Source organism: Kitasatospora sp. NPDC056273 (genome assembly GCF_042268845.1).
Lineage (GTDB): Bacteria > Actinomycetota > Actinomycetes > Streptomycetales > Streptomycetaceae > Kitasatospora.
On sequence record NZ_JBHJSJ010000057.1, the window covers coordinates 1 to 56,218 of the forward strand.

The following is a 56,218-nucleotide window of genomic DNA, read 5'->3' on the forward strand; positions in this document are numbered from 1 at the left end:
CGCAGTGGCTCCCTCCTCCGCCTTGCGATGCACGCACCCCAACGCCGCCCCGCCCGCCCTCCGGGCGGACGACGGGAGTTTGAAGACAGGCCCTAGCGCCCGTCCTCGAACTCGGGTCCGCGGGGCCCGTACGGCCGGGCGGAGCAGGGTCCGCGGGCCCGTACGGCCCGGGCCGTCGGCCGCCGCCGCGGGGCCCGGGATGCGGGTTCCGGCCGTCAGGGGTTGAGCGGGCGGCATCGGACAGGCAGGCTGGGGAGGGGCGGGCCCCAACCTCGGCGGTGGGGAGCGCGGGCGGGGGCGGGCGTGGTTGGATGCGGTCGTAGCGTGGAACACCGACCCGGGGCACCGGGCCCGGGCGCCCTCCGAGGCGGTACGGGCACGGTGGCACGGGACTTGAGCGGACGACGACGGCAGGGACGAACGTGAGGATCTTCCACCGGGCACGGCACCGGCCGTCCGCCACCTGGCGGCAGACGACCGACCGGGCCTTCACGCTGATCGGCGACGGCCGCTACGAGGACGCCGGCGCCCTGCTGGTGATGGCCGCCGACCTGGAGCCGTGGCTCTCCGACTCCTGGTTCAACCTCGCCCTGCTGCACAAGTTCCGCCGGGACTGGGAGCAGGCCCGCTCGGCCGGCCTGCGCGCCGTCGCCCTGCTGGACCGCGAGCACGGCGCCCCGGACTGGTGGAACCTCGGCATCACCGCCACCGCCCTCCAGGACTGGCCGCTGGCCCGCCGCGCCTGGCAGGCGTACGGGCTGAAGCTGTCCGGCGGCCCCGGCGCGCAGCCGGACGGCCCGGTCAGCCTGGACCTCGGCACCACCCCGGTGCGGCTGTCCCCGGACGGCGAGTCCGAGGTGGTCTGGGGCCGCCGGCTGGATCCGGCCCGGATCGAGGTGCTGTCCATCCCGCTGCCCTCCTCCGGCCGCCGCTGGGGCGAGGTGGTGCTGCACGACGGCGCCCCGCACGGCGAGCGGGTCACCGACGGCGTCGCCTACCCGGTGTTCGACGAGATCGAGCTGTGGGCGCCCTCCCCGGTGCCGACGTACGTGGTGCTGCTGCAGGCCGCCACCGCCGGGGACCGGGACGCGCTGGAGCGGCTGGTCGCCGACGCCGGCTACGCGGCCGAGGACTGGACCTCCTCGGTGCGGCTGCTGTGCCGCGCCTGCTCGGAGAGCCGGATGGCCTCCGACGACGGGGTCGCCGCCCACCACGACCCGCACGACGACGGTGACGCCGCCCACCCCGGCCACCTCAGCCACCTCAGCCAGGGCGGCGCGGCCGGGATGTCCTGGCTGGTCGAGCGCGAGTGCGGGATCGCCGCCCCGGCCCACCTGGTGCGCACCCTGCTGGACCGCTGGGTCGCGTCCGCCCCGGGAAGCCGGGCGTACCGGGACCTCGAAGAAGTGTGCTGAGTACCCTGGTGAGGTAACGCGTACACCGACGGAAGCGGAAGACATGGCGGAGCAGGCCGAGCAGCACGAGCACGAGCACGACGTGGAGGGGACGGCGGCCGAGGCGCCCGTGAAGGTGATCGGTGAGGAGCCCGACCTCAGCAAGGGCACCGCCCGCCCGATCACCGTCGTCGGCAACCCGGTGCTGCACCGCGAGGTCAAGGACGTCACCGTCTTCGACGGCGAGCTGTCCGCGCTGATCGACGACATGTTCCAGTCGATGTACGCCGCCGAGGGTGTCGGCCTCGCCGCCAACCAGATCGGCGTCGACCTCAAGGTCTTCGTCTACGACTGCCCGGACGACGAGGGCGTGCGCCACATCGGCCACGTGATCAACCCCGTGCTGGAGGAGTACCCGGCCGACCGCCGCCGCGTCCTGGACGACGGCAACGAGGGCTGCCTCTCCGTCCCGACCGCCTACGCCGAGCTGGCCCGCCCGGACTACGCCGCGGTCACCGGCGTCGACAAGGACGGTCAGCCGATCCGCGTCGAGGGCACCGGCTTCTTCTCGCGCTGCCTCCAGCACGAGACCGACCACCTCTACGGCACCCTCTACATCGACAAGCTGTCGAAGCGGGACCGCAAGGACGCCCTGAAGCAGATGGCCGAGGGCACCCCGAAGTACGCGACCGTGGCGAACGGCTGACGGTCCGTCGTACGCGAGGGCCGGGACACCGCTGGTGTCCCGGCCCTCGGCGTTCCGTGGGGCGGTCCGGTACGGGGGAGCGGCTCAGGACTCGCCGTGCTGGCCGCGGGAGAAGATGGTCGGGCTGCCGGGGAGCTCCGGGTTCGCGCCGAGGTGGTCGGCCAGGTCGCGCACCCCTTCGGCGAGCGAGACCGCCGGCCGGTAGCCGAGGCCCTGGAGCTTGGAGATGTCGCCGACCAGCCGGTAGGTGTCGTCCTCGATCTCCGGGATCACGCTGACCTCGGGCGTGACGCCGGTGGCCTCCCCGATCGTGTTGACGAGGTCGCGCATCGACGCCTCGGTACCGGAGCCGATGTTGAACACCTCGCCCAGCTCGGCCCGGTCGGCGATCGTCAGCAGCCCCTGGACCAGGTCGGTGACGTGGACGAAGTCGCGGGTCTTCCGGTCGATGTCGCCCACGATCTGGATGGGCTGGTGGTTGAGGTGCCAGCGCAGGAACCGGCCGACCTCGACCATCGCCTCGTGCGGGTTCTCGCCCGGCCCGTAGACGCAGAACGGGCGGCCGACCACCACCGGCAGACCGCAGGCGCGGTGGAGCGCCAGGCAGGTGATCTCGCCGCTGAGCTTCGACGCGCCGTACGGGACGAAGGGGCGGGTCGGGTGGTCCTCGTCCATGGGGAATTTCCGCGGAGTTCCGTAGACGGACGCGGACGAGACGTAGACGACCCGGCGGACGGACGCCTTGAGGAGGGCCTCGGCGAAGATCAGGGTGCCGAGTGCGTTGATCTCGAAGTCGAGGCGCGGCTGCGTCACCGACAGCGTGCCGTTCGCGTTCGCGGCGACGTGGAAGACCAGGTCGGCGTCGTCCACGGCCTCGGCGACGGCGTCGACCTCGCGGATGTCCAGCAGGTGCAGGGTGGTCCCGGACGGCGCCGAGATGCTCGTCGCGGTCCGGGCGTTGTCGATGATCGCCACCTCTTTCCCGAGAAAGAGAAGGGCGCTGGTCAGGTGCCTTCCGACGAAACCCAATCCGCCCGACACCAATACCTTGTCGTATTCTTCGAGCATATTATCGATATATCAAGCATCGAACATATTCGCGATCCGGGAATTCGGAATCGCGTCCGTCCGGGTGAAAATCAGGCGGACAGGTGTTGCCCCGGTTCGCGCTGTTACGGCGCGTGGCGCTCCGGTTCGTGGCGTTCCGGCTCCGTGTCGAAGGCGCGGAAGAGCGAGAGGTCGGGGGTGCGGCCGCGGATCGCGGTCCAGGCCTCGTCGAAGCCGCGCCGGACCCCGGCCGGCGGCCACGGGGCGGGCCGCAGCTCCGGGGGGAGGAGCGGGTCGAGCTCCAGGGCGTGGGTGAAGGCCTCGGCCAGGCGCAGCGCGGTGGCGACGAGTTCGACGGAGCCGCGGTCGGGGCCGAGGGGTTCCTCGGCCAGCGCCTCGGCGAGGGGCCGGTAGGCCTCGACCGTCCCGGCCGCGGGCCAGAGGTGCTCGGCGGTGGCGGCGGGGCCGGTGAAGCCCCGGCCGGTCAGGCGGGTGGCCTCCGCCGTGACCAGGTAGGCGTCGACGGTCGCCGCCGAGGCCTCGGCGGCGAGTTCGTCGAGCAGGTCGTGCGGGCTGACGTAGGCGCCGGGCGCGAGCGGGGCGGCGCCGAGCCGGGTCAGCGCGGTGCGCAGGGCGTCGCGTTCCGCCCGGTGCCGCTCGGGGACGGAGAAGGTGTAGAGGCGCCAGAGCCCGTCCCAGGGGGCGCGCCCGGCGTCCTGGGCGTAGGCGAGTGCGACGAACCGGACGTCCAGGTCCGAGCGGAGCCGGCCCGCGTCGGTCAGGACGAGCCGGCCCTTGCGGCCCCGCCCCTCCTGCCGCAGGACGCCCGCCGCCTCCAGCCGCCGTACGGCCAGCCGTACCGGCTGGTCGGACAGGCCGGCCGCCGCGGCGACGTCGTAGACGTAGTCGAGCGGGGCGGTGCCCTGCGGGTCGAAGCAGGCCTCGACGACCGTGCGCGGCGCGGGTCGGTACGGCGCGGCGTTGTCTGCGGACACGGGAGACCTCGGTTCTCGATCACGGGGCCCGGGGCTGGGGCCGTCCGGTCAATGTGCCACATCCGGCACGCGGGAGATCAGGCGCCTTCCCAGGGGTAGCCGTGGCGGCGGAAGGCCGAGGCGATGGCCGCCTTCCCGCCCTCGACGTCGTCGTCGAAGAGGACCCGGCCGACCGGCGACTCGATCCGCACCTTGCCGCCGTGGCGGAAGACGCCGCCGACCTGGTCCCGGGTGATCACCCGGCTGTCGTCGCCCTCGACGACGGTGATGCTCTCGTCCGAGATGCGCAGCGTGGCGGCGTGGTAGGTGACGAACATCCCGACCACGAGCCCGACGGCGGCGAGCGCCACCGGTCGGCCGATCACCATGGCCGGGGAGGTGAACGAGCCCAGGAAGCGCACGGTGTCCGCGTAGGGGATCGGGTGCCGGGCGGCGAACTGGAGCAGCCACGGGACGGCGAAGCCGAGGCCGGCGCCGACCGCGCCGCAGAAGGCCCAGATGACCACCTTGGTGTCGAGGGGCATCCGGAGCTCGGTCACGGCGGACTGGGCGCCGGTATATTTCGTCATGCGTACGACCGTAGCAGATTCGATAGATTTGGGGGTGTGGCCGGAGGCGCTCCGGGACGGGGCGGCGGCCCCGGTGTCACGTTTCCGACGGCTCCCCGGTCCATCTGTCGGGCGCGGTGGCCGCAGTCCGCGCCGCCGACCGAGAGAGGGGACATGACCATGGAGACCCTGACCGTCCGACGCGTCATCGCCGCACCGATCGAGGACGTGTTCGACTGGTGCGCCACCACCACCAACTACACCCGCTCCCCGCTCATTCTCCGGGCCCGCCTGGCCCGGCCGGGCGCCGGTGCGCCGTACGGCGTGGGGGCGGTACGGGTGCACACCTGGGCGATCGGCTGGTTCCGCGAGCGGGTCACCGCGTACAACCGGCCGTACGGCTTCGACTACACGGTCGAGCGCAGCCTGCCGCCGTCCCGGCACGAACTCGGCCGGATGACCTTCACCGAGGTCCCCGGCGGGACGGAGGTCGCGTGGACGACCACCTTCCAGGTCCGGCTGCCCTTCGGCGCGGCCCTCACCCGGGCCCTGGCCAAGCCGGTCATCGCCCACACCTTCGGCCGCATCCTCGCCGCCGCCGACGCCGACCTCACCGCCGGCCGCCGGCGGGCCGGGAACGGCGACGCCGGGTGACGGCGGCGGGCAACGACAGAGGTGCCCCGCACGGCCGAGCCGTGCGGGGCACCTCTGGTGTTTCGTGTGCTTCTTAGAAGTCGTCGTCGAAGGCGACGGAGCCCTCGACGGCGACCTGGTACGCCGAGACGCGGCGCTCGAAGAAGTTGGTCAGCTCCTGGACGTTCTGGAGCTCCATGAAGCCGAACGGGTTCGTCGACCCGTAGCGGATCGGCAGGCCCAGGCGGGCCAGGCGCTGGTCCGCCACGGCCTGCAGGTACTCGCGCATCGAGGCGGTGTTCATGCCGGGCAGGCCGTCACCGCACAGGTCCTGGGCGAACTGGAGCTCGGCCTCGACGGCCTCCTCCAGCATCTCCGTGACCTGCTTGGCCATCTCGTCGTCGAAGAGGTCGGGCTCCTCCTCGCGGACGGTGTCGACCACCGACATCGCGAAGTCCATGTGCATGGACTCGTCGCGGAACACCCAGTTGGTGCCCGTGGCCAGGCCGTGCAGCAGGCCGCGCGAACGGAACCAGTACACGTAGGCGAAGGCGCCGTAGAAGAACAGGCCCTCCACACAAGCCGCGAAGCAGATCAGGTTCAGGAGGAACGCGCGGCGGTCCTCCTTGGTCTGCAGCGAGTCGATGTGGTCGACCGCGTTCATGTACTTGAAGCAGAACTGCGCCTTCTGGCGGATGGAGGGGATGTTCTCCACCGCGGCGAAGGCCGCGTTGCGGTCCTCCGGGTCGGGCAGGTAGGTGTCCAGCAGCGTCAGGTAGAACTGGACGTGCACGGCCTCTTCGAACAGCTGCCGCGAGAGGTACAGGCGCGCCTCGGGCGAGTTGATGTGCTTGTAGAGGCTCAGCACCACGTTGTTGGAGACGATCGAGTCGCCCGTCGCGAAGAACGCGACCAGCCGGCCGATGAGGTGGCGCTCGCCCTCGCTGAGCTTCGCCAGGTCGGCGACGTCGGAGTGCAGGTCCACCTCCTCGACGGTCCAGGTGTTCTTGATCGCGTCCCGGTACCGGTCGTAGAACGACGGGTAGCGCATCGGGCGCAGGGTCAGCTCGAAGCCGGGGTCGAGCAGCATCTTGCGGTCTTCGGGGGTGGTCACTGGCAGGCCTCGCAGGACTCGGGGTTCTCCAGGGAGCAGGCGATGGCGGCTTCCTGCTCCGGGGTGAGGGAGGGGGTGTTCACGGGCACCGGTGCCGGCGCGGCGGCACGGGCGGTGCCGGACGCGGCCTGGGCGATGCGGGTGGCCGGGCGCGAACGCAGGTAGTAGGTGGTCTTCAGACCGACCTTCCACGCGTAGGCGTACATCGAGCTGAGCTTGCCGATGGTCGGCGCCGCCATGAACAGGTTCAGGGACTGGCTCTGGTCCAGGTACGGCATGCGGGCCGCGGCCAGGTCGATCAGCGCGCGCTGCGGCAGCTCCCAGGCCGTCCGGTACAGCGAACGGACCCCGGCGGGCAGCCAGTTCAGGTCCTGGACGGAGCCGTTGGCGTCGCGCAGGGCGTCGCGGGTCTGCTGGTCCCAGACGCCGAGCTCCTTGAGCTCGCGCACCAGGTACGGGTTGACCTGGAGGAACTCGCCGGACAGCGTCTCGCGCTTGAACAGGTTGGACACCTGCGGCTCGATGCACTCGTACACGCCGGCGATGGACGCGATGGTCGCGGTCGGCGCGATGGCCAGCAGCAGCGAGTTGCGCAGGCCGGTCTCGGCGATCCGGGCGCGCAGCGCCGTCCAGCGGTCGGCCCACTGCGGGGCGGCCGTCGGGAAGTGGTCGATGTGCAGCTCGCCGCGGGCGGCGCGGGTCTCGCCGTACGCCTCGTGGCGGCCGAGCTGCTCGGCCAGGTCGGCGGAGCGCTCGTACGCGGTGAGCATGATGCGCTCGGCGATCAGCGTGGACAGGCGGGCGGCCTCGGCGGAGTCGAAGTCGATCCGCAGCTTGAAGAAGACGTCCTGGAGGCCCATCACGCCGAGGCCGACCGGCCGCCAGCGGGAGTTGGAGGTGCCGGCCTCGGTGGTCGGGTAGAAGTTGATGTCCACCACGCGGTCGAGGAACGTCACGGCCGTGCGGACGGTGGCGTCGAGGCGCTCCCAGTCCATGGCGCCGAGCAGGTCGTCGACGGTGGCACCGGGGGCCACGTGGGCGCCGAGGTTGACCGAGCCGAGGTTGCAGACGGCGGTCTCGGAGTCGTCCGTGACCTCCAGGATCTCCGTGCACAGGTTGGAGGAGTGCACGGTGCGGCCCGGCAGGGCGGTCTGGTTGGCGGCGCGGTTGGAGGCGTCCTTGAAGGTCATCCAGCCGTTGCCGGTCTGCGCCAGGGTGCGCATCATGCGGGCGTACAGGGTCTGCGCCGGGATGGTGCGGACGGCCTTGCCGGCCAGCTCGGCCTTGCGGTAGGCCTCGTCGAAGTCGGCGCCCCACAGGTCGACCAGCTCCGGCACGTCGGCCGGGGAGAACAGCGACCAGTCCTGGTTGGCGTTGACCCGGCGCATGAACTCGTCCGGGATCCAGTGCGCCAGGTTGAGGTTGTGGGTGCGGCGGGCCTCTTCGCCGGTGTTGTCGCGGAGCTCCAGGAACTCCTCGATGTCGGCGTGCCAGGTCTCCAGGTAGACGCAGGCCGCGCCCTTGCGGCGGCCGCCCTGGTTGACGGCGGCGACCGAGGAGTCGAGGGTGCGCAGGAACGGCACGATGCCGTTGGACTTGCCGTTGGTGCCGCGGATCAGGCTGCCGCGCGAGCGGATGCGCGAGTAGGACAGGCCGATGCCGCCGGCGTGCTTGGACAGGCGGGCGATCTGCGCGTAGCGGTTGTAGATCGAGTCCAGGTTGTCCAGCGGCGAGTCGAGCAGGTAGCAGCTCGACATCTGCGGGTGCCGGGTGCCGGAGTTGAACAGCGTCGGCGAGGAGGTCAGGTACTCCAGGCGGCTCATCAGGCCGTACAGCTCGGCCACCTCGCGCACCGACTGCTCGGAGTCGCCGACCGCCAGGCCGCAGGCGACGCGGAGCAGGAAGTGCTGCGGGGTCTCGATCACCTTGCGGGTGATCGGGTGGCGCAGCAGGTAGCGGGACTGCACGGTGCGCAGGCCGAAGTACTCGAAGCGGTCGTCGCCGGCGGTGTCGATCAGCGCGTCCAGGGCGGCGGCGTGCTTGGCGACGAAGTCCGCGGTGGTGTCGCCGATCAGGCCCTCGGTGTGGCCGACGGCGATCGAGGCGGAGAAGGACACCGAGCCCTGGCTGTTCGCCTCGTCGACGATCTCCAGCGCGAGCAGGCGGGCGGCCAGCTTCGAGTACTGGGGGTCCTCGGCGATCATCGACGCGGCGGCGTCCACGGCCAGCCCGCGCAGCTCGGCGAAGTCCGAGCCGGCGTGGCGGCCGCGCAGCGCGGCGGCGGCGACATGGCCGGGGTCGACCTCGGTGAGGTCGGTGCTGCGGTCGGTGAGCAGCCGCAGCAGCGCGCCCCCGGGGTCGGAGACCGTCGGGTCGGTGAAGGCGGTACCGGAGCCCTGGGCGGGCAGGGTGGCTGAGGCAGCGGTGGTCAAGGCGCTCTCTCCTGGCGGCGATCGGCGGCGGTGCTCGGGGGGCCACCGGGCCGATCTGGGCAGGGGAGCACGGCGCGAACGCAAAAAAGCGTCGCGCGAGGTGACTCCCCGGCCCGCCCGCGAGGCCCGGAGGGGTACTGCTGGTGCCGGCGCGGCCTCTGCGGGAGGGCCGTGGCGCACGCCGTCGGCAGGTACTCGGACTCGCGGGGTGCGGCTGCTGGAGCCGCCCGCTCACCGCTGCGGGGCAGTCCCGGATTCGCACCGGGTTCCCCTGCATCGACAGCAGAAGCGAGCATACATGTTGTGCCGCCGGACTGCGGCGGCACCATATGTTGTGCCTGTCGTGTCGCGGATGTGCGTGGGCCGGGCGGCCGGTCAGTGCTTCAGATAGACCTTGTACGTGCTCGAATCGCCGGTCGGCGAGGTGAATTGGGCGACCAGCCGGTAGTGTCCGGCGGCGCCCAGGGCCTCGCCCAGGGCCCGGTCGGTGGCCCTCGGCGCGGTGCTGTCGAGGACGACCATGGTGAACCAGCCGTCCCGGATCGCGGCGACGCTGCCGTCGTCGCCGTGGTGCTCGACGCCGGCCCCGTCGCGGTAGTCGGTGCCGGCGCGCGCGGAGACCCACTGCTCGGGCTTGGAGACGCCGCCGAGGTAGTACTCGGCGAGTCCGTCGACCTCGGTGAGGTAGCGGCCCTGGGGCTCCGTGTGGACCCGCAGGACGGCCAGCAGGCGGCCGGAGTCGGGCCCGTTCTGGTAGCGCAGCGCGGACTGTTCCAGGCCGAGGGCGAGCAGGGCGACCCAGACCAGGATGCCGAGCTGGGGGTGGCGGAAGTGGGCGCCGACCAGCCGGGTCAGGCCGACCCCGGCGAGCGGGGCGGCCAGCAGCATGCCGTAGCCGAGGTGGCGGAACAGCGCGCCGGAGGTGCCGGTCCACAGGTGGGCGGCGGGGACCAGCAGGGCGGTGGCGGTCAGGACGGCCCCGAGCAGGGCGCGCCGGCCCCGGGTGGTGGGGAGGGGCTCCTTCTCCGGCGCGTCGTGCTCGGGCATCTGTTCGCGGCGCGCGTAGGCGATGGTGCCGGCCACCGCGAGGACGGTGAACAGGCCGGCCCACTGGAGCGTGCCGAGCAGGACCGAGCCGGCCGAGCCGGGGGCGTTGCCGCGCGAGGGCGACCACCCGGCGACCTTGCCGAGGGTGCCGTACGGGAGCAGCAGGACGAGGGTGCCGAGGGCCGTCAGCAGTGAGCGCAGGGCGGCCGGGCCCACCCGGTGGTACGGCCGGGCGCAGGCGAAGGCGAGGGCCACCAGGGCGGGGACGGCGAAGGCCGCGGAGTAGGCCGTGGCGCAGGCCAGCGCCGTGGGCGGGGCGGCGAGCAGGGCCAGGGCCGGATGGCGGCCGGCGGTGAACACCGTGGTCCAGGCCGCGAGGGCGACCAGCAGGACGGCGAGGGACTCGGGCGCGGCGTAGAAGCCGACCACCACGGTGGACTGGAGGACGGCGTACCCGGCGATGGCGCAGATGGCGACCCGCTCGTTGAACAGCCGCCGGGTCAGCGAGTACAGCAGGACCGTGGTGAGCAGCGCGAAGCCGAGGCTGAGCAGCCGGGTGCCCCAGATGCCGTTGGCGTCGGCGGCGGCGCCGGCCAGCGGCGGGTAGAGCCAGGGCGAGCCGTGCACCCGGTCGACCAGGTCGGTGGTGACGGGGTTGCCGTGCAGCAGGTGGGCCAGCTGCTGGCGGCCGGCGACCATGGCGGCGGCCTCGTCGGGGTGCGCGGCGGCCAGCAGGCGCAGCGAGAGGGCGGCCTGGACGGTGAGGACGGCGCCCAGCAGGCCGCGGGCGATCCACCGGCGCCGGGGGCTGGTGCCCGGGTCCCAGCCGATCGCGGGGACCCGCGGGATGGTGTAGGGGGCCAGCTCGACGCCGTCGGGGTTGTCGACCGATACGACAGGGCGGGGCCCGTCGGGGCTGTCCACCGCCACGGCGCCGGGCCCGTCCGGGTCCGGCTCGGCGGCCGGGTCGTGGGCGGAGCGGCCGTGCGGGACGGGGGAGAACTCGGACTCAGTGCTCATCAGGGGTTCCGGATGTCGAAGCCGTAACGGGGGTCGGACACGCGCTGCTTGAACGCGGCGAGGGTGTCCGGCACGGCCTCGACCCGCCAGTCCGCCCGCTTGACGATGTTGAACCAGACGAAGCCGACGATGTCGTCGTGCGCCTCCAGCCCGGAGAACAGCTGGTCGATGTCCGCGTGCTGGCGCTTGCCCTGCTCGGAGGCGGTCTCGCTGATGAAGAAGGGCTTCTGGGAGAAGCCGCGGATCTCGGCCATGGTCGGGCCGTAGAGCGCGTCGAAGGTCTTGGGCCCGGTCTTGGTGAAGTAGCCGGTCATGCCGGCCCAGTCGACGTAGGTGTCGCCGGGGTAGTACGGCTCCAGGCGGGTGTTGGGCGCGGGGTCGGTGATGTTGGGGCTCCAGACCCAGATCACGTTGGTGGCGCCGGCCTGGTCGAAGAGGTCGTGGACGTGGCGCCAGGCGGCCACGAAGTCCTCGGGGGTGGCGGCCTGACGGCCCCACGGGTACCAGTCGCCGTTCATCTCGTGGGCGATGCTGACGGCGATCGGCAGGTTGAACCTGGCCACGGCCTTGGCGACGCCGCGCACGTAGTCGTCGGTGTCGCCGGCCGCGATCGAGGCGAGCGAGCGGTCGTGCGGCTCCCAGGCCATGAAGGGCAGCGCCCCGGCGTCGTGGATCCGGCGGGCGCCCGCGGTGTCGAAGCCGCCCTTCCAGTGGGCGTAGAACTCCAGGACGTTGGGCTGTTTGCCGATCGCGTCGCGGTAGCCGGGCAGCGCGTCCATCGTGGCGGGGACGTCGGGCAGGGCGGCGCCGAGGTACTTGTGGCTCGGCCTGAGCAGCGGCGTGACGTCGTACGGGACGCCGGCCGGCAGGGCCTTGGGCGTGGCGGGCGCGGCCGGTGCGGTGCCCCCCGCGGCGGGGGCCGCGCCCGGAGCGCCGGGAGTCCCGGGGGCGCCGGGGGCCGGGGTGGCGGCCGGGGCGGCCTGGGCGAGGTCCTTCTGCATCGCGAAGCCGGGGTCCTCGGGGCCGCACGCGGTGGTGAGCAGCAGGCCGGCGGCGGCCAGCAGCGGGAGCGCCAGCCGGTGACGGAGCCGGCCGGCCCGTCTCGGGTGGGCGGTCATGGCGATCACACTGCTTCCGTCGGGCGGGGCTGGACGAGGACCCGGCCCACGATGGTGGCGTAGAAGAGGCCGGAGGCGAGGACGAGGGCGAAGTTCAGCGGGCCCATGGTGAGCATCCGCCAGATGCTCAGCAGCACCCAGAGCAGGGCGGTTCCGCCGCCCCAGGCGATGACGCCGATCCAGAACCGCCGGGTCCTGTTCCGCTTGGCGCCGCTGGAGCCGGTCGGCTGCCAGGCCATCCGGTTGCGGCGCACGATGTCCCAGATGGCGAAGACGTGCGCCCAGCCGTACATCATGCGGGCGGCCCAGGCCTCCAGCCGGTAGGGGTTGCGGTGCCAGAGCGGGAAGATGACCGTCGCGTAGAGCAGGCCGGGCAGCACCAGCGCGGTGTTCTCCCAGCGGATCAGGTCGGGGCGGGCGAGCAGCAGGACGATCGGGATGAGCGGTGAGACGACGGTGAACAGCGCCGTGTGGATGTAGTAGAAGAAGCCGGACAGGTAGCAGGCCCGGGTGATCGGCCGCAGCTTGGTCTGCCAGAACTTCTTGCTGCCGAGCAGGCTCATCGAGCCGGTGCACCAGCGGTACTGCTGGTTGAAGAAGCCGCCGACGTTGTCCGGGCAGACGCCGGTGGCCAGCGCGACGGGTATGTACTGGAGGTCCCAGCCGAGGCGGCGCAGGTCGAACCCGGTGTGCACGTCCTCGGAGTGGCCGATCAGCGTGGTGCCGCCGTTCTCCTCCAGCGCCGCGCGCCGGTACACCGCGCAACTGCCCACGCAGATGGCGCCGTCGCTGCGCTGCCGGGAGACCTGGACGGTCCGGTAGAACAGCTCCTGGACGGCGCCGGCGCCGCGCTCGATCCAGTTCTGCGAGTCCAGGATGCGGAAGAACTGCGGGGACTGGACGATGCCGAGGCGGGGGTCGGCCTCCATGTAGGGGAGCATCTCGTTCAGCAGGTCCGGCCGGGGCGCGAAGTCGGCGTCCAGGATGAGGATGTAGTCGCTGTCGGAGTTGCGGAAGCCGAACTGGAGGTTGCCGGCCTTCTTGAACCAGCCGAGCTTGTCGCGGGTGCCGTACACGAACCCGAAGTCGATGGCCATCTGCGCGAGTTGCGGGCTGTTGCTGTCGTCGAGGACGTACGGGGTGACGTCGCCCGGGTACTGGTCGCGGAGCCGGGCGACGTGCGTCCAGGTGTTGTGCAGGACCTCGATCGGCTCGCCGGCGACCGGGAGGAAGATGTCGACGGTCGGATGGTGCTCGGGCTGCCAGGACTTGACCAGGGCCCGGTGGGCGGAGAGGTCGAAGGTCTCGTTGAAGCCGTGCACCCAGCGGGATATCAGGTAGTAGACGATGGTGAAGGCGAGCGGCGGTATGAAGAAGAGGAACCACGGCGTCGCGCTCAGCAGCCCGATCTCGCTGGCCACCATGCAGGCGAAGCTGATGAGGGAGAAGCAGGTCAGCACCCACAGGTTGGTGCGGGCGTAGAGGTACTTCTCGGTGTTGTCCGGGGGTTGGGGGAGCAGCCCCCACCGGTTGCGGGCGGCCGGGCCGCGCCGGCTGCGGCGTCGTGAGACCGGCGGCTGACCGCTTCCCGCGAGTCGCGCGCTCTCGGTGACAGTCACGTGCTCTACTCCCCCGAAGCCGTACTGAGTCTGAACCGTCCCCGGGTGGTGGCCGTTGTCGCTCGGGCACCAGGGGACGCCAGGATCGTACGGGACCGATCGCTCTGCGTCCGCTTCCCCCTGTTCGACCGGCCGCCCGGAACCGATATCGAGCTCCGATCGTGATGTGAACGGGGGTGCGGCCGGAGCGCCTGTGTACGGTTGTCCGTTCGACGGGCGAGGACGGTTCGGGGGAGAGCGATGGGCATCGAGGACGGCGCGGCCGGGCGCGTGGCGCGGGGCCTGCGGGCGGTCGCCGCCTTCGGTGCGGTCGCCGCGCTGCTGGCCGGGTGCAGCGGCGACGTCGGGGCGGTGGAGCCGCCGGCCGTCCCGGCGACGGCGCTGTCCGGGCCGGGCATCTGCTCGACCGCTCAGGAGCCGTTCCCCAAGCTGGCGATGGACGGCGGCGCCAAGATCCTCGAACCGAACCCGTGGAACACCGCGGGCACGGTCTGCGTGGACCCGGTCGGGGACAGCGGGTTCACGGTGTCCCGGATCAACGACTTCGTCCCGAAGAACCCGCTCGCCCCGGGCGCCTACCCCAACGTCTCGACCGCCCCGGGCGCGAGCGGACTGCCGGTGCCGGTCAGCGCGCTCGGCGACGCCACCGCCGACTGGGACGCCAACGGCCGGGTGAGCGGCTCCTTCAACCTCTCCTTCGACCTCTGGTACGGCTCCAGCCCGGACAACTGCCTGCCGGGGGAGAGTGCCGAGGTGATGATCTGGCTGGACGCCACCGACAACGTGCGGCCCGCCGGCGACAAGGTGGCGGACGCCCTGCCGTTCGGGGACGCGAGCTACCACGTCTACCAGGCGCCGATCACCGGCCCGCACAGCGTGATCAGCTACGTCCGCACGGCACCCACCCACACCACCCGCGGCCTCGACCTGCGGCTGTTCACCGCCGACGCGATGGCGCGCGGCTACGTCCCGAAGAGCTCCTACCTCTGCCGGGTGCAGGCGGGGTTCGAGGTCTGGAGCGGCGGGACCGGCCTGCGCAGCAACTCCTTCGCCTTCCACAACCGGGTCGGCCTGCCGGCCGGCGAGGTCCCGGCGGGCGCCCCGGGGATCTGCCTGCGGCACGGCGGCGGCGGGACCGCCGGCAGCCCGGTGACCGTCGGATCCTGCGGCGACCAGGCCGTCTCGACCGGGTGGACGGTGGGCAACGACGGTTCGCTGCGCGGCGGGGCGGCCTGCCTGGCACCGGGCGCCGACCGCTCCTCGGTGACCCTGGCCGAGTGCACCGGCGGCTCGGCCCAGCGCTGGGTCACCGCCCCCGGGCAGCGGCTGAAGCACCCGGACACCGGGCTGTGCCTGGGCACCGCGGGCGGGGCGCTCGCGGACGGCACGGCGGTGCTCCTGCGCCCGTGCGCGGACACCGTCTCGCAGCGCTGGAAGCTGCCCTACAACGGGGTCGCGTGAGCCGGCGTCGCACCCGGGAAACCCCGGCCGCGCTGACGTTTCGTCCGCGCACCCCCCATGGGCGTGTCGGGGTGGATGCCCTAGCATTCGGGCCATGAGCGATCGACCGGTACCGAGTGGCGAGCCGGGCCAGCCCGCCACGCCACCGCAGCAGGCACCGGCCGGGGGGCCCGCTCCGGCCACCGGTGTGCCACCGCAGTTCCCGAGCGGAGCCTTCGGCCCCGCGTCCGGCTACGGGCCGCCGCCCGCACCCGCGCAGCCCCAGCAGATGACGCCGCATCCGGTCGCGCAGCCGGTGCCGCCGGTGCCGCACCAGGGCGGCGGACCCGCCCCGGTGGCGCCGGGGCCGGTGCAGCCCGGTCCGGTGGCGCCGCAGCCCGGCCCGGTGGCACCACAGCCCGTCCAGCCGCAGGCGGTTCAGCCGCAGCCGCAGGCACCGATGCCGCAGCCCGGACCGGCCGTCGGGCAGCCCTTCCCGCCGGGCCCGCAGCCGGGCCAGCCGCAGCCGGGCCAGCCCGTGGCGCACTGGCAGCAGCAGGGCGGCTTCCAGCCGCCCGTCCCCCCGCCCGGCCCGGCGCTCTCCCCGGCCGGCACGCCGAACTGGGAGGCGCTGGCCGAGCAGAACGAGCAGTCCGCCAAGCGCGGCCGCAGGCTCAAGCTGATCGGTGCGGTGACCGCGGTGGTCGTGGTGGCCGCCGCCGGTGGCGGCGGGTACTGGTACTACCAGCACGGCAAGGAGAAGACGCCGACGGCCCATGGCGCCGGCTCGCCGACCCCGACGGTCACCGGCCCGTCGAACACGACGAGCGCGCCGCCGCTCAAGGGCATCGACAGCCCGCCGACCGTCGGCTCGCTGCCCGCCAAGAAGGGCGCGGCCGCGCTCAACCTGGGGGCGGACGCCAAGCAGGGGACGATGGCCGGATTCTCCGGGCAGGTCCTCAAACTGCCCAGTGGCCAGGACTCGTTCGCCTCGACCTCCACGTCGGTCGTCGAGGTCAACAAGAGCTTCACCGTCTCCGCGCGGGTGCTGGTCGACGTGCCCAACGGCAACCGCAGCGCGGTCAGCCAGGGCGACGGCCAGTACTACTCGTTCGCGCTGGGCCGGGCCGGCAACAACGGGCACGACCAGTGGTACTTCAAGGTCCAGGTGCCGGGCGGCGGTTCGGCGATCGCCTGGTCCAAGGGCGACGCGACGGTCAACCAGTGGGTGCTGCTGACCGGCGTGTACGACGACCCGTCGGGCCAGCTCACCCTGTACGTCAACGGCGCTCCGCAGTCCTCGGCCAAGTCGGCCGGGGTGCAGCCGAGCGGCAGCAACTCCCTCCAGGTCGGCCGGCTGAGCTCCAACTCGCAGTGGGCCGACCCCTGGCACGGCGCCGTCGCCGACATCCAGGTGTGGGACCAGGTGCTGCCCGAGGCCGACATCGTCAAGATCGTGGCCGGCCCGAGCTCGCCGCCGTCCATCGCGCCGACCGGCGCCTGGCTCGGCGGCTAGGGCCTGTCTTCGAACTCCCGTCGTCCGCCCGGAGGGCGGGCGGGGCGGCGTTGGGGTGCGTGCATCGCAAGGCGGAGGAGGGAGCCACTGCGGTGGGGGCACCTCCCGGCCGAAGGCTGGGGGCCATTGGCGACCGACGACAACGCGGCGAGGTGCGTGCCCCGGCGTCGCCCCGCAGACGCGAGTTCGAAGACAGGCCCTAGCACCGCCAGGGGCGGGTCCCGCGGGATCCGCCGCGGGGCCGACCGGCCCCCGTGAACGTCCGGCCGCCGCCCCCGGCAGTGTGGGGCGGCGGCCGAAGCGCGCCCCGGGGCGCGCGCTCCACGGCGCGTCCGGATGCGAAGTCCCAGATGAGGAGCAGTACTGATGAGCGCGGACGGCCGCTGGATCCGGCCCGAGTCCACCCGCAAGCCCGTCCTCGGCGGAGCCCGGCCGGGCGGGGTGGCCCTCGGCGAGCGCGGCCGGACGGGCCCCGGGCCGACGCCGGTCTCCCCGGCCGACCGGCGCCGCCGCAGGCCCGGGCCGCCCCGGGTGCCGCACCCGGCCCGGCCGGTGCTGCGGGCGGACTGGCTGCCGCTGCTGGCCGTGCTGCTGGTCCAGGCGGCGCTCTCGTACCACCTGATCCTCAGCAACACCGCCTTCATCGACGAGGGCACCTACATCTACGCGGGCTACCAGGAGATCGCGCACCTGCGGCACGGCACCCCGGTGTCGACGTACGAGACCTTCTTCTCCGGATCCCCGCTGATCTACCCGGTGGTGGTGGCCGTCGCGGACTTCGTCGGCGGGCTGAACGGCGCCCGGCTGCTGAGCCTGGCGTTCATGCTCTCCGCCACCACGGCCGTCCACCTGGCCACCCGTCGGCTGCACGGCTCGCTCGCGGCGTTCTGCGCGGCGGCGGCCTTCGTCGCGCTCGGCCCCACCCAGTTCCTCGGCGGCCTGGCCACCTACGACGCGATGGCGCTGGCGGTCCTCGCCTGGGCCGGGTACTTCGCGGTGCGGCTGACCACGGGCGGCGGGTACCCGAGCCTGGTCGCCTCCGGGCTGCTGCTGGCCCTGGCCGGCGCCACCAAGTACGCCGCGCTGCTGTGGGTGCCGGTGGTGTGCGGCATCGCGGTGCTGGCCGGGCCGCGCGGGTCGCTGCGCAGCTGGGAGGCCTGGCGGCGCGGGCTGCTGGTGCTGCTCACCTTCGTGGTGGCGGTCGGCGCGGCGGCGCTGGCGGCCGGCGAGAAGTACGTCAACGGCTTCAACCACACCACGCTCAAGCGCGCCCCGGGCCACGACTCGTACTCCTACGTGGCCTCGGAGGCCGCCCGCTGGGTGGGTCCGCTGCTGGTGGTCGCGCTGGCCGGGGTGCTGGTGCAGCTGGTGCGGGCGCGGCGGCGCGGCGGCGCGGCCTGGCCCGAGTTCTGGCTGGCGCTGTTGCTGCTGCTGGCCGGGCTGATGGCGCCGGTGAACCAGATCCGCATCCACACCTGGCTGTCGCTGCAGAAGCACGTCGACTTCGGCGCCTGGTTCTCCTGCATCGTGGTGGGCCTGGTGCTGGCCCGTACGGCGCTGTGGCTGAAGGGCCGTCTGCACCTGGTGGCCGGGGTGGCGGCGGCCGCCCTGGTGGTCGGCCCGCTCGCCTGGGTGGGCGCGGCCCAGGGCCGGGAGATGTACGGCGAGTGGTCGAACTCGAAGGAGTTCGTCGCCGCCCTGGAGCCGTACATCGTCAAGGGCGACGACCGGTACCTGGTCGAGAACTACAACGTCCCCGCGTACTACCTGCGCAAGCAGACCACCTGGCAGCAGTGGCACGACCTGGTGGCCGTCTTCCGCCGGGACCCGGCCACCGGCGAGATGCAGAACGGGGTGCCCGCGATCCAGGCCGGCATCCAGGCCCACGAGTGGAAGGTCGTGGTCCTGGACTTCACCCAGACCGGGGCCACCGACAAGGCGATCCAGCCCACCCTGAAGGCCTCCGGGTACCGGGTGGTCACCGTGGTGACGAGCGGGAAGCACGGCCGGTACACCGTCTACGTGGCGCCCGGGTACGACAAGAAGCCGTGACGGGCGCCCGGGCCGGTCGTCAGAAGGCCATGGTGTAGACCATCAGGTCCATCCCCGGGTACGGGGCCCAGTCGCGTTCGGGGGTGCGCCGGAAGCCGATGCGCTCGTAGACGCGGTGGGCGGTGGTCATCTCCGGGCGGGTGGAGAAGGCCATGCCGGCCAGGCCGAGTTCGCGGCTGCGGGTGACGGTGGCGCGGACCAGGGCCTCGCCGACGCCGCGGCCGCGGGAGGCGGCGGCGGTGGCGAGCATCCGTATCTCGCCCTCCCGCGGGGTGGCGATGTCCGCCCACTCGGTGCCGCCGACCGCGTAGGTCACGCAGCCGAGGACCCCGGCTCCGGCCGTGTCGACGGCGACCAGGAGTTCGGCCTCGCGGGCCCGTCGCCCGGCGTCGCGCAGCAGGTCGACGTAGCTGCTCGTGGGGTTGGTGAAGCCGTCGCCGACGAAGGCCTCGACGGTGATCCGGCCGGCGTCGGCGAGGTCCTCCGGGAGGGCCTGGCGGATGAGGAAGTCCATGCGGCCAGTGTGCCGGAGCCCTGGTCGGGACGGTCCTCCGGGGTCGAACGGGTCGAACGGGTCGAAGCGCTCGACGGGGCCGCCTTCGCGGCCGGGTCGGCGGTGCCGTGCAGCCGGTCGGGGCGGGCCGGGTCGGCCGGGTAGCCGCCCGGGCGGTGGTAGTTGTCGCGGCCGGCCGCCGGGCCGTGGGAGGTCTCGCGGCCGATCAGCAGGCCGAGCAGGCCGAAACCGCCGACGGCCGCGGTCATCGCGAGTGAGCCGATGAGGGTGTCGCTGTCCATGGGCACCACTGTGGCCGGGCGGCGCCGCGGCCACGAGTGGCAGGAACGACCGATCACCTCGAAATCCTGCCATCCTCCCGCCGTCCTCATTCCTTCCGCCGGGGCGGGCGCCGGGGGCATCCTGGTGGGCATGCTGAAGAACGTGGTCGCGGTGGTGCTGGAGGAGGTCCACCCCTTCGAACTGGGTGTGGCCTGCGAGGTGTTCGGCCTGGACCGCACCGCCGACGGGCTGCCGGGCTACGACTTCGCGATCGCCGGGGCCCGTCCCGGGCCGCACGCCACCCACTCCGGCTTCGCGGTGGACGTCCCGTACGGTCCCGAGCGCCTCGCCGGTGCGGACCTCGCCGTGGTCACCGCGGCGAGCATCCGCCCCGGCTACCCGGAGCCGCTGCTGGCGGCGCTGCGCGGGGTGGTCGAGGGCGGCGGCCGGGTGCTGTCCATCTGCAGCGGCGCCTTCGTGCTGGGCGCCGCCGGGCTGCTGGACGGCCGTCGTGCCGCCACGCACTGGCGGCACGGCGAGGAGCTGGCCGAGCGCTTCCCGCTGACCACGGTCGAGCCGGACGTGCTGTACGTGGACGACGACCCGGTGATCACCTCGGCCGGGACGGCGGCCGGCATCGACGCCTGTCTGCACCTGGTGCGCAAGGTGCAGGGCGCCGAGGTGGCCCGGGAGATCGCCCGCCGGATGGTGGTGGCACCGCACCGGGAGGGCGGGCAGGCCCAGTTCGTGAACCGGCCGCTGCCGGAGGCCGCCGGCGACTCGCTGGCCCCGCTGCTGGACTGGATGCGCCACCACCTGGCCGAGGAGGCCACCGTCGAGCAGCTGGCCGCCCGGGCGCACATGTCGCCGCGCACCTTCGCCCGCCGCTTCCAGCAGGAGACCGGCACCACCCCGCACCGCTGGCTGGTCGGGCAGCGGGTGCTGCTCGCCCAGCGGCTGCTGGAGTCCACCACCGAGCCGGTGGACGCGATCGCCGCCCGCTGCGGCTTCGGCAACGCGGCCGCGCTGCGGCACCACTTCGGCCGCCGGCTGGGCACCACGCCGCTGGCCTACCGGCGTTGCTTCGCCGACCCGGACCCGGACCCGGACCCGAAGGCGGGCTGAGGGGCCGCAGGCTCGCGCCAGCAGGTTCCGCCGGCCGTCAGTCAGCCCCGGCCGTCAGGTGCCCGACGCCGTTCCAGCCGTCCGGCCGCAGCCGCCCGTCCTGGGCCCGCCAGAGGCTGGTGGAGCAGTTGTGCACCGGCCCGAGCGCGGTGAGCTGGTCCTCGGTGAGCCGGTCCAGCGCGTAGCGGAGCATCAGCACCGTGCAGTCGTGCGCGACCAGCAGGACGGGCCGTCCGGCCTCCTCCTCGCAGAGGTCCCGCAGCAGGCTGCGCACCCGCAGGGCGACGTCGGCCCAGGACTCGCCGCCCGGCGGGCGGTAGTACAGCTCGCCCATCTTGCGCCGCCGGGCCGCCTCCTCCGGGTGCTTGGCCTCGATCGCGGCCTTCGGCAGCATCTCCAGGACGCCGAGCTCGCGGTCGCGCAGCCGCTCGTCGTACCGGACGGCGAGGGTGACCGGGACGGAGCCGAGCCCGGCGGCCTGGGCGAGCGCGATCCGGGCGGTCTCGGCGGTGCGCACGTACGGCGAGCACCAGACGCTGCGCGGGCGGTCGGCGCTGGGCAGGCCGGCCCACCAGTGGCCGAGCGCCTGGGCCTGCTGCCGGCCCTGCAGCGACAGCGGGATGTCGGCGTCGCGGCAGCTGATCGGGACGCTGAGCGCTCCGGCGGCCTCGGCCAGCTGGAACTCGACGTTGGCGGTGGACTCCCCGTGCCGGGTGGCGATCAGCACGGACGGCAGCCGGCCGGCCGCCGACGGGCGGTGGGCGGTGCCGTGCTGGCCCTGGCCGGTGGTGTGCGGCCCGTGGCCGGCGGTGTGCTGACCCTGGGCGGTGCCGTGCTGGCCCTGCGCGGTGACGTGGTGGTGCTGGCCCTGCGTGGACTGGTGCTGGCCGTTGAGGGTGGTGCCGAGTTCTGCCATGGCCGCGAGCTCCCCGTGGTCGATCAGGTCCCGGCCGGATGCCGGTCCGGTCTGGTGGTGCCCGGCGTGCACGCCTGTTCATACATATGATCGCGCCGCCTTCTCCAGTGTTCACGGAGAAGGCGGCGCGATCACAGGGCGCGTACCGCGCGAATCAGTGCGCCGCTACAGGCTCCGGCGCGTTCTTCAGCTCGTCGTCGCCGGCTTCGGCGCTGTAGTCGGACGGCCTGGTCTCGTCCGGGCCGTCCGGCGCCTTGACCGCCCGCAGCACCAGGGTGAGCGCCACCGCGACGACCAGGTTGAGGGCGAAGGCGGTGACACCGATGTAGCCGATCTCGCCGATGCCGGGGATCTCGGCCGCGTTGCCGCCGAAGTGCTTGGTGGCCGGGCTGGCGATCCCGTACGCCTTCCAGGTGCCGTACACCATGCCGGCCGCCCAGCCGGCGAACAGCGCCCAGTGGTGGAACCAGCGGGTGAACAGGCCGCCGACGATCGCCACGAAGGTCTGCAGGATCCACAGGCCGCCCAGCAGCTGGAGGTTGATCGCGGCCTGCTTGTCCATGCCGAGCACGAAGACCAGCGCGCCGACCTTCACCAGCAGCGAGACCAGCTTGGCGATCCGGGTCTCGTCGGCGGGGGTTGCGGCGGGCTTGAGCCACTCCTTGTAGACGTTGCGGGTGAACAGGTTGGCCGCCGCGATGGACATGATGGCGGCCGGCACCAGCGCGCCGATGCCGATCGCGGCGAAGGCCACGCCGGTGAACCAGTCCGGGAACATGTCCGCGAACAGCTGGGGCACCGACAGCTGGGCGTTGTAGCCCTTGACGCCCTTGCCGACGCCCGCCGCGAGCGCCATGAAGCCGAGCAGCGCCAGCAGGCCCAGCATCAGCGAGTAGGCGGGCATGATCGCCATGTTGCGGCGCACGGTCTTGCGGGACTTGGAGGCCAGTACGCCGGTCACCGAGTGGGGGTACATGAACAGCGCCATCGCCGAGCCGAGGGCGAGCGTGGCGTACGTCCACTGCTTGTTCTCGGGGATGGTCAGCGAGCCGCCCTTGACCTCCTTGAAGTGCTGCGCGGCCGAGTCGAAGATGTGCCCGTAGCCGCCGAGCCGGATCGGGATGTAGATCACCGCGACGATGATCACGATGTAGACCAGGGCGTCCTTGACGAAGGCGATCAGCGCCGGGGCCCGCAGGCCGGAGGAGTAGGTGTAGGCGGCCAGCACGCCGAAGGCGATGAACAGCGGCAGGTCCTTGACGAACCAGTTGGCGTTCTCCCCGCCGCCGACCCCCAGCACGTCCAGCACGGCCTGGATGCCGACGAGTTGCAGGGCGATGTACGGCATGGTGGCCAGGATGCCGGTGAGCGCGACCACCAGCGACAGCGGCCGCGAGCCGTACCGGCCGCGCACGAAGTCGGCCGGGGTCACGTAGCCGTGCACCCGGGAGACCGACCAGAGCCGGGGCAGGAAGAGGAAGACCAGCGGGTAGGCGATGATCGTGTACGGCACCGCGAAGAAGCCCGCCGCGCCGGTCGCGTACACCGCGGCCGGGACGGCGACGAAGGTGTACGCGGTGTAGAGGTCGCCGCCGAGCAGGAACCAGGTCACCCAGGTCCCGAAGCTGCGGCCGCCCAGGCCCCACTCGTCCAGGTGCGCGGCGTTGTCCGCGCGGCGCCAGCGCGAGGCGAGGAAGCCCATCACGGTGACGAGGGCGAAGAACAGCACGAAGACCACGAGGGCCGGCACGTTGACGTCCTTCATCGCGCACCGCCCTTCCGGGCCGCCTTGCGGGCCTTCTCGTCCCGGGTGATCAGCAGGTAGGCGGCGACCGTGAACACGGCCGACACCGGCACCCAGAGCAGCTGGTACCAGTAGAAGAACGGCACCCCGGCCACCGCCGGGTCGCTCTTGTCGTACGAGGACACCCAGAGCGTCGCGACGATCGGCACGAGCAGGGCGAGGCCGGCCAGCACCCGCTCGGGCGTCACGGCCGGGACGGGCCTCCCGGCTGGCTCGGGCATGACATCTTCGACGCTGGGGGGATCAGAGGGCATCTTCGGCTCCGCTCCGGAGGGGTTCCCCGTCGGCGCCGCAGCCCCTCGGCGCCGAGCGCCGCACGGGCCCGCCGAGCAGCACCATCGGTGATCGGCAGTCAGGTCAGTACGGCTGCGCAATCTAGAGCATGGGGTGATCCATGTCACCGGGATTGACCGAACTTCCCACCAGCCGGACGCAACCGGCCGGAGTCCGCCGCCGGGGGGCGCAAAAGCCACCACCGCCGGGGGCCGCGGGAGAAGCCGCCGCGGAACGCGAAGGGCACCGGCGCGCGGGTCGCGCGCGCCGGTGCCCGGGATGCGGTGGGGGAGTGCGGCTACTCCGGACGCTTCAGTCGGGTGATGAACTTGTAGCGGTCGCCGCGGTAGATGGAGCGCACCCACTCGACCGGGGCCCCGTCGTTGTCGAAGGAGTGCCGGGAGAGCTGGAGCATCGGCAGGCCGAGGTCGGAGCCGAGCAGGCCGGCCTCGCGCGGGTTGGCCAGGGTGGTCTCGATGGTCTCCTCGGCCTCGGCCACGGTGACCCCGTACACCTCGCGCAGCGCCGCGTAGAGGGAGGTGTGCTTGGCCAGGTTCCGGCGCAGGGCCGGGAAGCGCTTGGCGGAGAGGTGGGCGACCTCGATGGCCATCGGGTCGCCGTTGGCGAGCCGCAGGCGCTCGATCCGCAGCACCCGGCCGCCGGGCTTGATGTCGAGCAGCGGGGCGAGCCGGTCGTCGGCGGTGATGTAGCCGATCTCGATCAGCCGGGAGGCGGGCTCCAGGCCCTGGGCCCGCATGTCCTCGGTGTAGGAGGTCAGCTGGAGGGCCTGGGCGACCTTGGGCTTGGCGACGAAGGTGCCCTTGCCCTGGATGCGCTCCAGCCGGCCCTCGACGACCAGCTCCTGGAGGGCCTGGCGCACGGTGGTGCGGGAGGTGTCGAACTGGGCGGCGAGCGCCCGCTCGGGCGGCACCGGGGTGCCGGCGGGCTGGGTCTCGGTGAGCTGCAGCAGGTGCCGCTTCAGGCCGTAGTACTTGGGGACGCGCGCGGTCGGGTCGGTGCCGGCCTGCGTCGGGAGGCTGTTCACCTCGGGGTCGTTGACCTGGGCGGTGGATCCCCCGTCGCTGCTCATCGGACCTGTTCTCCCGCTTCTCGCGAGGCCTACGGCGACCCCGCCACATCGTTAACGGCTCACATCGTTGCATGTATGGCTACGGAACGAATACCTCATCACGCGATGAACGATGTGCGGTGTCGGCTTGATAACGGGTGGTCGAGATCGGTCGAACAGCCGTTGACAGGCCCATTGGTCTAGGCCAAGCTCCAGGCAGCTGGTCTACACCACTAGGCCGGTAGCTATGAATCCCCCCACCCGTTCGAAGGGGTCCGCGGCACCTTTCCCCCCGCTTTGTGTGGGTCTGCCGCTGCCGCCCGACGGGGGTAACCCAGGCATCCCTCAGGAGGATGGCGTAATGAAGCGTCAGCTCATCGCGGCGGTCGGCGTCGCAGCAATGGTCGTCGGCCTGGCGGCTTGCGGCTCGGACGGCAAGAAGAGCGAGGGCGACTCGGGGTCGTCCTCCGCCTCCGCGGCGGACAAGTACAAGGGCAAGACGCTCAAGGTCTGGACCATGACCGGCTCCGCCCCGAAGGGCTGGACCGACGCGGTCAAGACCGAGTTCGAGACCACCTACCCGGGCTCGAAGGTCGAGTACGCGACCCAGGAGTGGGGCGGCATCGGCGCCAAGATCACCGCCGCGCTGTCGGAGGGCTCGGTCGACGTCCTGGAGGTCGGCAACACCCAGACCGCCGGCTACGCCTCCTCGGGCGGTCTGCTCGACCTCACCAAGGAGAAGGCCGCCCTGGGCGGCGACGCCTGGCCCGCCAACCAGAACGAGTCCGCCGTCCTGGACGGCAAGCAGTACGCCGCCCCGTGGTACGTCACCAACCGCGTGGTCGCCTACAACAAGGACCTGTGGACCAAGGCCGGCCTGACCGACACGCCGAAGACCCTGGAGGAGTTCTACAGCGACCTGGAGAAGCTGAAGACCACCGAGGGCGTCGTCGACCCGATCTACATGCCCGGCCAGGAGTGGTACGTCTACTTCGGTCTGCTCACCAGCGAGGGTGGCAAGATCGCCAAGAAGGACGGCGACAAGTGGGTCGGCGGCCTGGGCTCGCCCGAGAGCCAGAAGGCCTTCGAGACCTACAAGAAGCTCCAGGGCTACTCGGCCACCGGTCCGAAGGACAAGGACGAGGCCACCCCGCAGCAGAAGGACGTCTTCGCCCAGGGCAACGTCGGCGCCATGATCGGCCTCGGCTGGGAGCTGCCGGACGAGAAGGCCATGCCGAAGGACAAGATCGGCTACTTCGCGCTCCCCGGCAAGACCGCCGACAAGCCCACCGGCGTGTTCCTCGGTGGTTCGAACCTCGCGATCGCCTCGCAGAGCAAGAACACCGACATGGCCAAGGACTACCTGAAGATCGCCCTCAACGACAAGAACGAGGGTCTGTTCGCCGCCGCCGGCATCACCACGAACAAGCCCGCGCTGAACGCCAACATCCAGGGCGACTTCGCCAAGGCCGCCCAGCAGGGCGCCACCGTCGGCGCGATCACCCCGAACACCCCGAACTGGTCCAGCGTCGAGGACAACCCGAACCCGGTCAAGGAGTTCCTGACCGCTGTCCTCCAGGGCGGCGACTTCGCCTCCACGGCCAAGAAGTACGACGACGAGATCGCCAAGAAGCTCAACCAGAAGCAGTAAGCACCCGGGACCCGTCCTCGGCCCTCCCGCAGGCGGGAGTCCGGGGGCGGGTCCCAGCAGCGTCGTTCACCGGCCCCCGGCGGGGGGCCGGTGGGCGGCGCCTGTCCGTCGTGGCCAGGTTGTGAGGAAGTGAGAACGATGGCTGTGCATTCGGAGCGGGTGCAGACACAGTCCCCGGACCCAGGGAAGGCCGCTGTGGCCGGTCAAGAGACGAGCGCCTCGGGCGGCGGCTCGAAGGGCACCGCGCCGAAGGGCGCCAGATCCGCGGGCGGCCCCAGCCTGGGCTCACGCCTCGCGCCGTACCTGCTGCTGCTGCCGGCCACCGTGGCGACCCTGGCCCTGCTGGGCTGGCCGCTGCTCAAGACGGTCCTGCTGTCGTTCCAGAACCTCAACAGGCGCCAGCTGGTCCTGCACCTGACCGAGTGGACGGGTTTCGACAACTACAAGGAGCAGCTGACCGACCCGGAGTTCTGGTCGGTCACCGGCCGGACCATCGTCTTCACCCTGGTCAACGTGGTGCTGATCATGGTCGGCGGCACCCTGATCGGCCTGCTGCTGAACCAGCTCGGCAAGAAGATGCGGCTGGTGCTCCAGGTCGCGCTGCTGCTGGCCTGGGCCATGCCGGTGGTCGCCGCGACCACCGTCTACACCTGGCTGTTCGACTCCCAGTGGGGCGTCGTCAACTGGATCCTGGAGCAGCTCGGCTGGCAGTCGATGCACGGCTACAACTGGCTCAGCAACCAGTACTCGACGTTCTTCGTGATCATCCTGCTGATCGTCTGGATGTCGATCCCGTTCGTGGCGTTCAACATGTACGCCGGCCTGACCACCATCCCGAAGGAGCTCTACGAGGCGGCCCGGATGGACGGCGCCGGCGCGCGCAAGATCTTCACCGCGGTGATCTTCCCCAACCTGAAGCCGTTCTTCCTGGCCACGACCTTCCTCGAGGTCATCTGGGTGTTCAAGGCGTTCACCCAGGTCTACGCGGTCAACGCCGGTGGACCGGAGAAGCTGACCCGGACCCTGCCGGTGCACGCCTTCCTGGAGGGCTCGGCCGGCCAGCACTACGGCGTCGGCTCCGCGATCGCGGTGCTCACCATCCTGATGCTGGGCGTGCTGATGGCGTACTACTTCCGCATCATGATCAAGCAGGAGGACGAGCTGTGAGGCGCTCTCTCTTCGGACGTACCTGGCTGAACGTGATCGCGGCCGTCCTCGCCGTCTTCTTCGTGTTCCCCGTCTACTGGATGTTCGCGACCGCGTTCAAGCAGAACAGCGACATCATCAGCCCGACGCCGGTGTTCATCCCGCTCGACGCGACCTTCGAGCACTTCACCACCGCGGTCAACGCGCCGAACTTCTGGACGTACGTCCTCAACAGCGTCGTCGTCACCGTCGGCGCGGTGCTCGGGTCACTGGTGATCGCCACCCTGGCGTCCTTCGCCATCGCCCGGATGAGGTTCCGCGGCCGCAAGGCCTTCGTGCTGGTCATCATGATGGCCCAGATGGCGCCCTGGGAGGTCATGACCATCGCGGTCTACATCATCTCCCGCGACAACGACATGCTGAACAGCCTGGTGCCGCTGACCCTCTTCTACATGATGATGGTCCTGCCCTTCACCATCTGGACGCTGCGCAGCTTCATCGCCGCGGTGCCGAAGGAGCTGGAGGAGTCGGCCATGGTGGACGGCTGCACCCGCTCCCAGGCCTTCGTGAAGGTGATCTTCCCGCTGCTGGCCCCGGGCCTGATGTCGACCTCGCTGTTCGGTTTCATCACGGCGTGGAACGAGTTCCCGCTCGTCCTGATCCTCAACAAGGACCAGGGCAAGACGCTGCCGCTGTGGCTGTCGTCCTTCAAGACCGCCTTCGGCAACGACTGGGGCGCCACCATGGCCGCGTCCACGATGTTCGCCATCCCCGTGCTGATCCTGTTCGTCTTCCTCCAGCGCAAGGCGGTCGGCGGTCTGACCGACGGCGCCGTGAAGGGCTGAGTCCACGTGAGCATCCTCGTTCCCACCGTGCCGGACAGCGACCAGCTGCACCGCGACGCCCTGACCGTCCTCCAGCCCGGCTTCGTCGGCACCGAGCCGCCGGAGTGGCTGCGCCGCCACCTCGCCGCGGGCCTCGGCTCGGTCGCGCTGTTCGACCGCAACGTGGTCGACCTCGACCAGCTGTCCGCGCTCACCCGGGCGCTGCGCGCCGAGAACCCCGACCTCCTGATCGCCATCGACGAGGAGAGCGGCGACGTCACCCGGCTGGAGGCGGGCTCCGGCTCGTCCTGGCCGGGCAACCTCGCGCTCGGCGCGATCGACGACCCGGCGCTGACCCGGGACGTCGCCCGCGAGCTGGGCCGGGCGCTGGCCGCGGCCGGCGTCAACTACAACTGGGCGCCCACCGCGGACGTCAACTCCAACCCGCGCAACCCGGTCATCGGCGTCCGTTCCTTCGGCGCCGACCCCGAGCTGTGCGCCCGGCACACCGCCGCCTGGGTGGAGGGCCTGCAGTCGGCCGGCGTGGCCGCCTGCTCCAAGCACTTCCCCGGCCACGGCGACACCGCGGTGGACTCGCACCACGGCCTGCCGGTCATCGACGTCGACCTGGACGTGCTGCGGGCCCGCGACCTGATCCCGTTCCAGGCGGCGATCGCGGCCGGCACCAAGGCCGTGATGACCGCCCACATCATGATCCCGGCGCTGGACCCGAAGCTGCCGGCCACCCTGAGCCCGACCGTGCTGCGCGACCTGCTGCGCGCGGCCCCGGCCGACGGCGGCCTCGGCTACCAGGGCCTGATCGTCAGCGACGCGATCGAGATGGGTGCCATCGCCGACACCTTCGGGATGGGCGAGGGCACCGTGCTGGCCCTGGCGGCCGGCGCGGACGCGATCTGCGTCGGCGGCGGGCTGGCCGACGAGGAGACCGTGCTGATGCTGCGCGACGCCATCGTGGCGGGCGTGCGCTCCGGCCTGCTCGCCGAGGAGCGGCTGGCGGACGCCGCCGAGCGGGTCCGGGCGCTGGGCAGCTGGGGCCGGATCGCGGCCCAGGGCGAGCGGGTCGAGCCGGACCTGGCGGTCGGCCTGCGGGCCGCGCGCCGGGCGCTCAAGGTGGTCCGGGCGCCGGGCCAGGTGGTGCCGCCGGTGAGCGAGCGCCCGTACGTGGCCTCGTTCTCGGACGAGCCGAACATCGCGGTCGGCGACGTCACCCCGTGGGGCGTGGCCGGCATGCTGGCGGACCGCTTCCCCGGCACCCGCACCCGCGCGGTGTCGGCGGCCGAGGCCGCGCCGGAGCTGCTGGACGCCCTGGTCGGCGAGCTGCTGGCCGGCGCCGAGGGCCGCCGCCTGGTGCTGGTGGTCCGGGACGCGCACCGGCACGCGTGGATGTCCGCCGCGCTGCGCCGCCTGGTGGCGGCCCGGCCGGACGCCGCCGTGGTCGAGATGGGCCTGCCCCAGTCGGAGCCGGTCGGCGCGCTGTACATCGCCACCCACGGCGCCGCCCGGGTCTGCGGACTGGCGGCCGTGGAGGTCCTCACCGGGCAGCCGGGAGCGGTCGGCTGACACGATCGACGCGACGTCACCGGCGCTGTCCGGTGGCGTCGGTGAACGGGCCCGTCATGCGCATGTCGCATGGCGGGCCCGTTCTGTTTCCCCGCCGTCGACCCGGGAGACCACCGAGTGACCGTGTTCCCTCAAGCAGGCCTTAAATCCACCTTAAGACCTACTTAGGGTGACGGAACGACGACTGGCGGCCACGCGGTACAACGGCTCTGCAACGGCCGCCCCGACGAAGGCTTTTGGTCGTTGACACCACCTATGGTCTAGGCCAGAGTCCAGTCATCCGGTTCGAGATTCAACCTCGCCGGATGTGGTATCGGCCCTCCCCCAAGCTCTTCGCCGCCCCCTGTCCGGACTCTCCGCCACGGGCGCCAATCACGCTGCCGGCGGGCACAACGGCTCTACACCCCTCGGAGGATGGCGTGAAGAAGCGTCAGCTCATCTCGACGCTCGGGACCCTGGCACTGGCGGTCGGTCTGACGGCCTGTTCCTCGACGGCGAAGCCCTCGGGCGACGCCGGCGCGGCCGGTTCCGCGGACCCGAAGGCCGCCGGTGGCACCGTCACCGTCTGGCTGATGGACGACGCCCAGAAGAACTGGCCGGACCTGGTCCAGCGGGTCAACGACGAGTTCGCGGCGAAGTACCCGAACGTCACCCTCAAGCTCGCCTACCAGGGTTGGGCCGACAAGCTGGCCAAGCTCGACAAGGCCATCGCCGACGGCAGCGCCCCCGACGTGGTCGAGCTGGGCAACACCGAGACCATGAAGTACGTGCTCTCCGGCTCGCTGGCCCCGGTGGACCGCGGCACCTTCGACAACTCCGACAGCTGGATCAAGGCGCTCGCCAACACCTGTACGTACCAGGACAAGCTCTGGTGCGTGCCCTACTACGCCGGTTCCCGGGTCGCCATCTACAACTCCACCGCCTTCCAGCAGGCCACCGGCAGCGCCGACTTCCCGAAGACCGAGGCGGAGCTGCTGGCCGCGCTGGACAAGGTCGCGGACCGGAACAAGGCCGACAAGACCTTCTCCCCGCTCTACCTGCCCGGCCCGTACTGGTACGCCGCGATGAGCTACGTGGCCGCGTACGGCGGCGGCATCGCCAAGTTCGACGGCTCCGGCAACTGGCACGGCACCCTGCACGACCCCAAGTCCCAGCAGGGCATCAGCCACTTCGTCGACCTGGTGCGCAAGTACAACAAGGGCGACCTGGCGGTGAACGAGCAGAACCAGTTCGAGTCGATGGCCCGCGGGCACGCCGCGTCCTTCTACGGCAACGGCTACGAGGCGGCCAGCGTCACCGCGCCGGTCACCGGCGACCCGAGCCTCAAGGACGCCGTCAAGGTGGCCACCATGCCCGGCCCGGACGGCAAGCCGCTGCCGACCTTCATCGGCGGCTCCGACCTCGCCGTCACCGCCAAGTCCCAGCAGGTGGCGCTGGCCACCGACTGGATCCGGATGTTCACCAGCACCAAGTCCGAGCAGGCGCTGGCCGACAAGGACATCCTGCCGAACAACCTGACCCAGCTGAACCCGCTGAAGAGCAAGCCGAGCACCGCCGCCGCGGCCAACGCCGTCCCGGACGCCTGGTTCACCCCGCTGGCCCCCGGCTGGGGCGCGGTCGAGAAGCAGAAGATCATCCCGGACATGCTGACCTCGATCCTCAAGGGCAAGTCGGTGGACCAGGCCACCAAGGAGGCCGACGCCGCGATCGACCAGCTGATCAACAAGGCGTCCTGACCTCCCGTCGCGCCCGTCTCCGGACGCCCGTCCCGTCGTCGGACGGGCGTCCGGAGGGGTGCGCGGGTGGGCGTGCGCGCGGGGCGCGCGGGTGTGCGGACGGAGGTGCCCGGCGGCGGGCGCGCCCGTAGGATCGTGGGACGAAGGACCGCAGCGAGTGTGCGGACTCGCCGCCTGGAGGTCCCCGCCGGGCAGCCGCCCGAGCGGGGTCGAACCGTCTCACCGGAGGCAGACCCAGATGTCCGACCCGCAGACCGTTCCCGTCCCCGGCCGGATCATGGCGGCGGAGATGGCCGAGCAGCCGGCCGTCCTCCAGCGCATCCTCGACGAGGGTGCCCCGAAGATCCGCGAGGTCGCCGCACAGATCGCCGCCCGCCGCCCGCGCTTCGTCCTGCTCACCGCGCGGGGCACGTCCGACAACGCCGCGCTGTACGCCAAGTACCTGATCGAGATCCTGCTCGGCAAGCCGGCCGGCCTGACCTCGATGTCCACCACCACCGCGTACGGCGCCAAGCCGGACCTCACCGACGTGCTGGTCGTCACCGTCAGCCAGTCCGGCGGCTCGCCCGACCTGGTGGCCTCCACCAAGGCCGCCCGCGAGGCCGGGGCCGTCACGCTCGCGGTGACCAACAACGCCGCCTCGCCGCTCGCCGAGGTCTCCGAGTTCCACATCGACGTGCTGGCCGGCCCGGAGAAGGCGCTGCCGGCCACCAAGACGTACACCGCCGAGCTGCTGGCGCTCTACCTGCTGGTCGAGGGCCTGCGCGGGGGCGACGGAGCGGCCGCCAAGGAGCTGCCGGGCCTGGCCGCCGGGGTGCTGTCCCGCCGGGCCGAGGTGAAGGCGCTGGCGGAGCGCTACCGCTTCGCCCAGCGCCTGGTGATCACCTCGCGCGGCTACGGCTACCCGACCGCCCGCGAGGCGGCGCTCAAGCTGATGGAGACCACCTACATCCCGGCCACCCCGTTCTCCGGCGCCGACCTGCTGCACGGCCCGCTGGCGATGGTGGACAACGTCTCGCCGGTGATCGCGATCGTCCCGGACGGCAAGGGTGGCGAGGCCCTCCAGCCGGTGCTGGACCGGCTGCGCGGGCGCGGCGCGGACCTGGTGGTGGTCGGCCAGCAGGCGCAGGTGGACGCCGCCTCGGCCGGCTTCGCGCTGCCGGCCGGCGTGCCCGAGGAGGTGCAGCCGATCCTGGAGATCCTGCCGCTCCAGCTGCTGGCCTACGAGGTCACCATCGCCCGCGGCCAGGACCCGGACGCCCCGCGCGCCCTGGCCAAGGTCACCGAGACGCGGTAGCCCGTCCCGCGCGCGGCGGCGACCCGTCCCGCACGCGAGCCGGCCCCGGTCCACGGGTTGTGGACCGGGGCCGGCTCGTTGAGCGGCGGAGACATGGTTCCGGGGGTGGAAAACACTACGGGCCACGGCGCCGACACGGGACCCTCAACCCATGCGGCACCGCAGCCCGGAGCTGTCGTCGGGCGCCAGATGGGATCGAGAACTGTGCGGGGTCCTCGATCTGCGGCGTCCGACCGAGGAGGGGCCGCGCGCGGTCAGGGCAGTTGCGCGGGGACCTCTCCTTGGTGCCCTTCCATTGTGGACTAGACCAATCTCGGTTGTCCAGGCCTCCCGGAAAATTGGTCTAAACAACTCAGGGGGTGTCCGGACCCGGCGGGAGGCCTGGCGCGCCCGGCCCGGACCGGCGGCGCTACCCTCGCCATGTGCCCTCGCTGAACGAACTCGTCCGCCGCCACACCACCCTCACCGGGGCCGATGTGGAATGGCTCCACCACCTGGTCTCGGAGTGGCAGCTGCTCTCCGACCTCTCCTTCGCCGACCTGGTGCTGTGGATCCCCACCTGGGACGGCATCCGCTACGTCTCGGTGGCGCAGATGCGGCCCAACACCGGGCCCACCTCCTACCAGGACGACATGGTCGGCCACCTCGTCCCGCGCGGCCGCCGCCCGCTGCTGGACGCCGCCTTCGACGAGGGCCGGATCGTGCGCGAGGGCGACCCGGAGTGGCGCGAGGAGGTCCCGGTCCGGGTCGAGTCGATCCCGGTCCGGCGCGAGGGCAAGGTGCTGGGCGTGATCGCCCGCAACACCAACCTGCTGACCGTCCGCACCCCCAGCCGGCTGGAGCTCACCTACCTCCAGAGCGCCTCCGACCTGGCCCAGATGATCGCGGCCGGCTCCTTCCCCTTCCCCGGCGTCGAGCAGGCCGACATGGACGCGGCCCCCCGGGTCGGCGACGGCCTGATCCGGCTGGACGCGGACGGCGTGGTCACCTACGCCAGCCCCAACGCCCTCTCCGCGTACCACCGCCTCGGCCTCACCACCGACCTGGTCGGCAGCCACCTTGGCCGGGCCACCGCCGACCTCGCCCCGCCGTCCCGCTCGGCCGTCCACGAGGCGCTGGTGAAGCTGGCGAGCGGCTGGGCGCCCCGGCAGACCGAGGTGGAGGCGCAGGGGGGAGTGGTGACCCTGCGGGCGATCCCGCTCAAGCCCAAGGGCACCCTGACCGGTTCGCTGGTGCTCTGCCGGGACGTGACCGAGCTGCGCCGCCGCGACCGCGAGTTGATGACCAAGGACGCCACCATCCGGGAGATCCACCACCGGGTGAAGAACAACCTGCAGACCGTCGCGGCCCTGCTGCGGCTGCAGTCCCGCCGGATGGAGTCGGAGTCCGCCCGGGCCGCGCTGGACGAGGCGGTGCGCCGGGTCGGCTCGATCGCGATCGTGCACGAGACGCTCTCCCAGGCGCTGGACGAGCAGGTGGCCTTCGACGAGATCGCCGACCGGGTGCTGGCGATGGCGATGGAGCTGACCCAGGACGGCCGGGTGGCGACCCGCCGCACCGGCAGCTTCGGGATCCTCTCCGCCGAGGTGGCCACCCCGCTGTCGATGGTGCTGACCGAACTGCTCCAGAACGCCCTGGAGCACGCGTTCGGTCCGACCGCCTCCGGGAACCTTGAGGTCAGCGCGCTGCGCGGGCGGGCCCCGGCGACCGGCAAGGGCTGGTCGGACACCTGGAACGGCGGCGCCCGGCCGGAGGAGTACCTGCTGATCACGGTGCAGGACGACGGCCGGGGCATGCCGGAGGGCTTCGACCCGAAGACGGCGGGCAACCTCGGGCTGCAGATCGTCCGGACGCTGGCCACCGGCGAACTGGGCGGCACCTTCGACATGGTGGCCGGCCCGAACGGCGGTACGAAGGTGATCCTGGAGATCCCCGTCCGCTGAGATCCCCGTCCGCGGGGAAACCGTTGCGCGAGGAAACCGTTGCGCGGGGATGCGCACAGGTGCGTGGAGGGGGCGTGCGTCCGGCGGAAGCGCCGGGTGCGCGCACCCGCACGCCGGGGTGCGGAACGGGGTGCGGAAACAGAAACGAGGCCCTGTCGACCGGGGGGGGTGGGTCGACAGGGCCTCTCAACCCGTTCCGGCCGTCGGGGGGAGTCGGCCGGAGCGGGGGCTCTGGGTGGTGCGACACCTCGCCGGTGCGTTGCACACGGTGAGCGCCACAGCTCCACGATATTGCTCTAAGTGAACAGTATCAAGTGCTTGGGCGGGTCCGGTGTCGCGGGACCTGGCTGGGCGAGGTCCTTGGTGCGGAAGGCTTCACCAGGAGGTGCAGGGAAGCCTTTGATCATGTGTCGATCGGTACTGCGGTCACTGCTGGTACTACGGCGTGTGATCGCCGGGTGATCAGGCGGTGCGGGCGCGGTTGCGGGCTGCACGGCGCTTCATCGCGCGGCGCTCGTCCTCGCTCATGCCGCCCCAGACGCCGGCGTCCTGACCGGTCTCGAGCGCCCACTGGAGGCACTGCTCCATCACCGGACAGCGGCGGCACACGGCCTTGGCTTCCTCGATCTGCAGCAGAGCAGGACCGGTGTTCCCGATCGGGAAGAACAGCTCGGGGTCCTCTTCGCGGCAGACAGCGCGGTGGCGCCAGTCCATGGTCGTCCAACTCCTCCTGCCGCGGGGGGTGGCCCGATCGGCATAATCGAATGGCTTGTGAATGTGAACGCTTTCACGAATCCCGCAACAGCAAAAGAGACCAAAGGCCCGTCGGGCCCGGGTGGTCTGTGCTGGGGGGGATTCGGCGATTCGAGGGACACCCCGCGGTCGGCGCTCCTGTGGTTCCGGAGTTGCCGTCGCTGCGATGTGTCCCGATCGCCATGTAGAGGTTCGCAAACCTCGGGCTCGGATACAACCCCCTTCGGGGAGGAATTTTGGATTCTTCGGTGTCGCCTAGCTCACAGCCAGTACTTCTATGGAGTGAAGGGGGCTTGTGCGTTCGAGAAGAAGGAGGAACCCCCCTTCCAGTCACACAATCACACGCAGTGCCCGCCGTACGCCTGTGAAACTGACGCGACTCCTGTCTCCAAGATGGTCCCCGTCGACCTGGAACGGGGCCGGTTCCTCCGAAACCAAGGTGAAGTGTCTGACGTCGTGATAGGAGACGACGTGCTTCCCGGAGGGGCCGCTGGGAGGGGCGCCGTCACTCGAAGTCGTGTACGACCGCAGGATCTGACGGACCGTTCGAGCGGTGCCGAACGCCGTCATCCGGGTGATGCCGAAGACGTCCAGGTCCGTGTCGAAGGAGGCGAGCGGTGAGGGGTAGACCGGACGGTTGCCGAGGAACGTCCAGGGAGAGGTGTTGCTGACTATCGACAGCACCAGGCCCGGAACCCGCTCGTGGCCCGGCAGCTCCAGGGAGACGGGGCCGGAACGGCGCTGCTCACGCTGGGTGAAGTAGTGCCGCAGGGCCTGGCCGACGTACAGGGCGTGGGTGGACTTGCGCCCGGCCCGGCGCTGCTCCTCGACCCGTCCGACCACCCCGGCGTCGAAGCCGAGGCCGGCGGTGAAGGTGAACCAGCGGTCCGGCAGCCCGTCGGTCATCGCCTTGCCCAGCCCGATCGGCCGCTCCCGGCCGTGCTCCAGCGCGTCCAGCAGGGCGCCGGTGGCCTCCACCGGGTCGTTGGGCAGGCCCAGCGCGCGGGCGAACACATTGGTCGAACCGCCCGGCACCACGGCCAGTCGCGGGACCTTCTCGCCCGGGCCGTGCGCCAGCAGCCCGTTCACCACCTCGTTGACGGTGCCGTCCCCGCCCAGCGCCACCACCAGGTCGACCGTGCCGTCCTCCGCCGCCTCGCGGGCCAGGTCGCGCGCGTGGCCCCGGTAGCGGGTCTCGGCGACCTCCAGCTTGAGATCGCTGCGCAGGGCGTGGATCAGGACGTCCCTGGTCCGGCCACTGGTGGTGGTGGCCTTGTGGTTCACGACCAGGAGAGCGCGCATGGGGAAAGCCTACGGGTCGGTACGGAGCAACCGGCGGCTACCCTGCTGGAGTGACCGCAGAAACCTCCGCACCCGTACCCTCGGCCGGATCCGGCCGCCCGGCCTCCCTGACCCTGGGCGCCGCCATCACGGCCCTGGCGGGTGCCGCGCTGGCCGTCGTCGGCGTCTGGGACATGGTGGCCGCGCTGTCCGGCCAGTCCAAGCAGCTGGCTCTGAACGAGTTCGGCGGAGCGGTCATCGTGCTGCTCGGGGTGCTGCCGGTGCTGGCCGCCCGCGCCCTGCTCAAGGAGCGCCGCTGGGGCCGCAGTCCGGCGGTGCTGACCAACTCGATCTGCCTGCCGGTCGGCTACTACATGGCCGAGAGCGGCGGCGCGATGATCGCGGTCGGCGTGCTGGTCGGGGCGCTCGGCCTGGTGGGCATCGGCTGCCTGCTGAACCCGAAGTCGACGGCGGCCCTGTACGCCCCGTCCGAGGACTAGGGGTACAGGGCCGCCGGGGGCTTGAAGCCGGGAGCCTGAGGCCGGGGGCTTGAAGCCGGGGGGACTGAAGGGGCGTCAGTCCTACTCCTCCACCAGGAGCTTCTCCCGCAGCTGGGCCAACGTCCGGGCGAGCAGCCGGGACACGTGCATCTGGGAGATCCCCACCTCGGCGGCGATCTGCGACTGGGTCATGTTCCGGAAGAACCGCAGCACCAGGATCTTCTGCTCCCGGGGCGGCAGTTGGGCCAGCAGCGGCTTGAGCGACTCGCGGTACTCGACGCCCTCCAGCGCCTCGTCGGTCGCGCCCAGGGTGTCCGCGACGGCCGGCGACTCGTCGTCGCTGTCCGGCACGTCCAGGGACAGCGTGGAGTACGCGTTGGCGGACTCCAGGCCCTCCAGGACGTCCTCCTCGGAGATCCCCAGGTGCTCGGCCAGCTCGTGCACCGTGGGGGAGCGGCCGTGCCGCTGGGAGAGCTCGCTGGTCGCCGTGGTGAGCGACAGCCGCAGCTCCTGGAGGCGGCGCGGGACGCGCACCGCCCAGCCCTTGTCGCGGAAGTGCCGCTTGATCTCGCCGACGATGGTCGGCGTCGCGTAGGTGGAGAACTCGACCCCGCGCTCGTGGTCGAAGCGGTCCACCGACTTGATCAGGCCGATGGTGGCGACCTGGGTCAGGTCGTCCAGCGGCTCGCCCCGGTTGCGGAAGCGCCGGGCCAGGTGCTCGACCAGCGGGATGTGCATCCGCACCAGCTGGTTGCGCAGCTCGACCCGCTCCGGGGAGCCCTCGGGCAGTGCGGACAGCCGGACGAACAGCGCGCGGGCGGCCTCCCGGTCCGGGGCGCCGGTGCGGTGCGAGCCCTGGGCGGGCAGGGCGACGTGCGGCTCGACCTCGGCCGGCGACTCGGCCTCGACCGCGGGGTCGGCCTCGACCGCCGGTTCCGTCCCGACGGCCGGGGCCGTCTCGTCCACCGGGTCCGGCGGGGGCGCGGAGGCAGGCGTCGGCTCGGACGTCGGCTCGGTGGGGTGGCTCATCCGCTGGGCGTCCTTCGGGTGCGCTTCGTCGTTGGCGGCGAGGCCGGGAACGCTCGCCTGGGTCGGTACGGCAGGTCCCGCCGTCGCGAGGCCGGTACGGTCCAGATCACTCACGGCCATTCCCCCGTTCCGTTCCGGGAGCACCGGGGCCGGTGGCCCCGGAATCGTCTCGTTGGTCGTACCGCGTGGGTGGCGGTACCGGGAGCCGTCCGTCGGTCCCCTGAGCGGGGGAGCGGCGGACGGCCCTTGCGCGGGTGCTGCTCGGTGCTGCTCGGTCGTGCGGTGCGGTCCGGCGCCCGACTAGTGGGAGGGGGACCCGCCGCGCTTCTTGTGCAGGCTGATCGTCACGGTCCTGTCCTCGGCGACCGAGGAGTCGACCTCGCCGGCCAGGGCGGAGAGCACCGTCCAGGCGAAGGTGTCCCGTTCGGGAGCCTTGCCGTCGGTGGTCGGGGCGGAGACGGTGACCTTCAACGAGTCGCCGACCAGCCGGAACTCGCAGGACAGTACGGAGCCGGGCACCGCCTGCTGGAGCAGGATGGCGCAGGCCTCGTCGACCGCGATCCGCAGGTCCTCGATCTCGTCGAGCGTGAAGTCCAACCGGGCCGCCAACCCGGCCGTCGCTGTTCGCAGGACGGAGAGGTAGGCCCCGGCTGCGGGCAGCCGGACCTCCACGAAGTCCTGAACGCCGAGATCGCCGTCGATCTGGGACACCCTTGCCTCCTGGGTGGCGCGCTGTGCTTTCTTGGTACCCCGCTTGTTACCGCTTGCTACCCCCGAAGGGGGCCCGGCGCCGCGGATCCGCCATCGCTCTGCCTTCCGCACCCCGGTTCGGGAGTTACTCATGGTAAGGCATTGCGACGCAGGGTGGCAGACCCTTTCCCCGGACTCCCGGGAGCCGTTCAGCGCTGCCCGGCGGCGGCCAGCGCCCCGTCGGAGAGCCGGTACACCGTCCACTCGTCCATCGGCACCGCGCCGATCGACTTGTAGAAGTCGATCGAGGGCTGGTTCCAGTCCAGGACCGACCACTCGACCCGGGAGTAGCCGCGCTCGACGGCGATCCGGGCGAGTTCCAGCAGCAGCGCCTTGCCGTGGCCGCCGCCGCGCGCCTCCGGGCGGACGTACAGGTCCTCCAGGTAGATCCCGTGGGTGCCGCGCCAGGTCGAGAAGTTGCGGAACCAGACCGCGAAGCCGACCGGTTCACCGGTGGCGTCGTCCTCGGCGATCAGCCCGAACAGGGCCGGGTTCTCGCCGAACAGGGCCTCGTGCAGCTGCTCCTCGGTGGCCTTCGCCTCGTGCAGGGCCTTCTCGTACTCCGCGAGTTCGCGGATCATGGCGTGGACGACGGGGACGTCGGTGGCGACGGCGGTGCGGATCATGTCCGTGAGCCTACTGCTCGGGACCGGTCTCGTCCCAGGCCTGGAGGGAGGTCTGGTCGATGATCCGGCCGTCCCGCAGACCGGCCATCGAGGACATCAGCACCCGGACGCCGTCCGGGTACCGGCAGGACTCCAGGAAGGCGACGTGGTCGCCCTGGACGACCACCTGTTCCAGTGTGTGGGTCATCTCGCGGCCGTAGACGTCGTCCAGCATGGCGCCGATCTCCTCCCGCCCGTGCATCACCAGGGGGTGGCTGGGCTGGGTCTTGCGGTCGACCATGCGCAGTTCGGCGTCCTCCGCGTAGAGCGCCAGGAGGGCCTCGGCGTCGCGGCGTTCGATGCCCTCGCGCAGTGCGCGGGTGTCGAAGGCGGCGGGGGCCGTCGTGGTGGTCATGATCTCGCTCCTCCGGTCGGGTTCCGTCGGCTCGTACCTTGAGCGTACGCCCGCGGCCGCCCGGACCCGGAGGAGCGGGATCCGGGCCGGTCAGGGGGCCGGCACGGTGCGCAGGTAGGCGGCCAGCGCGCTGATCGCGGCCGGGTTGCGCGGGCTCTCCACCAGGTCGACGTAGTCCATGACGAAGATCCGGCCGTTCCTGACCGCGGCGACGTTGGCCAGCGGCGGGAAGGACATCAGGAACTTCCGCTTCTCCTCGGCCTTCGGCGTCGCGTAGTCGTTGATCACGATCACCTCGGGGTCGCGCTGCACCACGCTCTCCCAGCCGGCCGTGACCCAGCTGTCGGCGAGGTCGCCCATGATGTTGGTCCCGCCCGCCTTGGCGATGATCTCGTTGGCGGCGGCGAACTTCCCGGCGGTGTACGGCTTGTCCTGCCCGCTGTCGTACAGGAAGACGGAGGGGCGGCGCTCGGCCGGCGGGACGGCGGCGATCCGCGCCTTGAAGTCCGCGATCAGCTTGTCGGAGCGGTCCTTGACCTCGAAGATCTCGCCGAGGTTGGCCAGGTCGGTGTAGAGCGCCTCCAGCGGGTCCATCACGCCGCGCTCGGTGCCCTTGCCGCTGCGGCAGGACTCGCTGAGCACGTACGAGTCGACGCCGAGCGCCTTGAAGGCCTGCGGGGTGACGCCGCTGCCCTCGTCGAAGCCGTAGTGCCAGCCGGCGAAGACCAGGTCGGCCTTGGCGTCCAGCGCGATCTCCTTGGTGAGGATCTTCTTGGAGAGCCAGGTGGTCTGCTGGTAGCCGTCCTTCCAGGCGACCTGGTCGATCTTCCCCTTGTCGTCGGGCATCACGTAGCCGGCCATCCGGTCGGCGAGGCCGAGCGAGAGCATCAGTTCGGTGATGTTGACGTCGTTGGTCACCACCCGGGCGGGCTTCTGCGCGAAGGTGAGCTTCTCCCCGCAGTTGTCCACCGTCACGGGGTAGTGGGCGGAGGCGGTGGCGGCCTCCTTCGGGGCGATCTCGGCGCCGCAGCCGACGAGTCCGAGGGCGAGCAGGGCGGTGGCGGCAACGGCCTTGGTGCGCACGGGAGTTCCTTGGGGGGTCAGGGGAGGCGGTCGAAGAGCAGCTGGAGGGCGCCGGTCTCCGGGTGGCGCACCGGGGTGCCCCGGACGCCGAACACCTCGGCCAGTAGGGCGGGTCGGAGCACCTCGTCGGGCGGCCCGGAGGCGACGATCCGGCCGTCCCGCAGGACGTACAGCAGGTCGCAGTGGCCCGCCGCCAGGTTGAGGTCGTGCAGCGCGGTGAGCACCGTCGGACCGGCCTCGCGGGCGAGCGCCAGCACCTCCAACTGGTGCGCGATGTCGAGGTGGTTGGTGGGTTCGTCGAGCACCAGCAGGCGCGGCTCCTGGACCAGCGCGCGGGCGAACAGCACCCGCTGCTTCTCGCCCCCGGACAGGCTCAGGAAGCCCCGCTCGGCGAGGTGCCCGGCCCGGACCTTGCGCAGCGCCTCGGCGCAGCGCCGCTCGTCCCCGTCGACTTGGGCGCCGAAGCCGCGGCGGTGCGGCAGCCGGCCCATGGCGACCACCTCGGCGACGGTGAAGTCGAACTCGGCGGAGTGCTCCTGGGTCAGCGCGGCCACCCGGCGGGCGCTCTCGCGGGCGGTGAGGGCGTGCAGGTCGTCGCCGGCCAGCCGGACCACGCCGCCGGCCGGCTTCAGCACCCGGTAGACGCAGCGCAGCAGGGTCGACTTGCCGCTGCCGTTGGGGCCGATCAGCCCGACCACCTGCCCGGCGGCGGCCGCCAGGCTCACCTCGTGGACCAGCCGGGTGCCGGCCAGCTCCACCGAGACGCCGTCGACGGCGAGGTCCTGGGCGTGCACCGGGGTCGGGTCGGTCGTCGCGGTCACCGGGCACCTCCGAAGGCCTGGCCGCGGCGGCGCATCATCACCAGGAAGGCGGGCACGCCGAGCACCGCGGTGAACACCCCGACGGGCAGTTCGGCGGGCGCCAGCAGGGTGCGCGAGGCGATGTCCACCCAGACCAGCAGCAGCGCCCCGGCGAGCGGCGCGACCACCAGCACCCGGCGGTGCCCTGCGCCGACCAGCATCCGCGCCAGGTGCGGCATCAGCAGCCCGACGAAGCCGATCGCCCCGCTGACCGCGACCACGGTGCCGGTGACGGCGGCGGTCACCACGAACAGCTCGCGGCGCAGCCGGTCCGGGTCCACGCCGAGCGAGGCGGAGGTCTCGTCGCCCATCGCGAGCGCGTCCAGCCGCCCGGCGGTGCAGGCCAGGTAGGCGAGCCCGGCCAGCACGGTGACGGCGGCGATCGGCACCTTGCCCCAGGTGGCGCCGCCGAGGCTGCCGAGCAGCCACATCATGACGTCCCGGGCGGCCTCGCCGCGGTCGGCGGCGAAGACCATCAGGGTGGTGGCGGCGGAGAAGCCGTAGGACAGCGCGGTGCCGGTGAGCACCAGCCGCAGCGGGGTGAGCCCGTACGCGGTGCGGGCCGCGACGTAGACCAGGGTCATGGCGGCCAGCGCGGAGCCGAAGGCGGAGGCGGAGATCGCCCACACCCCGAGCGAGGCGAAGGCGCCGAACAGCATCACGGCATTGGCGCCGACGGCCGCGCCGGAGGAGATGCCGAGCACGAAGGGGTCCGCCAGCGCGTTGCGCACCAGGGCCTGGACGGCGACCCCGCAGGCGGCCAGCCCGGCGCCGACCACGGCGGCCAGCACGGTGCGCGGCAGCCGGATCTCCCAGACGATCGCGTACGCGGCCGCCTCGTCCGCGTCCAGCCGGCCGCCCGTCAGCCCGGCGCCCAGGAGCCGCAGCACCCGGGGCAGGCCGAGCCCGGAGGAGCCGAGGGCGACCCCGCAGACCAGGGAGAGCAGCAGGGCGGCGGCGAGTCCGGCGGCGAGCGGGACGACGGGTATTCGGCGAGCGGGCGGGCCGACTGCACGGTTGACGGGTGCGCGGTTCACGGGTGCGCCTTGCCTCGGGCCGGGAGCGCGCCGGGGCGGGCGCGGGCCGGGGGCGTGCCGGGGCGCCGTTCCCCTCGCAGTCCGCGGCGAGTTGTCGGGAGGTCGGCGGCCGAGGGCGATCGGGCTGGCGCGGCCGTACGGGCGGGTACGGGCCGTGCTCACCGTTGCGGGTCAGCGCCGGATTCGCACCGGACTTCCCCCTCGGACGCCCTGGCAGCATAACAGCCACTCAGGGCAGGCAACCCTTACCTAGCCGGGTCGGACGTGAACGCACGACCGCCCCCGTTCGGCGGTGCGGACGGGGGCGGTCGGGTGGCGACGCGTCAGGCTCAGGCCTGCTTGGTCTCCCAGAAGATCTTGTCGACCTGGGCGATCAGGTCGAGCAGGGCCTGGCCGGTGGCCGGGTCCGTGGACGCCTTGGCGGCCGAGGCGGCCTTCAGGGTGTCGTTGATCAGCTGGTGCAGCTGCGGGTACTTCTCGAAGTGCGGGGCCTTGAAGTAGTCGCTCCACAGCACCGAGATGTGGTGCTTGACGGCCTCGGCGCGCTGCTCCTTGATGATGACGGCGCGGGCGCGGAAGTGCGGGTCCTCGTTGGCCTGGTACTTCTCCTGGGTGGCCTTGACCGACTCGGCCTCCAGCTTGGCCTGCGCGGGGTCGTAGACGCCGCAGGGCAGGTCGCAGTGGGCGTGGACGGTGGCGCGCGGTGCAAACAGACGAGAGAACATGGGAGTCCTTCCTTAGATCGTCTTCCCGCGCCCGAGATTACCCTTCCGCCCTCCCGGTTTCGCGATCGGGCGGTGGGCCTAGGGCGAAAGACGGACCGGGAACCGGCGCAATCCGGACATCGGACGGACGGCGGTCCGTACGGCAGACTGGGGGCGCGAGCGGGGGCGGGAGGAGGAGTCGTGGCGCGGAGCACGCGAGCGGAGGGCGCCGGGGCGGGGGAGCGCGGCCCGGGCGGCGCGCTGCCGTTCGGTCTGGTCGACGTGGCGGGGCCGTCGATGGTCCCGACCCTGCGCGAGGGCGACCGGCTGCTGGTCCGCTACGGCGCGCCGATCCGGCCCGGCGCGGTGGTGGTCTTCCGGCACCCCTTCCAGCAGGACCTGCTGGTGGTGAAGCGGGCCGCCGAGCGCCGGGCCACGGGCTGGTGGCTGCTCTCCGACAACCGCCCGGTGGACAGCGACAGCCGCAGCTACGGCGCCGTCCCGGACGAGCTGGTGCTCGGCCGGGTGCTGCTGCGGCTGCGCCCGAGCCCGGTCTGGCTGGCGCCGGGGCGCCGGCTGGAGCGGCTGCTGCTCACCCCGCGGCTGGCCCGGGTGCCGGGCCTGGCCCGCCGGCTCGGCGCCTGGGTCGAGGAGGTCTAGCGGGCCGCTACGCCCGGGCCGCCGCCTCCGCCTCCAGGCGCTTGCGGGCCCGGTAGGCGGCCACGTTGGCGCGGGTCGCGCAGCGGTCCGAGCAGTAGCGGCGGGAGCGGTTGGTCGAGGTGTCCAGGTAGGCGTTGCGGCAGGGCGCGGCCTGGCAGATGCCGAGCCGGTCGGCGCCCAGCTCGGTGAGGTGGACGGCCAGGCCCATGCAGGCGACCGCGCTGAAGTGGGCGGTGGCGGTGGGGGAGTTGTCGGCCAGGTGCAGGTGCCAGCGCGGCCGCCCGGCGTCGTCCAGGTAGTCGTGCCCGGAGATCAGCGGGCTGACCGGGTACTCCATCAGCAGGCTGTTCAGCAGGTCGACGCCGCGGATCTCGTCCCCGCCGGCGGCGGCCTCGAAGACCCCGCGCAGCCGGGTCCGCACCGCCCGCAGCCGGGGCACGTCGGACTCGTCGGCGAGCGAGCGGGCCCGCGAGGAGTCGGAGAAGAGACCGCGCACCGCCTCCACGGAGGTCAGCGAGTCGGTGCCGCGCTCGGGCTCCTCGGTGTTCACCAGCCGGACGGCGAGATCGGCGTAGGCGGCGAGCTCCACAGGGGTCCTTCCAGGGGGGTCGGTAACGGGCTGACTGCCTCCAGCCTATTACCTGGGCGGGCAAAACGACGGCGCCCGGCAGGAGTGACCTGCCGGGCGCCGGGCGTACGGGCTCAGAGCACCTTGGAGAGGAAGGCCCTGGTGCGCTCGTGCTGCGGGTCGGTGAGCACCTCGCGGGGGTTGCCGGACTCGACCACCACCCCGCCGTCCATGAACACCAGCGCGTCGCCGACCTCGCGGGCGAAGCCCATCTCGTGGGTGACGACCACCATGGTCATGCCCTCCTCGGCGAGGCCGCGCATGACGTCGAGGACGTCGCCGACCAGCTCCGGGTCGAGCGCGGAGGTCGGCTCGTCGAAGAGCATCAGCTTGGGCTTCATGGCCAGCGCGCGGGCGATCGCCACGCGCTGCTGCTGGCCGCCGGAGAGCTGCGAGGGGTAGTTCTTCGCCTTGTCGGCGAGGCCGACCCGCTCCAGCAGGGCCATCCCGCGCTCGCGGGCGTCGGCCCGGCTCTCGCCCTTGACCTGGACCGGCGCCTCCATGACGTTCTCGACGGCGGTCATGTGCGGGAACAGGTTGAAGCGCTGGAAGACCATGCCGATGTCGCGCCGCTTGAGGGCGACCTCGCGGTCCCTGAGCTCGTGCAGCCGGTCGCCCTTCTGCCGGTAGCCGACCAGCTCGCCGTCCACCCAGAGGCGGCCGCCGTTGATCTTCTCCAGGTGGTTGATGCACCGCAGGAAGGTCGACTTGCCGGAGCCGGACGGGCCGATGAGGCAGAACACCTCGCCCTGCCTGACCTCCAGGTCGATGCCCTTGAGCACCTCGACCGGGCCGTACGACTTGTGCACGTTCTCGGCGCGGACCATCGGCTCGCCGGACGCGGCGCCGTCGGCGGGGGACTTGGTCGGATCGGTCATACGTGACCACCTCCCTCGAGCCCCGGGACGACGTCGGCGGTCGTCCTGGGGGCGGGCTTCCCGGCGAACAGCCTCCGCAGCCGCTGCAGCGGGGTGGGCGGGAGGGTGCGGTTGGAACCTCGGGCGTAGTGGCGCTCGATGTAGTACTGGCCGATGGTCAGCACCGAGGTGAAGAACAGGTACCAGAGGCTGACCACGATCAGCAGCGGGATGTTCTGGTAGTTCCGGGAGTAGATGACCTGGCCGGCCCGGAAGATCTCCTCCAGGGAGATCACGGAGACCAGCGAGGTGGTCTTGAGCATCGAGATGGTCTCGTTGCCGGTCGGCGGGATGATCACCCGCATGGCCTGCGGCAGGACGATCCGGCGCATGGTCTGGAACCGGCTCATGCCGAGCGCGTGCGCGGCCTCGGTCTGGCCCTCGTCCACCGACTGGATGCCGCCGCGGACGATCTCCGCCATGTAGGCGGCCTCGTTGAGGCCGAGGCCCAGCAGCGCGGCGACGAAGGTCGGGATCAGCACGTTGGTCTGCTCGGACCAGAACTCCGGCCCCCACGGGACGCCGATCGACAGCTTGGCCCAGATCAGGCCGAGGAAGTTCCAGAACACCAGCTGCACCAGCACCGGGGTGCCGCGGAAGATCCAGATGTAGACCCACGCGACGCCGGCCAGCAGCGGGTTCGGGGACAGGCGCATCACCGCGAGGACGATGCCGCCGACCACACCCATGAGCATGGCGAGCACGGTCAGTTCCAGCGTCACCAGCAGGCCGTGCATGATGCTGTCGTGGAACAGGTACTGACCGACGATGTCCCACTTGAAAGCGGGGTTGGTGAAGAGGGCGCTCACCAGCATCGCCGCGAGTACGGCGATGACGACGGCGCCGGCCCAGCGTCCGGGGTGGCGGACGGGGACGGCCTTGATGGTCTCGGGCCGGCCCTGCTCCGCCGTCCCCTTGTCCAAAGAGTTCACGGTGTGGCCTCGGGGGAGAAGATGGAGCGGACGAGGGTCAGCTGACGGCGCCGTTGACGGTCGAGGTGGTGATGGCGCCGGACTCGACCCCCCACTTGGCGAGGATCTGCTTGTAGGTGCCGTCGTCGATCAGCGACTGGACGGCCCCCTGGACGGCCGGGGTGAGCTTGGAGCCCTTGGCCAGCGCGACGCCGTAGGGGGCCACGCCGTAGGTCTCGCCGACCTTCTCCAGCTGGCCGCCGGACTGCTTGATCGCGTAGTCGACGACCTGGGAGTCGGCCATCATCGCCTGGTCGCGCCCGGAGACCACGGCGTTGGTGACGTCCGTCTGGAGGTCGAACTTGTCGCCGCCGTTCTGGACGCCCGGCTTGCCGGCCTTGGCGCAGTCCGGGTCGCGGGTGTCCTTGATCTCGTCGGCCTGGGTGGTGCCGGTCTGGACGGCGACCTTCTTGCCGCAGAGGTCCTTCGGGTCGATCTTCTCCGGGTTGCCCTTCTTCACCGCGACGGCGCTGCCGGAGTTGAAGTAGGTGACCATGTCGACGATCTGCTCGCGCTCCTTGTTGTCCGTGAAGGACGACATGCCGAGCTGGAACTTGTTCGACTGGATGCCGGGGATGATCGCGGTGAAGCCGGAGTCCTGGACCTCGGCCTTCAGCCCGAGCTTGGCGGCGATGGCGTTGGCCAGGTCGACGTCCATGCCGATGACCTTGCCGCTGTCGTCCTTGAACTCGTCCGGCGCGTACGAGGCGTCGGCGCCGACCAGGAGCTTGCCGGCGGCCTTGACGTCGTCCGGGACGAGCCCGGCCAGCTTGGGGTCGGCCTTGACCTCGTTGACGGTCGCGGAGGCGTTGGGGGCGCCGCTGCTCTCGCTCTTGCTGCTGCTGCAACCGGTCAGCACCAGGGAGACCGAGGCGGCGACCACACCGGCTGCGAAGAGCCGGCTGCGCTGGGTACGGGTGGTCATGAGGGGGATCTCCATCCTGGGGGAGAGAGGTCGGGCGGAGCGCGCCGCGGGAGCGGCGCACCGGAACGGCGAGCCGCGCGGCTCGGTACGGGTGCGTGTCGCCGTACGTCGTCGTACGTGCAGGCCGGGTCGTGCAGTTGCCCGGGCGCGGGGGAGCCGTCCGGGGTTGTACGAGGTACTGCTTCCGCCACCCTCCGCCGAGGTGGACGTTGACCGGACGGCCTCGACCAGTGGCCGGCTCGATCCGAGATGGGGGGAATCCTGCCATCTGATGACAGTCAGGTGGCCCTCATCCAGATCAAAATCGGATAACGAGGGGTCGCGCTGTCCGCTATTCGGACTTATTCCGCGCCCCTGTCACTCTGCGCATAAGTATGCAGATCGGTCCGTGCCGTCCCCGGAGGCCCGCCGCCCCCGCCTCAGATGCCCCCGTTGACCACCGCGTTCTGCGCCGCGCCGGCGCCGACGTTCCACTTGGCCAGGATCTTGTCGTACTCGCCGCTGCGGATCAGCTGGTCGATCGCCCCGGCCAGCACGTCCCGCAGCGGCCCGTCGTCCTTGCGCACCGCGATCCCGTACGGGTTGGAGGTGGACTGCCCGCCGGTCACCTCGAAGCGGGCGCCGCCGTCGGTGGTCTTCGCCGCGTAGGCGGCCACCGGGTAGTCGTTCAGGCCGGCCGCGGCGGCGCCGGAGGCGACCTCGGCCAGCGCCTTGGTGTCGGTGTCCAGCTTGTGCGGGGTCAGCGGGCGGCCGGCCCGGGTGCAGACGCCGACCTGGCGGGTGACGATCTCGTCCTGGGTGGTGCCCTGCTGGAACGCGACGGTCTTGCCGCACAGGTCGTCCAGGCCCCTGATCCCCTTGGGGTTGCCCTTCGGGACGACGATCGAGGTGCCCGCGATGAAGTAGTCCACGAAGTCCACGCCCGGGCCGGTCGGCTTGCCGGTCTCGTCCACCGCGTCCCGGCGCCGGCGGGTGTCGCTGAGCGCGGACATCGCCACGTCGTACTGCTTGGCCTGGAGGTTCGGCACCAGCTTGTCGAAGGGGGTGTCGACGAACTCGACCCGCACGTCGAGGATCCGGCCCAGGGCGGCGGCGAGGTCCGGGTCGAGGCCGGTCGGCTTGCCGTCCGGGCCGCGGAACTCCACCGGGGCGTAGTTGACGTCCATGCCGACCCGCAGCGCGCCGGCCGACCGCTGGGCCTTCGGCAGCTTGCCGCGGAGGTCCTTGACCGGGTCGCCCGGGGCGGCCTGCCCGCCGCCGCAGCCGGTCAGCAGGAGGGCTCCGGCGGCGGCCAGGGCGGCGCCGGCCGGGACCGGACGGAGGGCGTGGCGGACGTGCGGCATGAGGGCGGCTCCTGAGGGAGGGAGGTGGGGCCGCCACGGTGTCGCACGGGTGTACGCGAAATGGCGGACAAGCGATCCTGCCATCCCGCCCTGCCGGGCCCGGCGGCGGGTGTGTCAGAATTCGGTACCGGGTGACCCCCGAACGCTCGAACCAGGCCGACGAGCCCCGACAGGCTCGGGGTGCCCGGGAACGGAAGTCCTCACGCGGCTCCGTATCCGGGGCACCGAATCCCCTTCGGCCTGTGTTCACTCCTGCGGGTGCGCGTGCGCTCATGCCGTTGCCGCCGCCGGAGCCCGGCGCTTCCGACGCCGGGCCCCTGTGACGCGACAGCGCGGCGATGAACCGTACGTGACGAGGACGAAAAGGCATAGGTGCGATGCCTTCCTCCGACCTACGCTCGGCCCGGAAGCACAACGCGGACAACACAGACCCCATACAACCCTCATCCGAGGGCGCCGCCCGACGGCAGCGCCCCGACCCCGACCCCGGGTCCGCTTCGGCGTACCCGGTTTCCGGTTTCCGGACGGGTCGCCCTGCCCGTCGGCCGCGCGTCCTCGCCAGATCAATGACGAAGAGGTCATCGTGGCAGCGGAGATCATTCACAGCAGCACCCAGGACACCGAGGATCCGGTCGACGCGGTCTTCGCGCTCCACCGCGGCGGGAAGATGGAGATCCGGGCGACCGTCCCGGTGCGCGACGCGGACGACCTGTCCCTCGCCTACACCCCCGGTGTCGCCCGGGTCTGCACGGCCATCGCCGAGCAGCCGGAGCTGGTCAACGACTACACCTGGAAGTCCAACACCGTCGCGGTGGTCACCGACGGCACCGCGGTGCTGGGCCTCGGCGACATCGGCCCGCAGGCCTCGCTGCCCGTGATGGAGGGCAAGGCCATCCTGTTCAAGCAGTTCGGCGGCGTGGACGCGGTGCCGATCGCGCTCGACTGCACCGGGGTCGACGAGATCGTCGAGACCGTGGTCCGGCTGGCCCCCTCCTTCGGCGGCGTCAACCTGGAGGACATCTCCGCGCCCCGCTGCTTCGAGATCGAGCGCCGGCTCCAGGAGGCCCTGGACATCCCGGTCTTCCACGACGACCAGCACGGCACCGCGATCGTCACCACCGCGGCCCTGTGGAACGCCGCCAAGGTGACGGGCCGTGAGATCGGCTCGCTGCGGGCCGTCATCTCCGGCGCCGGCGCGGCCGGCATCGCCATCGCCAAGATGCTGGTCGCGGCCGGCATCGGCGACGTGGCCGTCTGCGACCGCAAGGGCGTGGTGTACGAGGGCCGCGGCGACCTCACCGACGTCAAGGCCGAGATCGCCGGGCGGACCAACCGCACCGGTCTCAAGGGCTCGCTGGCCGACGCGATGGCCGGCGCCGACGTGTTCATCGGCGTCTCCGGCGGCACCGTGCCGGAGGAGGTCGTGGCGACCATGGCCGAGGGCGCGTTCGTCTTCGCGATGGCCAACCCCAACCCGGAGATCCACCCCGAGGTCGCCCACAAGTACGCGGCCGTGGTGGCCACCGGCCGCAGCGACTTCCCGAACCAGATCAACAACGTGCTGGCCTTCCCGGGCATCTTCGCGGGCGCCCTCCAGGTCCGCGCCTCCCGGATCACCGAGGGCATGAAGCTGGCCGCCGCCAAGGCGCTGGCCGGCGTCGTGGCCGACGAGCTGACGCCGCAGAAGGTCATCCCCTCGCCGTTCGACGAGCGGGTCGCGCCGGCGGTCACCAAGGCCGTCGCCGAGGCCGCCCGGGCGGAGGGCGTCGCCCGGATCTGACGAGGTGATCGGGGGAGCGCGCCCGCCACGGCGGCCGCTCCCCCGCGTCCCCCCCCGAGCGCCCGGAGGCGAGCGGGGGAGCCGCAGCCGGGACACGCGTCACACCTCCGCGTGGTTCCCGGCCCCGGCCGTCGCGGCTATCGTCCGGGGCATGTTCGCTGCCTACGCCGCACGTACCGACGCCGCCGACCCGCTGAGCGGGCTGGAGCTGGGCGACCTCCCCGAGCCGCAGGCCCGCCCCGGGTGGAGCGTGGTCACCGTCCGGGCCGCCAGCCTCAACCACCACGACCTGTGGTCGCTGCGCGGGGTCGGCCTGCCCGCCGAGCGGCTGCCGATGATCCTCGGCTGCGACGCCGCCGGCGTCGACGAGCACGGCAACGAGGTGGTCCTGCACTCGGTGATCGGCCAGAGCGGCCACGGGGTCGGCCCGGACGAGCCGCGGTCCATCCTGACCGAGCGCTACCAGGGCACCTTCGCCCAGCGGGTCGCGGTGCCCACCTGGAACCTGCTGCCCAAGCCCGCCGGGCTGAGCTTCGAGCAGGCCGCCTGCCTGCCCACCGCCTGGCTGACGGCCTACCGGATGCTGTTCACCAACGCCGGGGTCAAGCCCGGGGACACCGTCCTGGTGCAGGGGGCGGGCGGCGGCGTGGCGACCGCGCTGATCGTCCTCGGCAAGGCGGCCGGCCTGCGGGTCTGGGTCACCGGTCGGGACGAGGCCAAGCGCGCCCGGGCGGTGGAGCTCGGCGCCGACGCGGCCTTCGAGAGCGGCGCCCGGCTGCCCGAGCGGGTGGACGCGGTGCTGGAGACGGTCGGCGCCGCGACCTGGTCGCACTCGGTGAAGTCGCTGCGCCCGGGCGGCACCATCGTCATCTCGGGGGCCACCTCCGGCACCAACCCGAGCTCCGTCGAGCTGAACCGGATCTTCTTCCTGGAGCTCAGGGTGGTCGGCTCGACCATGGGCACCAAGGAGGAGCTGGCCGGGCTGCTCGCGTTCTGCGCCAACACCGGCGTCCGGCCGGTGATCGACTCGGTGCTGCCGCTGGCCGAGGCCCGGGACGGCTTCGCCCGGCTCGCCGAGGGCGACGTCTTCGGGAAGATCGTCCTCACTCCCTGACGGCACCCCGCTCCTGACGGAGCCCCACCCCCTGGCGCCTGCCCGCGGGCGTGCGGCGGCCCGGTGCCTCCCGTGACGGGGGCACCGGGCCGCAGGGGCCGTTCCGGGCTCAGCCGAGCAGCCGCTTCAGCCGCTCGCCCGCGGCGCCCAGCACCGTACGGGCCTCGGCCAGCGTGTCCGCGTTCACCCCGCCGTCCCGGGCCGCGTCGCGGACCTGGTCGCGGAAGCGGTCGAGCAGCCGCTCCAGCTCGCGGGCCGGGTCCCCGGCCGGGTCGGTGGCGGCCCACGGCGGCAGGTCGGCCGGGGTGTCGGACCCGTCCTTGTCCAGGTCGATCCTGGTCACGGTGACCCGCTCGGCGGGCCCGGCCGGAGGCTCCTCCGCGCCGTGGCCCCAGCGGGCCGCGTCGGCCAGGCCGGCCAGGCCCTTGGTCAGCTCGGACAGGCCCTCGGCCAGCCCGGTCGGCCAGTCGCCCTTCGCGGCGTGCTCGCGCACCTGCTGCTCGACCCGGCGCTTGATCCGCAGCGCCTCCTGCTGGGCCGCGGTGCGCGAGGCCTTGGCCTGCTCGCGCAGCCGTCGGGCCTCCGCCTCGGCGGCCTTCGCCTTGGCCTTGGCGGCCTTCTCCTGCTCCCGGGCGCGCTTGGCCTGCTCCTTGGCCTGCTGCTTGAACTGGGCGAACTCCTCCTTGGCGCGCTGCCAGGACTCGTTGTCGCCCCAGGGCCCGGCCCACGGGTCGCCGGGCTCGGTGCGCTCCGGCCCGGGCGCCTGCCGGGCGGCGTTCCACAGCTCCTCGCGCAGGTCCTTGGCGCTGTCCCGGACGTCCTCGCGGATCGCCCCGGCGAGCTGCGCCACGGAGTCCCGGATCTCCACCTCCAGCTCGTCCAACTCGACCTGCCGGGCTTCGAGTTCGGCGCGCCCGGCGTCGGTCAGCCGGTACACCTTGCGGCCGCCCTCGGTGCTGTGGGCGACCAGGCCCTCCTGCTCCAGCTTGGCCAGCCGCGGGTAGACCGTCCCGGCCGAGGGGGCGTACAGGCCCTGGAACCGCTCCTCCAGGAGCCGGATCACCTCGTAGCCGTGGCGCGGGGCCTCGTCCAGCAGCTTCAGCAGGTAGAGGCGGAGCCGGCCGTGGCCGAACACAGGGGTCATCTCAGGCCTCCTTGGTGAGGTTCGGGGTGCCCGGGCCGGCCGGGAGCTCCTTGACCACGACCGGGCCGTCCTCCTCCGCCTCGGGGCGGCGCAGCACGGTGACCGCGCCGGAGACGGTGGTGACGTGGAGGCTGCCGCGGCCCTCGCCGAGGCGGCCGGAGATCTTCTTGGCGCCCCAGGTGCTGCTCATCTGGAGCTCCTCGAAGGTGCTGGAGACGTCGCCGCTGGTGGAGCCGGCCTCGACGGTGGCGTCGGCCAGCGAGGGGATCCGGATCACGACGGCGCCGCTGACGGTGTTGACCTTGACGTCGGTCTCGCCGGCCACGTCGAGGTCCAGGGTGACGGCGCCGGTGACGGTGTTGGCCTGGACCCGGTCGGCGGTGCCGGCGATCACGGTGAGCTGCCCGGAGACGGTGTTGACCTTGAGCCGGCCGCCGACCGCGTGGGCGTCCACGTCGCCGGTGACGGTGCCGGCCTCGATCTGGCCGGTGACCCCGGCGAGGGTGGTGTCGCCGTTGGCGCTCTGCACCGAGACGTGCCCGCTGACGCCGCTGACGGTGGTGTCGGCCGACACGGTGCCGACCTTGACCTCGACCTCGGTCGGGACGGTCACCGTCACGGCGGCGATCCGCTTGCGCTTGAAGGAGCCGAAGAGGTCCTTCACCGAGCCGACCGACTTGAGCCGGTCGCCGAACTCGCCCCAGCTGTGGATGTCCTTGTAGGTGACCGTCAGGACGCCGTCCACCAGGGTCACGTGCAGGGGCTCGCCGGCCAGCTCGGTGACCTCCAGGCGGGTCGGGCCCTCGGCCGCCACCACGTTCACCGTGCCCTCGATGGTCCGCACGTGCAGCGCGCGCACCGGCTCGTCGAAGGTGATCCTCTCGGTGCCCTCGACCGTCCACTGGCTCATGTCCGTCGCCTCCCGTTGTCGATCGCGATGTATCGCGTTCTCTTCTAAAGACGATATATCGCGTGCTGGCAGAGTCAAGCGCCCCGACCCCCGAACCCGACCCCGATCCGACCCCGATCCGTCCCCGACCCGTCCCCGAGTCCTCCCCTACGAGGCCCCCGGGGTTCCGCATCCCTCCGGACCCTCCGCACCCTTCAGCACCCTTCCGCACCCGGACACGCGCGAGGCCCGGGAGGCGGTTGCCTCCCGGGCCTCACGACGGCCGTCACCGGGTCACTCGTCGTCCTCGTCGTCGAGCCGCGCCAGCCAGGTGGCCAGCCGCTCGACCGGGACCTCGAAGTCCGGGTTGAGGTCGACGAAGGTGCGCAGCTGCTCGGCCAGCCACCCCAGGGTGACCTCCTCCTCGCCGCGCCGGTTCTCCAGCTCCTCGATGCCTCGGTCGGTGAAGTACACGGTTCGCTCCGGTCCGGTGGGGATTGACCTGGTCAGGATAGTCCGGGCCGGTCGGCCGTCGTACCGGCGGTGGCCCGGCGAACGCCCGCGGCCCCGCCCTCCCGGTGGGGAGGACGGGGCCGCGGGTGTGGAGAGCGTCGGGCTTCGGCGCGTCAGAGCGCGAAGACCTCCTCGACCAGCGCCTGCTGCTCGGCGGCGTGCCGCTTGGCCGAGCCGACCGCCGGGGACGAGGCGGCGGTACGGGCGACGCGGCGCAGACGGGCGTCGCCGCCGGTGCGGCCGATGACGACCTGGAGGTGGTCGACCAGGTTCATCGCGATGAACGGCCAGGCACCCTGGTTGGCCGGCTCCTCCTGCGCCCAGACGAACTGGACGTTGTCGCCGTAGCGGGCCAGCTCCTCCTGGAGCTCGGCCACCGGCAGCGGGTAGAGCCGCTCGACCCGGACGATCGCGGTGTCGGTGACGCCGCGCTCGGCGCGGGCCGCCGCCAGGTCGTAGTAGAACTTGCCGGCGGTGATGACCACCTTGCGGACCTGCGCCGGGTCGACGGTGGAGTCGCCGATGACCGGGCGGAACGAGCCGGACAGGAACTCCTCCGCCGCACTCGCCGCGGCCTTCAGACGCAGCATCGACTTCGGGGTGAAGACGACCAGCGGCTTGTGGTGCGGGTTGTGCGCCTGCCAGCGCAGCAGGTGGAAGTAGTTCGACGGCAGGGTCGGCATCGCGACCGTCATGTTGTCCTGCGCGCACATCTGCAGGAAACGCTCCGGACGGGCGGACGAGTGGTCCGGTCCCTGGCCCTCGTAGCCGTGCGGCAGCAGCAGGGTGACGCCGGAGTGCTGGCCCCACTTCTGCTCGGCGGAGGCGATGTACTCGTCCACCATGGTCTGCGCGCCGTTGACGAAGTCGCCGAACTGCGCCTCCCACATGACCAGCGCGTTCGGGCGGGTCAGCGAGTAGCCGTACTCGAAGCCCATGGCCGCGTACTCCGACAGCAGGCTGTCGTAGACGGTGTAGCGGGCCTGGTCCTCGGTGAGGTACTGCAGCGGGGTGTAGTCCTCGCCGGTCTTGCGGTCGATCAGGACGGCGTGCCGCTGGCCGAAGGTGCCGCGGCGGCTGTCCTGGCCGGCCAGGCGGACCGGGTGGCCCTCCATCAGCAGCGAGCCGATGGCGAGGGTCTCGCCCATCGCCCAGTCGATGGTGTTGTCCTCGACCGAGGCGGCGCGGCGCTGCAGCTGCGGCAGCAGGCGCGGGTGGACGGTCAGCCAGTCCGGGTGGTTGACCTGCGAGGCGGCGATCCGCTTGACCATCTCCTGGGAGATGCCGGTCTGGATGCTGACCGGGAAGTCGGCCTGCGGCTTGCCGGCGGTGGCGTCGGCCGGTGCCTGGGCCGCGTCGCGGACCTCGGCGAAGACCTTCTCCAGCTGGCCCTGGAAGTCCTGGAGCGCCTGCTCCGCCTCTTCCATGGTGATGTCGCCGCGACCGATCAGGCCCTCGGTGTACAGCTTGCGCACCGAGCGCTTCTTGTCGATCAG

50 protein-coding genes and 2 riboswitches (1 of these 52 cut by a window edge) are annotated in these 56,218 nt (G+C 72.1%); of the genes, 18 read left to right on the forward strand and 32 right to left on the reverse strand.

Translation table 11 applies throughout. The features are described 5' to 3' along the window. Nucleotides 1-422: 422 nt before the first annotated feature. Both ACFCY1_RS34085 and def read left to right on the forward strand, forming a co-directional pair. Nucleotides 423-1,415 carry a tetratricopeptide repeat domain-containing protein gene (locus ACFCY1_RS34085; RefSeq protein WP_049652370.1) on the forward strand — a complete coding sequence of 331 codons (993 nt, stop codon included), beginning with the start codon at nucleotides 423-425 and terminating at the stop codon, nucleotides 1,413-1,415. Between the two features lie 109 nt (nucleotides 1,416-1,524). Next, nucleotides 1,525-2,100, forward strand: a complete 576-nt coding sequence (gene def, locus ACFCY1_RS34090) for a peptide deformylase (RefSeq protein WP_375877112.1) — start codon at nucleotides 1,525-1,527, stop codon at nucleotides 2,098-2,100. An 84-nt stretch (nucleotides 2,101-2,184) separates the two neighbouring features. Here def and ACFCY1_RS34095 read toward each other — a convergent pair whose 3' ends face one another. From ACFCY1_RS34095 to ACFCY1_RS34105, 3 genes are all read right to left on the reverse strand, one after another. Beyond that, nucleotides 2,185-3,168 carry an NAD-dependent epimerase/dehydratase family protein gene (locus ACFCY1_RS34095; protein ID WP_375877096.1) on the reverse strand — a complete coding sequence of 328 codons (984 nt, stop codon included), beginning with the start codon at nucleotides 3,166-3,168 and terminating at the stop codon, nucleotides 2,185-2,187. A gap of 104 nt (nucleotides 3,169-3,272) precedes the next feature. Next, the gene (locus ACFCY1_RS34100; protein WP_375877097.1) at nucleotides 3,273-4,142 is read right to left on the reverse strand and encodes a transcriptional regulator; all 870 of its coding nucleotides are present in this window, start codon (nucleotides 4,140-4,142) and stop codon (nucleotides 3,273-3,275) included. Between the two features lie 77 nt (nucleotides 4,143-4,219). Beyond that, entirely contained in the window at nucleotides 4,220-4,711 is a 492-nt protein-coding gene (locus ACFCY1_RS34105) for a hypothetical protein (protein WP_375877098.1), read from the reverse strand. Nucleotides 4,712-4,870: 159 nt separating this feature from the next. Here ACFCY1_RS34105 and ACFCY1_RS34110 point away from each other — a divergent pair, with 159 nt between their 5' ends. Further along, nucleotides 4,871-5,344 carry an SRPBCC family protein gene (locus ACFCY1_RS34110; protein WP_375877113.1) on the forward strand — a complete coding sequence of 158 codons (474 nt, stop codon included), beginning with the start codon at nucleotides 4,871-4,873 and terminating at the stop codon, nucleotides 5,342-5,344. Between the two features lie 73 nt (nucleotides 5,345-5,417). On the opposite strand, the gene ACFCY1_RS34115 is transcribed toward ACFCY1_RS34110, so the two are convergent. From ACFCY1_RS34115 to ACFCY1_RS34135, 5 genes are all read right to left on the reverse strand, one after another. Next, the gene (locus ACFCY1_RS34115) at nucleotides 5,418-6,413 is read right to left on the reverse strand and encodes a ribonucleotide-diphosphate reductase subunit beta (RefSeq protein ID WP_074001568.1); all 996 of its coding nucleotides are present in this window, start codon (nucleotides 6,411-6,413) and stop codon (nucleotides 5,418-5,420) included. Nucleotides 6,414-6,433: 20 nt separating this feature from the next. Beyond that, nucleotides 6,434-8,845: a ribonucleoside-diphosphate reductase subunit alpha gene (locus ACFCY1_RS34120; RefSeq protein ID WP_049652373.1), complete on the reverse strand. Its 2,412-nt coding sequence runs from the start codon at nucleotides 8,843-8,845 to the stop codon at nucleotides 6,434-6,436. 192 nt (nucleotides 8,846-9,037) lie between these two features. Continuing rightward, nucleotides 9,038-9,172: riboswitch (cobalamin riboswitch) on the reverse strand. A 72-nt stretch (nucleotides 9,173-9,244) separates the two neighbouring features. Continuing rightward, nucleotides 9,245-10,936 carry a glycosyltransferase family 39 protein gene (locus ACFCY1_RS34125; RefSeq protein ID WP_375877099.1) on the reverse strand — a complete coding sequence of 564 codons (1,692 nt, stop codon included), beginning with the start codon at nucleotides 10,934-10,936 and terminating at the stop codon, nucleotides 9,245-9,247. Further along, nucleotides 10,936-12,054: a glycoside hydrolase family 26 protein gene (locus tag ACFCY1_RS34130; RefSeq protein WP_375877100.1), complete on the reverse strand. Its 1,119-nt coding sequence runs from the start codon at nucleotides 12,052-12,054 to the stop codon at nucleotides 10,936-10,938. The genes ACFCY1_RS34125 and ACFCY1_RS34130 overlap by 1 nt, the downstream gene beginning before the upstream one ends. Nucleotides 12,055-12,059: 5 nt before the next feature. Beyond that, nucleotides 12,060-13,478, reverse strand: coding sequence for a glycosyltransferase family 2 protein (locus ACFCY1_RS34135; protein ID WP_375877114.1), 1,419 nt, complete (start codon nucleotides 13,476-13,478; stop codon nucleotides 12,060-12,062). A 435-nt stretch (nucleotides 13,479-13,913) separates the two neighbouring features. On the opposite strand from ACFCY1_RS34135, the gene ACFCY1_RS34140 reads away from it, so the two are divergent. The 3 genes from ACFCY1_RS34140 to ACFCY1_RS34150 all read left to right on the forward strand — a co-directional run bounded on the left by ACFCY1_RS34140 (nucleotide 13,914) and on the right by ACFCY1_RS34150 (nucleotide 18,681). Next, nucleotides 13,914-15,134: a ricin-type beta-trefoil lectin domain protein gene (locus ACFCY1_RS34140; protein WP_375877101.1), complete on the forward strand. Its 1,221-nt coding sequence runs from the start codon at nucleotides 13,914-13,916 to the stop codon at nucleotides 15,132-15,134. A 94-nt stretch (nucleotides 15,135-15,228) separates the two neighbouring features. Continuing rightward, nucleotides 15,229-16,629 carry a LamG-like jellyroll fold domain-containing protein gene (locus tag ACFCY1_RS34145; protein ID WP_375877102.1) on the forward strand — a complete coding sequence of 467 codons (1,401 nt, stop codon included), beginning with the start codon at nucleotides 15,229-15,231 and terminating at the stop codon, nucleotides 16,627-16,629. Between the two features lie 366 nt (nucleotides 16,630-16,995). Then, complete coding sequence (locus ACFCY1_RS34150; protein WP_375877103.1) at nucleotides 16,996-18,681, forward strand: ArnT family glycosyltransferase; 1,686 nt, start codon at nucleotides 16,996-16,998, stop codon at nucleotides 18,679-18,681. A 19-nt stretch (nucleotides 18,682-18,700) separates the two neighbouring features. On the opposite strand, the gene ACFCY1_RS34155 is transcribed toward ACFCY1_RS34150, so the two are convergent. Further along, entirely contained in the window at nucleotides 18,701-19,195 is a 495-nt protein-coding gene (locus ACFCY1_RS34155) for a GNAT family N-acetyltransferase (protein ID WP_074001412.1), read from the reverse strand. 411 nt (nucleotides 19,196-19,606) lie between these two features. Here ACFCY1_RS34155 and ACFCY1_RS34160 point away from each other — a divergent pair, with 411 nt between their 5' ends. Then, nucleotides 19,607-20,581, forward strand: a complete 975-nt coding sequence (locus ACFCY1_RS34160) for a helix-turn-helix domain-containing protein (protein WP_117489493.1) — start codon at nucleotides 19,607-19,609, stop codon at nucleotides 20,579-20,581. Between the two features lie 37 nt (nucleotides 20,582-20,618). Here the strand turns inward: ACFCY1_RS34160 and ACFCY1_RS34165 are convergent, their stop codons facing one another. The 4 genes from ACFCY1_RS34165 to ACFCY1_RS34180 form a co-directional block, all read right to left on the reverse strand. Further along, the gene (locus ACFCY1_RS34165; RefSeq protein ID WP_375877104.1) at nucleotides 20,619-21,497 is read right to left on the reverse strand and encodes a histidine phosphatase family protein; all 879 of its coding nucleotides are present in this window, start codon (nucleotides 21,495-21,497) and stop codon (nucleotides 20,619-20,621) included. A gap of 154 nt (nucleotides 21,498-21,651) precedes the next feature. Beyond that, complete coding sequence (mctP, locus tag ACFCY1_RS34170; RefSeq protein WP_049649418.1) at nucleotides 21,652-23,262, reverse strand: monocarboxylate uptake permease MctP; 1,611 nt, start codon at nucleotides 23,260-23,262, stop codon at nucleotides 21,652-21,654. After that, a complete protein-coding gene (locus ACFCY1_RS34175) occupies nucleotides 23,259-23,522 on the reverse strand; it encodes a DUF3311 domain-containing protein (protein ID WP_049649419.1) in 264 nt (87 codons plus the stop codon). The genes mctP and ACFCY1_RS34175 overlap by 4 nt, the downstream gene beginning before the upstream one ends. A 350-nt stretch (nucleotides 23,523-23,872) precedes the next feature. Beyond that, the gene (locus ACFCY1_RS34180) at nucleotides 23,873-24,664 is read right to left on the reverse strand and encodes a GntR family transcriptional regulator (RefSeq protein ID WP_049649420.1); all 792 of its coding nucleotides are present in this window, start codon (nucleotides 24,662-24,664) and stop codon (nucleotides 23,873-23,875) included. 340 nt (nucleotides 24,665-25,004) lie between these two features. Here ACFCY1_RS34180 and ACFCY1_RS34185 point away from each other — a divergent pair, with 340 nt between their 5' ends. From ACFCY1_RS34185 to ACFCY1_RS34215, 7 genes are all read left to right on the forward strand, one after another. After that, a complete protein-coding gene (locus ACFCY1_RS34185) occupies nucleotides 25,005-26,294 on the forward strand; it encodes an extracellular solute-binding protein (protein ID WP_049649421.1) in 1,290 nt (429 codons plus the stop codon). A gap of 138 nt (nucleotides 26,295-26,432) precedes the next feature. Further along, complete coding sequence (locus ACFCY1_RS34190) at nucleotides 26,433-27,461, forward strand: carbohydrate ABC transporter permease (protein WP_049649422.1); 1,029 nt, start codon at nucleotides 26,433-26,435, stop codon at nucleotides 27,459-27,461. Continuing rightward, nucleotides 27,458-28,285 carry a carbohydrate ABC transporter permease gene (locus ACFCY1_RS34195; RefSeq protein ID WP_049649423.1) on the forward strand — a complete coding sequence of 276 codons (828 nt, stop codon included), beginning with the start codon at nucleotides 27,458-27,460 and terminating at the stop codon, nucleotides 28,283-28,285. The genes ACFCY1_RS34190 and ACFCY1_RS34195 overlap by 4 nt, the downstream gene beginning before the upstream one ends. A 6-nt stretch (nucleotides 28,286-28,291) precedes the next feature. Next, nucleotides 28,292-29,845, forward strand: coding sequence for a glycoside hydrolase family 3 protein (locus tag ACFCY1_RS34200; protein WP_049649424.1), 1,554 nt, complete (start codon nucleotides 28,292-28,294; stop codon nucleotides 29,843-29,845). A 419-nt stretch (nucleotides 29,846-30,264) separates the two neighbouring features. After that, a complete protein-coding gene (locus ACFCY1_RS34205) occupies nucleotides 30,265-31,581 on the forward strand; it encodes an extracellular solute-binding protein (RefSeq protein ID WP_375877105.1) in 1,317 nt (438 codons plus the stop codon). A 238-nt stretch (nucleotides 31,582-31,819) separates the two neighbouring features. Next, entirely contained in the window at nucleotides 31,820-32,878 is a 1,059-nt protein-coding gene (locus ACFCY1_RS34210; protein WP_049649426.1) for an SIS domain-containing protein, read from the forward strand. 422 nt (nucleotides 32,879-33,300) lie between these two features. After that, complete coding sequence (locus ACFCY1_RS34215; RefSeq protein WP_181970676.1) at nucleotides 33,301-34,821, forward strand: sensor histidine kinase; 1,521 nt, start codon at nucleotides 33,301-33,303, stop codon at nucleotides 34,819-34,821. 462 nt (nucleotides 34,822-35,283) lie between these two features. Here the strand turns inward: ACFCY1_RS34215 and ACFCY1_RS34220 are convergent, their stop codons facing one another. Both ACFCY1_RS34220 and ACFCY1_RS34225 read right to left on the reverse strand, forming a co-directional pair. Next, nucleotides 35,284-35,535, reverse strand: a complete 252-nt coding sequence (locus ACFCY1_RS34220; protein ID WP_014138019.1) for a WhiB family transcriptional regulator — start codon at nucleotides 35,533-35,535, stop codon at nucleotides 35,284-35,286. Nucleotides 35,536-35,904: 369 nt separating this feature from the next. Beyond that, the gene (locus ACFCY1_RS34225; RefSeq protein ID WP_074001417.1) at nucleotides 35,905-36,876 is read right to left on the reverse strand and encodes a diacylglycerol kinase family protein; all 972 of its coding nucleotides are present in this window, start codon (nucleotides 36,874-36,876) and stop codon (nucleotides 35,905-35,907) included. Between the two features lie 50 nt (nucleotides 36,877-36,926). Between ACFCY1_RS34225 and ACFCY1_RS34230 the strand changes: the two genes are divergently transcribed. Further along, the gene (locus ACFCY1_RS34230) at nucleotides 36,927-37,355 is read left to right on the forward strand and encodes a hypothetical protein (protein WP_049649428.1); all 429 of its coding nucleotides are present in this window, start codon (nucleotides 36,927-36,929) and stop codon (nucleotides 37,353-37,355) included. 81 nt (nucleotides 37,356-37,436) lie between these two features. On the opposite strand, the gene ACFCY1_RS34235 is transcribed toward ACFCY1_RS34230, so the two are convergent. From ACFCY1_RS34235 to sodN, 8 genes are all read right to left on the reverse strand, one after another. After that, the gene (locus ACFCY1_RS34235; protein WP_375877107.1) at nucleotides 37,437-38,504 is read right to left on the reverse strand and encodes a SigB/SigF/SigG family RNA polymerase sigma factor; all 1,068 of its coding nucleotides are present in this window, start codon (nucleotides 38,502-38,504) and stop codon (nucleotides 37,437-37,439) included. Nucleotides 38,505-38,684: 180 nt separating this feature from the next. Then, nucleotides 38,685-39,095 carry an anti-sigma regulatory factor gene (locus ACFCY1_RS34240; protein ID WP_049649429.1) on the reverse strand — a complete coding sequence of 137 codons (411 nt, stop codon included), beginning with the start codon at nucleotides 39,093-39,095 and terminating at the stop codon, nucleotides 38,685-38,687. 188 nt (nucleotides 39,096-39,283) lie between these two features. Next, nucleotides 39,284-39,760, reverse strand: coding sequence for a GNAT family N-acetyltransferase (locus tag ACFCY1_RS34245; RefSeq protein WP_049649430.1), 477 nt, complete (start codon nucleotides 39,758-39,760; stop codon nucleotides 39,284-39,286). 10 nt (nucleotides 39,761-39,770) lie between these two features. After that, nucleotides 39,771-40,154, reverse strand: a complete 384-nt coding sequence (locus ACFCY1_RS34250) for a nuclear transport factor 2 family protein (RefSeq protein ID WP_049649431.1) — start codon at nucleotides 40,152-40,154, stop codon at nucleotides 39,771-39,773. 90 nt (nucleotides 40,155-40,244) lie between these two features. Then, nucleotides 40,245-41,237 (reverse strand): ABC transporter substrate-binding protein, encoded by a 993-nt coding sequence (locus ACFCY1_RS34255; RefSeq protein WP_375877108.1) that lies wholly within the window; start codon nucleotides 41,235-41,237, stop codon nucleotides 40,245-40,247. 17 nt (nucleotides 41,238-41,254) lie between these two features. Next, nucleotides 41,255-42,058: an ABC transporter ATP-binding protein gene (locus tag ACFCY1_RS34260; RefSeq protein ID WP_234348192.1), complete on the reverse strand. Its 804-nt coding sequence runs from the start codon at nucleotides 42,056-42,058 to the stop codon at nucleotides 41,255-41,257. Next, nucleotides 42,055-43,134, reverse strand: coding sequence for an iron ABC transporter permease (locus ACFCY1_RS34265; protein WP_074001420.1), 1,080 nt, complete (start codon nucleotides 43,132-43,134; stop codon nucleotides 42,055-42,057). The genes ACFCY1_RS34260 and ACFCY1_RS34265 overlap by 4 nt, the downstream gene beginning before the upstream one ends. A gap of 122 nt (nucleotides 43,135-43,256) precedes the next feature. Then, nucleotides 43,257-43,382, reverse strand: a riboswitch (cobalamin riboswitch). Nucleotides 43,383-43,463: 81 nt separating this feature from the next. Further along, the gene (sodN, locus tag ACFCY1_RS34270; protein WP_049649434.1) at nucleotides 43,464-43,859 is read right to left on the reverse strand and encodes a superoxide dismutase, Ni; all 396 of its coding nucleotides are present in this window, start codon (nucleotides 43,857-43,859) and stop codon (nucleotides 43,464-43,466) included. 276 nt (nucleotides 43,860-44,135) lie between these two features. On the opposite strand from sodN, the gene sodX reads away from it, so the two are divergent. After that, complete coding sequence (gene sodX / locus ACFCY1_RS34275) at nucleotides 44,136-44,498, forward strand: nickel-type superoxide dismutase maturation protease (protein WP_082345175.1); 363 nt, start codon at nucleotides 44,136-44,138, stop codon at nucleotides 44,496-44,498. Nucleotides 44,499-44,505: 7 nt separating this feature from the next. Here the strand turns inward: sodX and ACFCY1_RS34280 are convergent, their stop codons facing one another. From ACFCY1_RS34280 to ACFCY1_RS34300, 5 genes are all read right to left on the reverse strand, one after another. Continuing rightward, nucleotides 44,506-45,087 (reverse strand): CGNR zinc finger domain-containing protein, encoded by a 582-nt coding sequence (locus tag ACFCY1_RS34280; protein ID WP_049649436.1) that lies wholly within the window; start codon nucleotides 45,085-45,087, stop codon nucleotides 44,506-44,508. A 113-nt stretch (nucleotides 45,088-45,200) separates the two neighbouring features. Beyond that, entirely contained in the window at nucleotides 45,201-46,004 is an 804-nt protein-coding gene (locus ACFCY1_RS34285; protein ID WP_375877109.1) for an amino acid ABC transporter ATP-binding protein, read from the reverse strand. Then, entirely contained in the window at nucleotides 46,001-46,975 is a 975-nt protein-coding gene (locus tag ACFCY1_RS34290; protein WP_049649438.1) for an amino acid ABC transporter permease, read from the reverse strand. The genes ACFCY1_RS34285 and ACFCY1_RS34290 overlap by 4 nt, the downstream gene beginning before the upstream one ends. Nucleotides 46,976-47,012: 37 nt before the next feature. Continuing rightward, nucleotides 47,013-47,939 carry an ABC transporter substrate-binding protein gene (locus tag ACFCY1_RS34295; RefSeq protein ID WP_063780035.1) on the reverse strand — a complete coding sequence of 309 codons (927 nt, stop codon included), beginning with the start codon at nucleotides 47,937-47,939 and terminating at the stop codon, nucleotides 47,013-47,015. 419 nt (nucleotides 47,940-48,358) lie between these two features. After that, the gene (locus tag ACFCY1_RS34300) at nucleotides 48,359-49,282 is read right to left on the reverse strand and encodes an ABC transporter substrate-binding protein (RefSeq protein WP_074001423.1); all 924 of its coding nucleotides are present in this window, start codon (nucleotides 49,280-49,282) and stop codon (nucleotides 48,359-48,361) included. Between the two features lie 583 nt (nucleotides 49,283-49,865). On the opposite strand from ACFCY1_RS34300, the gene ACFCY1_RS34305 reads away from it, so the two are divergent. Next, a complete protein-coding gene (locus tag ACFCY1_RS34305; RefSeq protein ID WP_049649441.1) occupies nucleotides 49,866-51,062 on the forward strand; it encodes an NADP-dependent malic enzyme in 1,197 nt (398 codons plus the stop codon). A gap of 151 nt (nucleotides 51,063-51,213) precedes the next feature. Further along, nucleotides 51,214-52,176, forward strand: a complete 963-nt coding sequence (locus tag ACFCY1_RS34310; RefSeq protein WP_049649442.1) for a zinc-binding dehydrogenase — start codon at nucleotides 51,214-51,216, stop codon at nucleotides 52,174-52,176. Nucleotides 52,177-52,285: 109 nt separating this feature from the next. Here the strand turns inward: ACFCY1_RS34310 and ACFCY1_RS34315 are convergent, their stop codons facing one another. From ACFCY1_RS34315 to ACFCY1_RS34330, 4 genes are all read right to left on the reverse strand, one after another. Next, nucleotides 52,286-53,320, reverse strand: coding sequence for a helix-turn-helix transcriptional regulator (locus ACFCY1_RS34315; RefSeq protein WP_375877110.1), 1,035 nt, complete (start codon nucleotides 53,318-53,320; stop codon nucleotides 52,286-52,288). Nucleotide 53,321: 1 nt separating this feature from the next. Then, the gene (locus ACFCY1_RS34320) at nucleotides 53,322-54,230 is read right to left on the reverse strand and encodes a DUF4097 family beta strand repeat-containing protein (RefSeq protein WP_049649444.1); all 909 of its coding nucleotides are present in this window, start codon (nucleotides 54,228-54,230) and stop codon (nucleotides 53,322-53,324) included. A gap of 273 nt (nucleotides 54,231-54,503) precedes the next feature. Further along, on the reverse strand, nucleotides 54,504-54,683 hold the full coding sequence (locus ACFCY1_RS34325; protein ID WP_049649445.1) for a DUF6104 family protein: 180 nt from the start codon (nucleotides 54,681-54,683) through the stop codon (nucleotides 54,504-54,506). A gap of 152 nt (nucleotides 54,684-54,835) precedes the next feature. Next, nucleotides 54,836-56,218: part of a multifunctional oxoglutarate decarboxylase/oxoglutarate dehydrogenase thiamine pyrophosphate-binding subunit/dihydrolipoyllysine-residue succinyltransferase subunit coding region (locus ACFCY1_RS34330; RefSeq protein ID WP_375877111.1), annotated on the reverse strand (this coding region is incomplete at its 5' end). 2,070 nt of the annotated region lie beyond the right edge of the window; the window shows 1,383 of its 3,453 annotated nt.

Coding starts and splice junctions, on each gene's coding strand:
- ACFCY1_RS34095 (WP_375877096.1), bottom strand. CDS start 3,168: ATGCTCGAAGAATACGACAAGGTATTGGTGTCGGGCGGATTGGGTTTC.
- ACFCY1_RS34105 (WP_375877098.1), bottom strand. CDS start 4,711: ATGACGAAATATACCGGCGCCCAGTCCGCCGTGACCGAGCTCCGGATG.
- ACFCY1_RS34110 (WP_375877113.1), top strand. CDS start 4,871: ATGGAGACCCTGACCGTCCGACGCGTCATCGCCGCACCGATCGAGGAC.
- ACFCY1_RS34115 (WP_074001568.1), bottom strand. CDS start 6,413: ATGCTGCTCGACCCCGGCTTCGAGCTGACCCTGCGCCCGATGCGCTAC.
- ACFCY1_RS34125 (WP_375877099.1), bottom strand. CDS start 10,936: ATGAGCACTGAGTCCGAGTTCTCCCCCGTCCCGCACGGCCGCTCCGCC.
- ACFCY1_RS34130 (WP_375877100.1), bottom strand. CDS start 12,054: ATGACCGCCCACCCGAGACGGGCCGGCCGGCTCCGTCACCGGCTGGCG.
- ACFCY1_RS34135 (WP_375877114.1), bottom strand. CDS start 13,478: ATGGTGGCCAGCGAGATCGGGCTGCTGAGCGCGACGCCGTGGTTCCTC.
- ACFCY1_RS34140 (WP_375877101.1), top strand. CDS start 13,914: ATGGGCATCGAGGACGGCGCGGCCGGGCGCGTGGCGCGGGGCCTGCGG.
- ACFCY1_RS34145 (WP_375877102.1), top strand. CDS start 15,229: ATGAGCGATCGACCGGTACCGAGTGGCGAGCCGGGCCAGCCCGCCACG.
- ACFCY1_RS34150 (WP_375877103.1), top strand. CDS start 16,996: ATGAGCGCGGACGGCCGCTGGATCCGGCCCGAGTCCACCCGCAAGCCC.
- ACFCY1_RS34155 (WP_074001412.1), bottom strand. CDS start 19,195: ATGGACTTCCTCATCCGCCAGGCCCTCCCGGAGGACCTCGCCGACGCC.
- ACFCY1_RS34160 (WP_117489493.1), top strand. CDS start 19,607: ATGCTGAAGAACGTGGTCGCGGTGGTGCTGGAGGAGGTCCACCCCTTC.
- ACFCY1_RS34165 (WP_375877104.1), bottom strand. CDS start 21,497: ATGGCAGAACTCGGCACCACCCTCAACGGCCAGCACCAGTCCACGCAG.
- mctP (WP_049649418.1), bottom strand. CDS start 23,262: ATGAAGGACGTCAACGTGCCGGCCCTCGTGGTCTTCGTGCTGTTCTTC.
- ACFCY1_RS34175 (WP_049649419.1), bottom strand. CDS start 23,522: ATGCCCGAGCCAGCCGGGAGGCCCGTCCCGGCCGTGACGCCCGAGCGG.
- ACFCY1_RS34180 (WP_049649420.1), bottom strand. CDS start 24,664: ATGAGCAGCGACGGGGGATCCACCGCCCAGGTCAACGACCCCGAGGTG.
- ACFCY1_RS34185 (WP_049649421.1), top strand. CDS start 25,005: ATGAAGCGTCAGCTCATCGCGGCGGTCGGCGTCGCAGCAATGGTCGTC.
- ACFCY1_RS34190 (WP_049649422.1), top strand. CDS start 26,433: ATGGCTGTGCATTCGGAGCGGGTGCAGACACAGTCCCCGGACCCAGGG.
- ACFCY1_RS34210 (WP_049649426.1), top strand. CDS start 31,820: ATGTCCGACCCGCAGACCGTTCCCGTCCCCGGCCGGATCATGGCGGCG.
- ACFCY1_RS34220 (WP_014138019.1), bottom strand. CDS start 35,535: ATGGACTGGCGCCACCGCGCTGTCTGCCGCGAAGAGGACCCCGAGCTG.
- ACFCY1_RS34225 (WP_074001417.1), bottom strand. CDS start 36,876: ATGCGCGCTCTCCTGGTCGTGAACCACAAGGCCACCACCACCAGTGGC.
- ACFCY1_RS34235 (WP_375877107.1), bottom strand. CDS start 38,504: ATGGCCGTGAGTGATCTGGACCGTACCGGCCTCGCGACGGCGGGACCT.
- ACFCY1_RS34245 (WP_049649430.1), bottom strand. CDS start 39,760: ATGATCCGCACCGCCGTCGCCACCGACGTCCCCGTCGTCCACGCCATG.
- ACFCY1_RS34250 (WP_049649431.1), bottom strand. CDS start 40,154: ATGACCACCACGACGGCCCCCGCCGCCTTCGACACCCGCGCACTGCGC.
- sodN (WP_049649434.1), bottom strand. CDS start 43,859: ATGTTCTCTCGTCTGTTTGCACCGCGCGCCACCGTCCACGCCCACTGC.
- sodX (WP_082345175.1), top strand. CDS start 44,136: ATGGTCCCGACCCTGCGCGAGGGCGACCGGCTGCTGGTCCGCTACGGC.
- ACFCY1_RS34285 (WP_375877109.1), bottom strand. CDS start 46,004: ATGACCGATCCGACCAAGTCCCCCGCCGACGGCGCCGCGTCCGGCGAG.
- ACFCY1_RS34295 (WP_063780035.1), bottom strand. CDS start 47,939: ATGACCACCCGTACCCAGCGCAGCCGGCTCTTCGCAGCCGGTGTGGTC.
- ACFCY1_RS34300 (WP_074001423.1), bottom strand. CDS start 49,282: ATGCCGCACGTCCGCCACGCCCTCCGTCCGGTCCCGGCCGGCGCCGCC.
- ACFCY1_RS34310 (WP_049649442.1), top strand. CDS start 51,214: ATGTTCGCTGCCTACGCCGCACGTACCGACGCCGCCGACCCGCTGAGC.
- ACFCY1_RS34315 (WP_375877110.1), bottom strand. CDS start 53,320: ATGACCCCTGTGTTCGGCCACGGCCGGCTCCGCCTCTACCTGCTGAAG.
- ACFCY1_RS34320 (WP_049649444.1), bottom strand. CDS start 54,230: ATGAGCCAGTGGACGGTCGAGGGCACCGAGAGGATCACCTTCGACGAG.